This is a genomic window from Sphingobium sp. OAS761 (assembly GCF_024168485.1).
Classification (GTDB): Bacteria; Pseudomonadota; Alphaproteobacteria; order Sphingomonadales; family Sphingomonadaceae; genus Sphingobium.
This window is the reverse complement of sequence record NZ_JALJVY010000011.1, coordinates 109979-167649: the sequence shown is the minus strand read 5'-3', so window position 1 is coordinate 167649 and position 57671 is coordinate 109979. Positions and strand designations below refer to the sequence as shown.

At 63.1% G+C, this 57671-nt stretch carries 46 protein-coding genes (2 of these 46 running past the window's edge); 21 read left to right on the top strand and 25 right to left on the bottom strand.

What is annotated here, in order from left to right:
* The 5 genes in view from J3E64_RS15775 to J3E64_RS15755 are tightly spaced (each overlapping or abutting the next) and all read right to left on the bottom strand, a layout consistent with a single transcriptional unit that may run on beyond the window.
* On the bottom strand, positions 1-1210 hold the 5' portion of the coding sequence (locus tag J3E64_RS15775) for an FAD-binding oxidoreductase (RefSeq protein ID WP_253343981.1). The gene continues 188 nt to the left of window position 1, outside the view; 1210 of the gene's 1398 nt are visible here — the first part of the coding sequence; the start codon lies at positions 1208-1210; its stop codon lies beyond the left edge, outside the window.
* The gene (locus J3E64_RS15770; protein WP_253343980.1) at positions 1207-2430 is read right to left on the bottom strand and encodes an MFS transporter; all 1224 of its coding nucleotides are present in this window, start codon (positions 2428-2430) and stop codon (positions 1207-1209) included. Before J3E64_RS15770 ends, J3E64_RS15775 begins: the two co-directional genes overlap by 4 nt.
* Entirely contained in the window at positions 2423-3883 is a 1461-nt protein-coding gene (locus tag J3E64_RS15765; protein WP_253343979.1) for a hypothetical protein, read from the bottom strand. The genes J3E64_RS15770 and J3E64_RS15765 overlap by 8 nt, the downstream gene beginning before the upstream one ends.
* Entirely contained in the window at positions 3873-5633 is a 1761-nt protein-coding gene (locus tag J3E64_RS15760) for an AMP-binding protein (RefSeq protein ID WP_253343978.1), read from the bottom strand. The genes J3E64_RS15765 and J3E64_RS15760 overlap by 11 nt, the downstream gene beginning before the upstream one ends.
* On the bottom strand, positions 5633-7978 hold the full coding sequence (locus J3E64_RS15755) for a TonB-dependent receptor (protein ID WP_253343977.1): 2346 nt from the start codon (positions 7976-7978) through the stop codon (positions 5633-5635). Before J3E64_RS15755 ends, J3E64_RS15760 begins: the two co-directional genes overlap by 1 nt.
* A 147-nt stretch (positions 7979-8125) precedes the next feature.
* On the opposite strand from J3E64_RS15755, the gene J3E64_RS15750 reads away from it, so the two are divergent.
* Positions 8126-9007 carry a LysR family transcriptional regulator gene (locus tag J3E64_RS15750; RefSeq protein WP_253343976.1) on the top strand — a complete coding sequence of 294 codons (882 nt, stop codon included), beginning with the start codon at positions 8126-8128 and terminating at the stop codon, positions 9005-9007.
* A gap of 20 nt (positions 9008-9027) precedes the next feature.
* On the opposite strand, the gene J3E64_RS15745 is transcribed toward J3E64_RS15750, so the two are convergent.
* The gene (locus J3E64_RS15745; RefSeq protein ID WP_253343975.1) at positions 9028-9678 is read right to left on the bottom strand and encodes a TetR/AcrR family transcriptional regulator; all 651 of its coding nucleotides are present in this window, start codon (positions 9676-9678) and stop codon (positions 9028-9030) included.
* A 115-nt stretch (positions 9679-9793) separates the two neighbouring features.
* Here J3E64_RS15745 and J3E64_RS15740 point away from each other — a divergent pair, with 115 nt between their 5' ends.
* The 8 genes from J3E64_RS15740 (at position 9794) to J3E64_RS15705 (ending at position 17475) form a co-directional block, all read left to right on the top strand.
* Positions 9794-11788: an NAD(P)/FAD-dependent oxidoreductase gene (locus J3E64_RS15740; RefSeq protein ID WP_253343974.1), complete on the top strand. Its 1995-nt coding sequence runs from the start codon at positions 9794-9796 to the stop codon at positions 11786-11788.
* 55 nt (positions 11789-11843) lie between these two features.
* The gene (locus tag J3E64_RS15735; RefSeq protein WP_253343973.1) at positions 11844-12902 is read left to right on the top strand and encodes a hypothetical protein; all 1059 of its coding nucleotides are present in this window, start codon (positions 11844-11846) and stop codon (positions 12900-12902) included.
* 44 nt (positions 12903-12946) lie between these two features.
* On the top strand, positions 12947-13927 hold the full coding sequence (locus J3E64_RS15730; protein WP_253343972.1) for a thiamine pyrophosphate-dependent dehydrogenase E1 component subunit alpha: 981 nt from the start codon (positions 12947-12949) through the stop codon (positions 13925-13927).
* 11 nt (positions 13928-13938) lie between these two features.
* Complete coding sequence (locus tag J3E64_RS15725) at positions 13939-14916, top strand: alpha-ketoacid dehydrogenase subunit beta (protein WP_253343971.1); 978 nt, start codon at positions 13939-13941, stop codon at positions 14914-14916.
* A gap of 16 nt (positions 14917-14932) precedes the next feature.
* A complete protein-coding gene (locus J3E64_RS15720) occupies positions 14933-15172 on the top strand; it encodes a lipoyl domain-containing protein (protein ID WP_253343970.1) in 240 nt (79 codons plus the stop codon).
* A gap of 36 nt (positions 15173-15208) precedes the next feature.
* Positions 15209-16111: an SDR family NAD(P)-dependent oxidoreductase gene (locus tag J3E64_RS15715; protein WP_253343969.1), complete on the top strand. Its 903-nt coding sequence runs from the start codon at positions 15209-15211 to the stop codon at positions 16109-16111.
* Between the two features lie 24 nt (positions 16112-16135).
* On the top strand, positions 16136-16990 hold the full coding sequence (locus J3E64_RS15710) for an SDR family NAD(P)-dependent oxidoreductase (protein ID WP_253343968.1): 855 nt from the start codon (positions 16136-16138) through the stop codon (positions 16988-16990).
* Between the two features lie 107 nt (positions 16991-17097).
* Complete coding sequence (locus tag J3E64_RS15705) at positions 17098-17475, top strand: VOC family protein (RefSeq protein WP_253343967.1); 378 nt, start codon at positions 17098-17100, stop codon at positions 17473-17475.
* A 60-nt stretch (positions 17476-17535) separates the two neighbouring features.
* Here J3E64_RS15705 and J3E64_RS15700 read toward each other — a convergent pair whose 3' ends face one another.
* Together J3E64_RS15700 and J3E64_RS15695 are read right to left on the bottom strand one after the other, a co-directional pair.
* Positions 17536-18330, bottom strand: coding sequence for an SDR family NAD(P)-dependent oxidoreductase (locus tag J3E64_RS15700; RefSeq protein ID WP_253343966.1), 795 nt, complete (start codon positions 18328-18330; stop codon positions 17536-17538).
* A gap of 56 nt (positions 18331-18386) precedes the next feature.
* A complete protein-coding gene (locus J3E64_RS15695; protein ID WP_253343965.1) occupies positions 18387-19010 on the bottom strand; it encodes a TetR/AcrR family transcriptional regulator in 624 nt (207 codons plus the stop codon).
* Between the two features lie 135 nt (positions 19011-19145).
* On the opposite strand from J3E64_RS15695, the gene J3E64_RS15690 reads away from it, so the two are divergent.
* The 7 genes from J3E64_RS15690 to J3E64_RS15660 all read left to right on the top strand — a co-directional run bounded on the left by J3E64_RS15690 (position 19146) and on the right by J3E64_RS15660 (position 28719).
* The gene (locus tag J3E64_RS15690) at positions 19146-21128 is read left to right on the top strand and encodes an NAD(P)/FAD-dependent oxidoreductase (RefSeq protein ID WP_253343964.1); all 1983 of its coding nucleotides are present in this window, start codon (positions 19146-19148) and stop codon (positions 21126-21128) included.
* Positions 21129-21152: 24 nt separating this feature from the next.
* Complete coding sequence (locus J3E64_RS15685) at positions 21153-21959, top strand: SDR family NAD(P)-dependent oxidoreductase (RefSeq protein ID WP_253343963.1); 807 nt, start codon at positions 21153-21155, stop codon at positions 21957-21959.
* 50 nt (positions 21960-22009) lie between these two features.
* Positions 22010-22399, top strand: coding sequence for a VOC family protein (locus J3E64_RS15680; protein ID WP_253343962.1), 390 nt, complete (start codon positions 22010-22012; stop codon positions 22397-22399).
* A gap of 19 nt (positions 22400-22418) precedes the next feature.
* Positions 22419-23549 (top strand): NADP-dependent oxidoreductase, encoded by a 1131-nt coding sequence (locus J3E64_RS15675; protein WP_253343961.1) that lies wholly within the window; start codon positions 22419-22421, stop codon positions 23547-23549.
* Positions 23546-25141 carry an NAD(P)/FAD-dependent oxidoreductase gene (locus tag J3E64_RS15670; RefSeq protein WP_253343960.1) on the top strand — a complete coding sequence of 532 codons (1596 nt, stop codon included), beginning with the start codon at positions 23546-23548 and terminating at the stop codon, positions 25139-25141. Before J3E64_RS15675 ends, J3E64_RS15670 begins: the two co-directional genes overlap by 4 nt.
* A gap of 251 nt (positions 25142-25392) precedes the next feature.
* Complete coding sequence (locus J3E64_RS15665) at positions 25393-26907, top strand: hypothetical protein (protein WP_253343959.1); 1515 nt, start codon at positions 25393-25395, stop codon at positions 26905-26907.
* Positions 26908-26979: 72 nt separating this feature from the next.
* A complete protein-coding gene (locus J3E64_RS15660) occupies positions 26980-28719 on the top strand; it encodes a family 43 glycosylhydrolase (RefSeq protein WP_253343958.1) in 1740 nt (579 codons plus the stop codon).
* A 75-nt stretch (positions 28720-28794) separates the two neighbouring features.
* Here J3E64_RS15660 and J3E64_RS15655 read toward each other — a convergent pair whose 3' ends face one another.
* The 6 genes from J3E64_RS15655 to J3E64_RS15630 form a co-directional block, all read right to left on the bottom strand.
* The gene (locus J3E64_RS15655) at positions 28795-30471 is read right to left on the bottom strand and encodes a glycoside hydrolase family 2 TIM barrel-domain containing protein (RefSeq protein ID WP_367398640.1); all 1677 of its coding nucleotides are present in this window, start codon (positions 30469-30471) and stop codon (positions 28795-28797) included.
* Positions 30472-30495: 24 nt separating this feature from the next.
* Entirely contained in the window at positions 30496-31374 is an 879-nt protein-coding gene (locus tag J3E64_RS15650; protein ID WP_253343956.1) for a sugar-binding domain-containing protein, read from the bottom strand.
* A 265-nt stretch (positions 31375-31639) separates the two neighbouring features.
* Positions 31640-32683, bottom strand: a complete 1044-nt coding sequence (locus J3E64_RS15645; RefSeq protein WP_253343955.1) for a family 43 glycosylhydrolase — start codon at positions 32681-32683, stop codon at positions 31640-31642.
* A 73-nt stretch (positions 32684-32756) separates the two neighbouring features.
* A complete protein-coding gene (locus tag J3E64_RS20860) occupies positions 32757-34358 on the bottom strand; it encodes a hypothetical protein (RefSeq protein ID WP_367398639.1) in 1602 nt (533 codons plus the stop codon).
* Between the two features lie 184 nt (positions 34359-34542).
* Positions 34543-36711 carry a beta-glucosidase gene (locus J3E64_RS15635; RefSeq protein ID WP_253343953.1) on the bottom strand — a complete coding sequence of 723 codons (2169 nt, stop codon included), beginning with the start codon at positions 36709-36711 and terminating at the stop codon, positions 34543-34545.
* Between the two features lie 453 nt (positions 36712-37164).
* Entirely contained in the window at positions 37165-37791 is a 627-nt protein-coding gene (locus J3E64_RS15630) for a TetR/AcrR family transcriptional regulator (protein WP_301287323.1), read from the bottom strand.
* A gap of 99 nt (positions 37792-37890) precedes the next feature.
* Here J3E64_RS15630 and J3E64_RS15625 point away from each other — a divergent pair, with 99 nt between their 5' ends.
* Both J3E64_RS15625 and lexA read left to right on the top strand, forming a co-directional pair.
* Positions 37891-39210, top strand: coding sequence for an amidohydrolase (locus J3E64_RS15625; RefSeq protein ID WP_253343951.1), 1320 nt, complete (start codon positions 37891-37893; stop codon positions 39208-39210).
* A 343-nt stretch (positions 39211-39553) separates the two neighbouring features.
* Entirely contained in the window at positions 39554-40228 is a 675-nt protein-coding gene (gene lexA, locus J3E64_RS15620) for a transcriptional repressor LexA (protein ID WP_253343950.1), read from the top strand.
* Here the strand turns inward: lexA and J3E64_RS15615 are convergent.
* Complete coding sequence (locus tag J3E64_RS15615; protein WP_253343949.1) at positions 40225-42360, bottom strand: ComEC/Rec2 family competence protein; 2136 nt, start codon at positions 42358-42360, stop codon at positions 40225-40227. The two genes, lexA and J3E64_RS15615, sit on opposite strands and share 4 nt — an antisense overlap.
* A gap of 49 nt (positions 42361-42409) precedes the next feature.
* On the opposite strand from J3E64_RS15615, the gene gltX reads away from it, so the two are divergent.
* Both gltX and J3E64_RS15605 read left to right on the top strand, forming a co-directional pair.
* Positions 42410-43852 carry a glutamate--tRNA ligase gene (gene gltX / locus J3E64_RS15610; RefSeq protein WP_253343948.1) on the top strand — a complete coding sequence of 481 codons (1443 nt, stop codon included), beginning with the start codon at positions 42410-42412 and terminating at the stop codon, positions 43850-43852.
* A gap of 20 nt (positions 43853-43872) precedes the next feature.
* A complete protein-coding gene (locus J3E64_RS15605; protein WP_253343947.1) occupies positions 43873-45159 on the top strand; it encodes a citrate synthase in 1287 nt (428 codons plus the stop codon).
* A gap of 70 nt (positions 45160-45229) precedes the next feature.
* On the opposite strand, the gene J3E64_RS15600 is transcribed toward J3E64_RS15605, so the two are convergent.
* The 4 genes from J3E64_RS15600 to J3E64_RS15585 all read right to left on the bottom strand — a co-directional run bounded on the left by J3E64_RS15600 (position 45230) and on the right by J3E64_RS15585 (position 49312).
* Complete coding sequence (locus J3E64_RS15600) at positions 45230-46612, bottom strand: HAMP domain-containing sensor histidine kinase (RefSeq protein WP_253343946.1); 1383 nt, start codon at positions 46610-46612, stop codon at positions 45230-45232.
* Entirely contained in the window at positions 46609-47697 is a 1089-nt protein-coding gene (locus J3E64_RS15595; RefSeq protein WP_253343945.1) for a DUF2336 domain-containing protein, read from the bottom strand. The genes J3E64_RS15600 and J3E64_RS15595 overlap by 4 nt, the downstream gene beginning before the upstream one ends.
* Positions 47698-47752: 55 nt before the next feature.
* The gene (locus J3E64_RS15590; RefSeq protein WP_253343944.1) at positions 47753-48919 is read right to left on the bottom strand and encodes a hypothetical protein; all 1167 of its coding nucleotides are present in this window, start codon (positions 48917-48919) and stop codon (positions 47753-47755) included.
* Positions 48920-49009: 90 nt separating this feature from the next.
* Positions 49010-49312, bottom strand: a complete 303-nt coding sequence (locus J3E64_RS15585; protein ID WP_253343943.1) for an Hpt domain-containing protein — start codon at positions 49310-49312, stop codon at positions 49010-49012.
* An 80-nt stretch (positions 49313-49392) separates the two neighbouring features.
* Here J3E64_RS15585 and J3E64_RS15580 point away from each other — a divergent pair, with 80 nt between their 5' ends.
* Positions 49393-52065: a hypothetical protein gene (locus J3E64_RS15580; protein ID WP_253343942.1), complete on the top strand. Its 2673-nt coding sequence runs from the start codon at positions 49393-49395 to the stop codon at positions 52063-52065.
* A gap of 88 nt (positions 52066-52153) precedes the next feature.
* Here the strand turns inward: J3E64_RS15580 and J3E64_RS15575 are convergent, their stop codons facing one another.
* The 6 genes in view from J3E64_RS15575 to J3E64_RS15550 are tightly spaced (at most 10 nt apart) and all read right to left on the bottom strand, a layout consistent with a single transcriptional unit that may run on beyond the window.
* Positions 52154-52423, bottom strand: a complete 270-nt coding sequence (locus tag J3E64_RS15575) for a DUF1467 family protein (protein ID WP_253343941.1) — start codon at positions 52421-52423, stop codon at positions 52154-52156.
* Between the two features lie 9 nt (positions 52424-52432).
* A complete protein-coding gene (locus J3E64_RS15570) occupies positions 52433-54070 on the bottom strand; it encodes a ribonuclease J (protein WP_253343940.1) in 1638 nt (545 codons plus the stop codon).
* Positions 54070-54849, bottom strand: a complete 780-nt coding sequence (locus J3E64_RS15565) for a type III pantothenate kinase (protein ID WP_253343939.1) — start codon at positions 54847-54849, stop codon at positions 54070-54072. The genes J3E64_RS15570 and J3E64_RS15565 overlap by 1 nt, the downstream gene beginning before the upstream one ends.
* Positions 54850-54859: 10 nt before the next feature.
* The gene (locus J3E64_RS15560) at positions 54860-55561 is read right to left on the bottom strand and encodes a biotin--[acetyl-CoA-carboxylase] ligase (RefSeq protein WP_301287331.1); all 702 of its coding nucleotides are present in this window, start codon (positions 55559-55561) and stop codon (positions 54860-54862) included.
* Positions 55562-55563: 2 nt separating this feature from the next.
* Positions 55564-57000, bottom strand: coding sequence for an NADH-quinone oxidoreductase subunit NuoN (nuoN, locus tag J3E64_RS15555; protein WP_253343937.1), 1437 nt, complete (start codon positions 56998-57000; stop codon positions 55564-55566).
* Positions 57000-57671, bottom strand: partial view of an NADH-quinone oxidoreductase subunit M gene (locus tag J3E64_RS15550; RefSeq protein WP_253343936.1) — the 3' portion only. 882 nt of this gene lie beyond the right edge of the window; the window shows 672 of its 1554 coding nt (coding positions 883-1554); its start codon lies beyond the right edge, outside the window — the gene reads right to left on this strand; its stop codon occupies positions 57000-57002. The genes nuoN and J3E64_RS15550 overlap by 1 nt, the downstream gene beginning before the upstream one ends.

Sequence of the window (57671 nt, the reverse complement as noted above, 5' to 3'; positions counted from 1 at the left end):
CGATCCGGTCGACCTGTGCTGCATCGCCCTCTCGCCCACGGCCTGGTGCCACGACGAAATGGAGATTGCCGTCGCCGGCATGGCCGAAGGAGAACAGCCGCGCATCCGGCAGCGTTCGTCGGACATCGGCAGCAACGCGATCGGCCAGCTCGCCCATCGCCGTGATCGGCACGCTGACGTCATAGGGCAGGATCGGCCCGAGACTACCGAGCGGAGACATGTCGTCACGCGTCGCCCAGATCGCTTCCTGCTGGCGGATCGACTGCGCGATGACGGCATCGGAAATCAGGCCTTCGGCCAGGAACGTTTCGAGCGCTCCCTCGAACGCGGCGAACTGGCGCTCGCCTCCACCCACCTCGACCAGCGCATAAAAAGCGGCACCGCCGGCGATCGGCGCCTGATGCTGCCAGACGGGCGACCCAGTGATGAAATCATAGACGTCGCCCCACATCAGTTCGAAACTGCCGAGCCCGCTGGAGGTCGCGGTTTCGAGACGGCGCAGCAAACTGATGGCGGACGGGAAATCGGGGCAGGCCAGCAGCGCCGTGATCGGGGCCGCCTCCTGCGGCCGCAGGCGCAGGACGGCGCGCGTGACGATGCCAAGCGTACCCTCGCTGCCTATCATCAGATGGGTCCAGTCATAGCCGGCATTATTCTTGAGGAGCTTGCGCAGCCCATCCACGATCCGGCCATCGGCCAGCACCGCCTCTACTCCCAGCACCAGATCACGGGTGACGCCCCATTTGACCGCACGCGTGCCGCCCGCGTTGGTAGAGATGACACCGCCGATCGTGGCACTGCCGCGCGCACCGATATCGAGCGGGAAGAATGCTCCCGCCTCCTCGACCGCTTCCTGAAAGGTCTGAAGCAGGACGCCGGCGCCAACGGTGGCGGTCATATTGTCAAGATCGATCTCATCGATCCGGTTCAGCCGCTCCAGCGAAAGCAGGATCGAGGGGCCGAGCGGATCAGTGCCGCCGACCGTCCCGGTTCGCCCGCCGACCGCGATGACGGGCCAGCCATTGGCGGCGGCGAGCTTCACCAGATCGGCGACCTCTGCCGTGGAGCCCGGCTTGACAAGGATAGATCCCTCCCAGCTCGCGCCGTCCGTTGCTCCATGGATCACTGGAGAATGCGGCTGCTCGAGCCCATCGGTCTGCACATGGCGTTCACCGAGCAGGGCGGAGAGCGCAGCGCGTATATCGGTCATGACGGGTCTCCGGTCGTCCCGGCGGCGGGGCGCAGGAGGGCAATGGCGAACGCAGCGATCGAGATGCCGGCGAGCGCAACGAAAGCGGCGGCGATGGATGTGCGATCCACCAGCACCTGGATCAGCAGCGGGCCGAGGAAGAGGCCGGCGAAGCTGCTCGATTTGACCAGTCCAGTGACCGACACGCGCAGGTCCGCCGGAAAACGGACGGCGCTGTCCCCATAGAGATGCGTCACGATCAATCCGCCACCGATCCCGCCGATGAAAAGTCCCGCGGCGACGACTGGCAAGGCGTCCGCCGCGGCGACGGCCAGACTGCCAGCGGCACCGAGTCCCAAGGCTACTGCGTAGAAGGTCCCCGCGCCCAGTCGGGCGCGCACCCGGGCGTAAAACATCGATCCGACCGCTGAGCATGCGGTGCTGATCGTGCTCATCAAGCCGATCGTCTTGGCGGACCCGTAGCCGATCGCGCCGAGCTTGAACGGCAGGAACGCGGGCTGACTGTAAAGTGCGGCGCCGATCAGCAGCGAGATGCATCCAGTGAACAGCGCCTGCCGCCGTTCATCGCCACTGAAGCGCCGGCGCCCGGTTGGTGTCGGAAATCGGAAATCGAGAAGGCGCCGGGCCTTGAAAACGAGCAGGAGATGAAGAAGCGCGACACATCCCAGAAGCGGCGCCAGCCGCCAGCTCATCTCTCCAAGATAGCCGGTAAGCGGAAGAACGATCAGCAGCATCAATGCCGATCCGCCCATATGAAGGCCGAGCAACCGATCGCGCACGGCACCATCATAACGCGTGCCAGCAAGCGCCAGCACCGTCGTCAGCCCGATCGCGACAGCAAGCCCCTGGATGAAGCGCGAGAAGATCAGCCACGATGGCGACGGCGCGAGGCTCGAGGTGATCGCGGCCACGCCATAAGCGGCGAAGCAGACGATCAGGATATCGGCGCAGCGAAACCGGCGCGCGATCACACTCGACAACGGTGCTCCCATAACCACGGCGAGACCAACGATCGCAATCACAAGCTTCGTGAGATAGGCCGCGCCGGCAAAATCGGAAAAGTCGCGCTGGATCGCCGGGAGGACCGGAGCGAGGCCGGTCATCGAGAGACCGGTCAGCAGTCCGGAGGTGATGATCAGCAGCCGCACCGGGCGATCCGAGACGGACTGCGGCGATGCCGGGTCGATCAAAGCGGCATTCATGGGTACGGCGTCAGGCATCGTACAGGACCTCGCCGCCCGTGAAGCGGATGCGTGCGCCCGGTACTTCAGTGGCGAGCAGCGCCGCCACGGTGTCCGCGTCATCGAACCGTGCCCATGCCCGCGCGCCGCCATCCTCAAGACGCGCGGATACGAAGGCGTGACTGGGGCGGTTCGCGCTGTCGTGCATAACGGAGAAAGCCTCCAGCGCCGCGCCGCCGGTGGGATGAGAAACCAGCGGTAGCAGCTCGTTCTCGTGCGGGATAGCCGGCGGCAGCACGCCGAACAAGCGCTCAGGCGGCCGCCCGACATAGGTTCCGAAGGAGAAGCGTGAGGCCACGCCGCCATTTCCGCCGCACAGTGCCCGCGCCGTCGGCACCTCGCGCAGACGGCCGGCGAGATTGGCGAGCATATGCAAGCCGTAGCTGTTCCAGGGACCTCCTGCGAACCGCATACCGCCGGTGGTGGTCAGTGAGCGATCGAGGCCAAGACCGAGGCCACGTGCCTGTATCTCCACGGCGGAGGGAAAGCAGGCGTAGAGATCGACGAAATCGGCCTGCGCCGGATCCAGTCCGGTCGCCTCGCGCAGCGCCGCCCCAGCCCGTCCGATCGCCGGACAGTCGGCGAGCGAAAGTCGTTCGCTCGCGAACCCCGCTTGCGCCTCGATCGTGGCGAGCGGGTAGGTCCGGCGATCGGCGGCGATCCCGGCCGCATCCGCCGCCTCGGCCGAGCAAATCAGGAATGCCCCGGCCTGATCGACGAACTGATCGGAATTCATCAGCTTCGTATAGGGATAGCCGACATAGCGGTTTTCCGGTCCGGCGCGCAGGATGTCCGCGGCGCTGTGCTGCGTGCGATCGACCGCATAGGGGTTGCCCGCTGCAACGGTGGAGAAGCCCTCCCACAGCCGCGCGACGTCCTTCATGTGCGCCGAGAGCATGGCCCCCCGGTCCCATGCAATCGCAACATCGGCCAGCGGATAATATTCGCGGGGCAGCGTCAGGCCGATGGAGGCTTCGATCGGATGCCAGATCCAGCTGTCGATATCATCACCGATCATGGCCGGCGCGGACACCGGATGCTCAGTTGGCGGCGCAACGGCGGCGCCGCGCATCAGCGATCCCATCTCGCCGCCCGCAAGCACCGCCACGTCGGCGTCGCCGGCTGCGATCCGGCGGCACACCTCGCCCACCAGCAATTGGGTCATATGCCCGCCGAAGTCGGACTGCAGCATGCGCGCATCGGGCCGTCCGATGCGCTGCGCAATCATATGGGCGGCATTCGCGTAACGCACCGTGCCACTGCGCGTCGCCGCGGACAGATCGACCCGGTCGAGCAAGGCGGGACGGCCGCAATCCTCCGCTGCGCGCTCGACGGCGACTTCCATCAGGTCGATCGGCTCGCGGCAGCCTTCGGTTGCCCCCGATACCTGGCCGATACCGACGATGACGGGGGTTCGCGGATCAATCTTCATAAGGCGCCACTCCGTTTCGCGAGAGCGCCGTTTCGTCGAGCGGGACATAGGCTGCGGCTGCGGCATCGAGGACGTAGAGCGGATCGACCCCGGCCGACGCGTCATATCCCTGGGCGCGAAGCTCGGCCACGCGGACCTTGTAGGTGCCGGTCAGCGCCTCGATCGTGCCGGTCCTGATAAACACGGGCACGGCGGCGGGCGCCAGTCGTCGACCGAGCCGAGCCGCGAGCGTTGTCATCTCGATCGCATAATCCTCGGCCGGTTCGATCAGTGCCATTCCGGCACGGCCCTCGATCCCGGGAACGCGCACGCCATAGACGACGGCGCGCGCGATGTCGGGCTCGCTTTCGAGCGCGGCGGCGACCTGCTGCGTCGCGATATTCTCGCCCTTCCAGCGATAGGTGTCGCCGAGCCGATCGAGGAAATGGAAATACCCCTCCGCATCGCGCCTGAAGAGATCGCCGGTGCGGAACCATGGATTGGCGTCGGCAGGATACTCGCGTGCCAGCCGCGCTTGCGTCGCGCTTTCCGAGGAATATCCTTCGAACACGTTCGACGCCGAAAGCGCGCCGATCAGTTCGCCCGGTTCGTCGGTCGCGCAATCGACGAAACCGCCATCCTCGCTGCGCAGCAAGCCGTGCGCGTCATCGAGCCGGACGATCCGCATGCTGGTGTCGCCGAAAGCGGGGCGGCCGACCGATCCGACCACGCCGTCCAGATTGACAAGACTGCATACCCCTTCGGACGAGCCGTAGCATTCAACGATGTGCGGGACGCCGAAACGATCGCGGAACGCCCGCCAGACCTGGGCCTGCATGCCCGCGCCGATCATCGTTCGAAGCCCGTGATCGCGATCCGCAGCGGTCGCGGGCCTCGACGCCACATAGCGGGCGATCTCGCCGAGATACTGCATTGCCGTCACGCCATGGGTTCGCACATCTGGCCAAAAATTGGTCACGCTGAACCGTGCGCGCAGCAGCACACTTGCCCCGACCGAGAAGGCCGCCGCGATCGCGCTCAGTGCGGCGATGTGGTACATCGGCAGGACGACATACATCCTGTCGCGCTCGGTCAGCCCGAGCAGCACTGCCTCGCTCATCCCCGAGGAGACGTAGCGGGCATGACTGCAGGCAGCGGCCTTCGGCAGGCCGGTGGTTCCCGAAGTAAAGATGTGGAAGATCGGTGCGCTAGGCGCAATCGCCGCGCGGGCTTCGCGCGGTGGAGGATCGATAGGAGCGTGGGCGATCCAGTCGGCCAGCAGATTTTCCGCGCCCGCGCGGACCTTGAAGGGCACACCGCTTGCCGCATGATACGCGCGCACGGTTTCGTCCGCTTCGTCCGCAATGACAAGCCCGACCGGAATACTGCCCAGCGCATGGCGCAGCGCCTCGCCCGGCAGACGGGGATCGATCAGCGAGCAGCTCGCATCGATCTTGGCCATCGCCAAGATCGCGGAGAGCAGATCGACGCTGTTGGATAAGGCAAGCGCGACGCTGTCCCCGGCCCCGATCCCCTGGCGGATCGCTGCGTGCGCGATCCGGTTGGCGTGACGGTCGATCTCGCCATAGGTCCAGCTGCGATCCTCGAAGATCATCGCCGGGCGCTCGGTGTAGCGGCGCACCAAAGCCTCGAACCAGTCGGCGACGTTCGTGGGCGCAGCGGCGACACGCGCACCGATCTCGCGTGCCACCTGCTGTGCGCTGCGGCGGCGTCCGGCACCTTCCAGCATTGCGGCACCGGACGCCTGCATCAGAATTTAGCCTTCAGTTCGATGCCGTAAGTTCGGCTCTGGTCATAGAAGACGTTCTGATTGATGACCGTAGGGCCAAACGTATAGGCATCCTTGTCGAACAGGTTCTGCGCCCACACGGATAGAGCGAATTCAGTGCCGCCGATACGGATGTCGTCGACACCGATCCGGCCGTCGACCAGCCAGAAGGGCGTCTGGTAGGTCCCGCGTTCCGTCACCGGATTCGTCGAGGGAAGCAGCGTGTGATAGCTGCGCGAGCGGTAGCGCGCGTCCATCGAGATGAACGGTCGTCCGAAATCCGCCTCGACCTCGTAGCGGCCGGAGAGCTTGGCCGTGATTTTCGGCGCATAGAGCGCACGGGCGCGATCGGCGACATCTACCCCGTTCAGGATGTAGCGGCGATAATCGAACTTCTGATAGCCGAGATTGGCCGCCAGCATCAGACCACGGGCGGGCCGCGCCTCCAACTCCGCCTCGGCGCCATAGGTCCGCGCGCGCCCGGCGTTGGAGAAAATCTGGCGACCACCCAAAAACTGCTGGATCTGCAAATCCTTATAGTCCGAGTAATAGACCGCGAAGTTGGCGCGCAGCCGGCGATCGAACAGCTCGGTCTTGAGGCCCAGCTCGTAGCTCGTCAGCGATTCCGGTCCATAAGGCGAGCCATCGGCGATTCCGCCCGCGACATAACCGCTTGAAACCTTCGCATATGCGTTGATGTCGTCAGTCGGACGGTAGCCAAGGATCGCGGCATAGGTGAATTTGTGGAACGTCTCGGTATAGGTGCCGACGCCGAGCGATCCGCCCGCGGCCGTCCCGCTGCGGCGGATGACATTCGTCTTGCGGCGATCGGTGGTGTAGCGGCCGCCGAGCGTCAGATCGATCTGCGGGGTCACGTGATAGGTGCCCTGCGCATAAGCGGCATAGGCTTCATTAATCGCCTCCGCCTGGTTGACCCCGCTGCCGAAAACCGCATCCAGCGGGGTCGGCAGGACCTGCCCGTTGGCGACCGGCTGGAAGATGCCGAGGACGTTAGTTTCGGCCCCCTTTTCGCGGAAATAGAACAGGCCCGTCGTCAGATCGAAGGCCTCGGTGGAGACCAGCATCTGCAGCTCGTCGCTGAACTGATGCTGTTTCGCCGTGCGCGCGGTCAGCAGATCGAACAAATAGTCGTTCGGCCCGGGCTGGACGCCCGGTGCAGTGACGCCGGCGACATCGCCCGCCAGCAGCGCGCCGAGCTGCGCGGCCGTGAACTTCTGTCCGCCGGTCGAAGCGAGATCGAAGGTGTTCCAGTCCTGCTTGAAGCGGCGATAGGCAGCAATGTTCTTCAGCTTGAGCGTGCCGAGATCCCAGTTGGCGATCAGGCTATGCCCCTCTACCTTGAGCGGCTGGACGCTCGACGCATTGGCCACCGCATCAAGGCGTGATCGCGACAGATTGAGCGTGCCACCGGTGAGCCCCTGAAACGCATTGATCCCGCCGGCCAGAGCGCCCGTAGAGTCCGCGTTGAAGCCCGCGGTTTGCGCCGGGCGCCCGACCGTCTCGGAATCGGTATAGTCAAAGCGATAAGTGAGATCGAAGTCGGGCGAGAATTCCGCACGCACTGCGATCTGGACGGCATCGACATTCTTGGCGCCGAGCCGCTTGGCATAAGGCAGCGTGCCGATGCCGGGTTCGCGCAGGTCAAAATTGATCGACTTGCCGGCCAGCAGGTTGGGCGTGTCGCCCGCGAACTCGTCATGCAAATAGGAGATACGCGCGCTGAAGATGCCGAAGGACGGCAGGTTCAGCGACAACCTTCCACGGAAGCTGTCGTAATTGCCGGCCGACAGTAGTGCGTTGCCTTCGAGCTTCCCAGTTGGATTGGGAGTGACGATGCTAATCGCACCGGCCGTCGCGTTGCGGCCGAACAGGGTGCCTTGCGGGCCGCGCAGCGTCTCGACCCGTTCAATATCGGCCAAATCGAAAATCGCGCCGACAGTGCGTCCAATGTAGACGCCGTCGAGATAGATGCCGACCTTCGGATCAACGGAGCTGGATGATACACCGGACTGGATGCCGCGGATCGTGACCGTAGGGATCGAGCTGATACCCTGCGAGTTGATCAGCACATTGGGGGCCAGTCCCGACAGGTTGCGGATGTCGGTCACCCGGGCATTGTCGAGCGTATCGGCGCTGAGCGCCGTCACCGAAATCGGCACGTTCTGGATATTCTCCGTCCGCCGCTGCGCCGTGACGACGATCTCCTGGAGGCGGGTGCCGTCGTCCTGAGCTTCATTGTCCTGCGCGTGCGCGATGCCTCCGCCGCTGAGCCCGATAGCCAAAGCAGCGCCAATAATCACCTTCATGCCGTCCTCACCCCTTATCGCGCGAGCGTCTCGCTTGCGATGCAATGTCGTGCCGGCACGGTTCTTCCGTTCTCGGCAGCAGGAAAATGTGGCAATCGGTGAAATATGTCGAATGCATTCTATGCGCGATTTCGATAAGTTTAGGCTATGCTAACCGTTCGGAATATCGCCCATCTCGTCATGCTTCATCAGGAGCAAAGCTTCGTACGTGCGGCGCGCAAACTGGGTATCACCCAGCCCGCTTTGTCACGCAGTATCCAGTTGATCGAGGAGGAATATGGCGTCGTGCTGTTCAGCCGAAGCAGGGCGAAAGTCGTGGCTACGGCCGCATGCCTTCAGCTTCTGCCCGCAGCAAAACAGTTCCTCGCGGACTCTGCCGCAATGGATCGCAATCTTCGTTACATCGGCAAGGCTGAGGCCGGAACGGTGAGCTTCGGCATGGGGCCCCTGATCGCGATCACCATCCTTCCTCAGCTAATGGAGCGCGTCCTCCAAGAGCGCCCCGGAATCAACATGCAGATTCACGTCGAGAGCGGACCGGAGGTCATACGGCGGACACTGCACAATGAGGTCGAATTCTCCTGCGCAGCGGATATCATGGTACCGCACCATGAGCGCGTGGACCGTATCCCCATGGCGCGCATGCCGCTGGCGTTGCTCGCAAGGGCCGACCATCCGTTAAGCCACGGCCATGGGTCGCTGGAAGATTACCCGCTCGTCGGTGGAGCGATGCTGGCCGAGGGCTCCATCCCATATAACCCTCGCATTCAATGCGACAATTACAGCCTGTTGAAGCCTGTTGTACTCAACAGCGACGCGATCTGGCTCAACACGCCGGTCGTGGCCCGCGAAGAGCTTACAAGCGGGAAGATGATCGTGCTCCCGCAGAAGTTCGAGGGGCCGGAGCAAGAGATCCGGATTATAATGGTGCGTCACCGTGACCGGATGCTTTCTCCCGCGGCAGACTACATCGCTAGACTTGTTCGGAAGATGGCAAACGAGGTGTACGGCTCCGTGAGTGGCCCCTAGATGTCCAGACGCCTTCGATCCTAAATTTGAGGATGGGAGGCGACGGGGCCGCACCATGGATCAATGCCCTTGAGGAATATCGCTGTGACCAGTTCGGCATGGTCCGCCATTTGTTCGTCGGTCATCGCGTCCTCGCCAAAAAGCAGCCGACGCTGCCATTCTCCGAACGCCATCGCAACGAACTGCGTGGCCAATATGTGGCATCTTTCCTTAACTATCCCGTGACTGTCCAGGATATGCGCAACAGGGGTAACCTGATGGCGCTCAAACTGAATACGAGCGATTTGGCGCAGTTCGTCGAAGCCGCCGCCTTCGCGATAGATAAGCGCGGCGATCCGCATTGCTTGGGCCGCAAAAAGTTGGCGTTGCATCGCGATCGCATACCGCACCAGGCCTTCATGAAGACCGACATCAAGATCGGGCAGGACCGGTTGTATTTCACGGCCCGAAAATTCCAGGCAAGCTTCGAACAGGGCCAGTTTATCGGGGTAATAATTGTACAAGGTGCGGCTGGAGATGTTCGCTTTCTCCGCAATGTCGCGCAGCGACGCGCCGTGAAAGCCAACGCGCGCAAACTCCTCCAGGGCTGTGACGATCAACCCTTGCCGCTTCTGCTCGGCTTCTTCCGGAGTCGGGCGCCCAGCCCGACGCTTCAGCATTGGCGCACTCATTCACCGCTCCTCGCAAAAGGCTGCCGATGTCGCAACCACCATTGACCTATTACACACATGAATGTAATTCGTTTTGAAATTTGCGAAAGGCTTCGAAAGCCTGTGGAGAATGAGGATGCGTGAACTGGGAACCCAAAGCTTAGGCATTGATGACAGGACTCTGGATGCTGCGATCGACGCGCTGCCTCCGATCACGGCGCTCCTGTCGCTCGTCCAACTCACCGGCAACCGCTTGCTGCTCGATCGCTATTGGGATGCGCTCGATGGCCGGCAGGAAGAAGCGGTCGAATCGATGCGCGACATTGCTGCGCATGAGCAGCGCCCGACCGTCGATCCCGCTGTCGCTCTGGAAATCCGCGAGGCGCTGCGCAAGGCGGTGAAGTCCGGGCGGCCGCCCGTCATGACAAAGGTCGACATGCCGTTGTTCCGTCGGATGTCGCGCCTGCTGCTGGGCGAGGACCTTCCCGAAATGTCGGTCGACGTCGCCTACCAGCACGCCGGGCTGACCACCGATACCCGCATCCGCCAGGCCACCGACGTGCCGCCGCCCGGCTTCAAGGTGATCGTCGTGGGCGCGGGCATGATGGGCATCAACGCCGCGATCAAGCTGCAACAAGCCGGTTTCGACTACACGGTGCTCGAAGCGCTCGACAAGGTCGGCGGCAATTGGCTGACCAACACCTATCCCGGCGCGGCCGTCGATACGCCCAGCCGGGTCTATTCCTTCTCGTTCGAGCCCAATCCGGCCTGGACCAAATTCTACCCGCGCGGGCCCGAGTTCCTGTCTTATCTCGACCGGGTGACGGATCGATACAACCTGCGCGACAACATCCAGTTCGGCACGCGGGTCGAGGGCGCCGAATGGGACGAAGGCCGGAAGATCTGGACCGTCCGCGCCGTGCATAATGGCCAACCCCAAACGCTCGAATGCAACGTCCTGATCATGGCGGTCGGACCAAACAACGATCCGAACTATCCGAAGGTCCAGAATCTCGACACTTTCAAGGGGCCGGTGATCCATTCCGCCGTCTGGGACGACAAGGTCGACCTTTCGGGCAAGAAGGTGGTTCTGGTCGGCACCGGCTGCTCGGGCGTTCAGGTCGCGACTGCCATCGCCGACCGCGTCGGCGAACTCGTCATCGTCCAGCGGCAGAATGAATATATCGTGCCCAGCCCCCAGGCTCATGCCGACGTGGACGAGGCCGAGCGCGTCGCGATGGAACATATCCCTTTCGTCATGAACTGGAAGCGCTTGCAGGCGCTGCACGGCCAATTGGGCGACATGCACGGCATGGTCCTGAAGGACGAGGAGTATGCCGCAAAGACCGGCGGCTTCGGCCCTATCAACGATGGCATGAAGATGTGGGCCAATGCCTATTTGCAGAGCCACTTCCCGGACGATCCGGAGATGGTCAAGATGCTGACGCCCGACTTCCCGGTGTTCGCCAAGCGGCCGATCTTCGATTGCGGCTTTTACGACACGCTCAAGAAGCCCAACGTCTCGATCGTTCGCGGCGAGCTGGCTGCGGCCGACGAAAGTGCCGTCATCCTGGCCGACGGCAGCCGGATCGAGTGCGACGTGCTGTTGCTGTCGACCGGCTACAATCTGCATTTCGGACGGCAGTTCGACATTCGCGGCGCCGGCGGCAAGACGCTGAAAGACGCCTTCGATCCGCACCCCTTCTCGTATGAAGGGATGCTGATCACCGGCTTCCCCAACTTCGTGTTCATGGGCGCGCCCTACAGCTATCTGGTCGCCAACCATGCCGTCGTCAGCGAACAGCAGGTCCACTACATCATCGAGCTGCTGCAATGGATGGTCGACGATCATCTGGCCTCGTTCGACGTGACGCCGGAAGCGACCAAGGCCTTCGTCGACGATGTTGATACGGAACTCCAGCGGTCGGCATGGGTGCAGCATGGCAGCGCGCACGGCTATTATCGTGACAAGGGCGCGGACGGGCAGAAGAAGGTGATCCTGGCCATCCCGCGCCATAATTCGCGCATCTGGCATGACCTGCGTTCGCCGCGTCAGGAAGATTTCGCCGTCACCGTGCGCACCGACATCGCTCCCGCGCCGGAGCGCAAGATGGAAATGCTGACCATCTGAACGCCCCCCTTCCCCCATCCCATCCGGTCCCGCCGGAACTGACAGGAGACCCCTCATGATTCGCGAACTCGCCGAGAATTTCCGTCCGGTCGCCCCGCCCCAGCTGATCGACGACGCCTATAGCACCGACCAGCACGCCCGGCTGCTGGGCGCCGTGCGCGACAACGGCCCCTGGCCGCTCATCCTGGCAGAAAACTTCAGCACGCCGGAAGAGGTGATCGCCACCACGTCCGGCACGATTCCCGAAGGCGTAAAGCTGACCTGGGACATGATCGGCCTCAACCCCGTGTTCCGCGGCTATCTGGCGCGCGGCGGCACCTGCTTCTACCCGGAGCTGGAGGATTGCTATTATAACTCCCGCTTCCTGGAGCTCGTGCGCAATTACTGGGATTGCGAATATGCCGAGCCCGAGACGTTCCTGTTCAACATCCAGGGGCCGACGCCGATCGGCGGCCCGCCGCATCTCGACGGCACGGTGTTCCGCGGCATGACCATGGAGAACACCCCGCTCTGGCTGCTTTTGACGATGGCCAAGTCCTGCCTGTTCGACCGGTGGCGGTCGAAGAAGGGCCAGGTCATCGCCTGGTATTATAACGGGCGGATCGGCGGCGGCTTCAACTGCTGGCCCAATGGGCCGAGCGGCGAGCCGGTTCAGATCAACGCGCCGATGTGGGGGCGCGCAGTCGTGGTCGAGAATGAGATGATGTTCCATCATGGCCAGGCGACCGGCCCGGTGGCGATGCGCAAGCCGCAGGGCATGGACATCACCACAACCTTTGGCGCGGACCCGGAAGACCTGACCGGCTGGCAGCTCGAAACCTTCGGCAAGGTGATCCAGAAGGTGCCGGCGCAGGAAATGCGCTTCCTGGTCCATTGGGGCGCGCGCCTGTTCAAGGATATGGCCGACTTCAAGCGTACTTACGAGCACACGGACGACATCGACGCGGAAACCGCGATCGGGATACTGATCGAGGACATGAAGAAGCGCGGCGTGCAGTTCGAAGTGCCGACCGATCCGCTGCACGACAATGCGTTCGTCGGCCTGCTCGCCTCGGTCTACGACATCGGCGGGCCTGCCAACATCCCGGCCGACGCACTGGATGAGGCCGCCTGACGCGGCCTCATCAATAGAAAAAAGCGTGTTTCGGGAGAGATCGTTTGAAAAATGACATACAGTCCGAGGCCTATCTTCGGATGCTCAAGATTCGAGGCTTCGAGCAAGCGGTAAAACAGCTCGTGACCGAAGGCGAAGTGCCCGGCGCCGTTCACAGCAGCGTCGGGCAGGAAGCCGCCATCGTCGGCGCTTGCATGGCGCTGGCCGACGACGATTATATTTCGGGCACACACCGCTCGCACGGTCACCCGATCGGCAAGGGCGCGCAGCTGAAGCCGCTGATGGCGGAGATCCTCGGCAAGGTCACCGGCGTCTGCAAGGGGCGCGGCGGATCGATGCACTTTACCGACACGTCGGTGGGCAGCATCGGCGAATCCGCGATCGTCGGCGGCGGCATTCCGATCGCGACCGGCGCTGCCCTGACCGCGCAAGTGAAGGGCACGGGGCAGGTCGCACTGACATTCTTCGGCGATGGCGCGTCCAACGAGGGCGTGCTCGCCGAATGCCTGAACATGGCCGCGGTCTGGAAGCTGCCGGTGATCTTCTTCTGCGAGAATAACGGCTATGCCGCCGTCACGCCTGCGAAGGACTCGCATGGCCAGCCGGACGTGGCGCGCCGCGCGGAGGGCTATGGGGTGCCGGGCGTCATCGTCGACGGGCAGGATTTCGATGCGGTCTACGCCGCGACCCAGACGGCCGTCGCCCGCGCGCGGGCCGGCGAAGGACCGACCCTGATCGAAGCCAAGACCTATCGCTTCGATGAGCATTGCGTTGGCCTGTTCATCAACGGCGCCTATCGTCCGGCCGAGGAGATCGCGCATTTCATGAGCGAGCGCGATCCCGTCACGCTCTATCGCAATCTCCTGCTCGACGGCGACAAGAGTGAAGGCGATCTCAGCGAGATCGAGGCAATGGCCGATGGGTTGATCCAGGAGGCTGTCTCTTTCGCGAAGGAGAGCGCCTATCCCGATCCGGAGGAAGCGTTCGAACTGGTCCACGCCAACCCCATCTCCATCCGCCGCTGAGGATTATTATAATGACCGAGAGCAACACAAAGCGGATGACCTATCTTGATGCGCTGGGCCTGGCGCAGCGCGAGGAGCTGGAGGGTAATCCCGACACGATCATCATCGGCGAAGACATCGCCCTCTACGCCGCCGGCGGCGCTTATGGGAATACCGAGGCGAGCCGCATCCGCAGCGCCCCCATTTCCGAATGCGGCTTTGCGGGCATGGCAGTGGGCGCGGCGATCACCGGCCTGCGCCCCATCGTCGATCTTACCATAGCCAACTTCATCTATCTGGCGGCGGACCCGATCATCAACCAGGCCGCGCGCCTGCGCTACATGACCGGCGGGCAGTTCAAGGTTCCCGTCACCTATCGCGCGTCGATGTGGCACAGCCAGGCCAATGCCGCGCAGCATAGCGACCGGCCCTATCCGATGTTCATGAACATTCCCGGCCTCAAGGTCGTCTGCCCGGCGACCCCGGAAGACGCCAAGGGCCTGCTGAAGGCCGCCATTCGCGACGACGATCCGGTGATCGTGTTCGAGGATAACGACCTCTGGGGCAAGAAAGGCGACGTGCCGCTCGATACGGAATTCGTCGTGCCGATCGGCAAGGCGCGCACGCATCGCGAGGGGTCGGACGTGTCGATCATCTCGGTATCGGGATGCCTTCGCCACGCGTTGAAGGCCGCTGACGATCTGGCCAGGGACGGAATCAACGCGGACGTCATCGACCTGCGCACGCTGCTGCCGCTGGATAATGACGCGATCCTGGGCACCCTCGCCAAGACCGGCCGCGTCGTCATCGTCGATCCCGCGCACCGCACCATGGGGGCCGCCGCAGAGATCGCCGCAATCCTCGTCGAGGACGGCTTCGACATGCTCAAGAAGCCCGTGAAGCGCGTGGTCACGCCGGACGTGCCGATCCCGTTCAGCCCGCCAATGGAAGCGCCGCTTTACCCCAACCCCGAAAAGATCGCCGCCGCCGCGCGCGAACTCATGGCCTGATTACGGAGATACCGAAATGCGCGTGAAGGTCGTGATGCCCAAGTGGGGCACGGGTATGAACGAAGGCACGATCGTCAAATGGCTCAAGGCCGTGGGCGATCGGGTCGAAGCAGGCGAAATGCTGGTCGAGATCGAAACAGCCAAATCGACCCAGGAAATGGAAGCCCCAGCTGCCGGCACGTTGTCGGAGATCCTGCTTCCCGAGGGCGAGGAGGCAGAGGTTCGCACACACATCGCCACGATCGTCACCGACTGACGGACCGCAACGGTTCAGTCGAAGGAGAGGCAGTACATGGTTCAGGAACCCGATCTTTCGGGCAAAATCGCCCTTGTCACAGGCGCAAGCCGCGGCATCGGGCGCGCCATCGCGCAACGGCTGGCCGCCGCAGGCGCGACCGTCGTCGTGACGGCGCGGTCGATGAGCGCACCGGTCGCCGGCGAACGCGCGGGGACGTCGATTACCATGTCCGGCACTTTGGAGGAAACGGTCCGCTTGATTGAGCAGGCCGGCGGGAAAGCGATCCCACTCGCGGCGGATATCGAGGATGAAGCGCAGTGCCGCGCGCTGGCGGATCGCGCCGCAGAGGCAGCGGGCGGACGATTGGACATTCTGGTCAACAATGCCGGTTTCGCCGATTTCGTGGCGGTCGCGGACATGTCGCTCGAAACCTTCGACCGGACTCTCATGCACTATGTCCGCGCGCCCTTCCTCCTCGCACAAGGGGCCATTCCCCATATGCGCAAGGCGGGCGCGGGCTGGATCGTCAATATCAGTTCGCAGGATTCCCTGCCGCCCGCGCGCCCCTTTCCGCCCTATGAGAAGGATCGCGGCTATGCGATCTACGCCGCAGCCAAGGCTGCCCTCAACCGCATGACGCAGGGGCTCGCGGCCGAACTGGAACAGGATAATATCGCGGTCAACGCCGTAGGGCCGTCCACGGCGATCCGGACGCCGGGCGCGGATTCGATCATCCCGGAGGAATACCCCACTGAGGATGTCGAGTATCTGGCCGAAACCGTGCTGGCGATGAGCCATCTGCCCGCCAGCGAGCGGACCGGACTGATCGGTTTCAGCATGCATTTCCCCTGGCATCACGCCATTGAGGTGCGCAGCCTGGACGGCGCGGGAACCTTCCCCCGCCGCGAACCGCCGGCCTGGTCGCATCCGGGGATCAGCCCATCAGGCGAATATTGAGATCATGATCGAGGAGAGACGGGGATGAGCGCCAGGGACAAATTCGCGGGCGGCACCGCCGTCGTCACCGGCGCGGGGAGCGGCATCGGCGAAGGCATCGCGCGCGTCGCCGCGTCGCTGGGGATGAATGTCGTTTTGGCCGATGTCGCGCGCGATCGCATCGAACAGGTGGCGGCGGACATCAATGCCTCCGGCGCGTCCGCCATACCGGTCGTGACCGACGTGACCGACATCGCCGCCCTCGAACGGCTTGCGGACGCCGCCTATAACCGGTTCGGCGAGGTCACTCTGGCGGTCAACAATGCCGGTATCGAAACGATCGGGTTCAGCTGGGAGATACCGGACGAAACCTGGGACCGGCTGCTGTCGATCAACGTGCGCGGCGTCGTGCATGGCTCGCGCATTTTCGCGCGGCGCATGCTGGAAAGCGGGAAGCCCGGCTACATCGCGAACGTCGCCTCTATCGGAGCGCTCGGCATGATGCCGACGCAGGCCCCCTATATGATGAGCAAGCATGCGGTGCTCAGCTTCACCGAGTGCCTCTATCTGGAAATGCAGCTCAAGAAAGCCCCGATCCAGATTTCAGCGGTGCTGCCCGCCCAGGTCGCGACCCGCATTTTTGAGGACGCCCCCGCCGATCGCCAGTCCGGCTTCGTTGAGCGCCAGCGCGAAATGATGCACGCGATGATCACGCAGATCGGCGTCACGCCCGAACAGGCCGGCGAGACTATCCTGAACGGTATCGCCGCAGGAGACTTCTGGGTTTCGACCCATCCCGATACAACCGCCGAAGTCGCGAAGCGTCGCGCGGAGTATCTGGCGGCGCTGGAAATGCCGGCCTTGGCGGAGCAGGCCAGGGTGCTGGTCGAAGAAGCCTGAGGCCTAACCGGCTCTAACCAAGGCATTCGCCCTTCAAGCAGATCAAAACTACGGAGAGTATGATGGCAAGCCAGATACCAGATGCGAAGACGCAGGATACCGATTTCATGTTCACCAAGCTTCAGGTCAAGGATCTGGACGCTGCGGTGGCCTTCTACACGTCGGTGGTCGGGCTGGTCGAAATGAACCGCGTCGAAGCGGAAATCACCGGCCGTAAGGTCAGCGAGGTCGTCTTCATGCCGACCTATCCCGGCGGCCCGATGTTCATCCTCGCCCAGTTCCATGACACTCAGGCGCCCGCCGCGAACGAACTGATCATGGGTTTCGCGACCAAGGATATCGCCGCCTTCATCGCCCGTGCCGAGCAGGCCGGCGGGCGCGTTCTGGAACCGGCGCAAGAAGTTCCGGGCATGGGCGGGATGCAGGTCGCCTTCGTTGCCGACCCAGAAGGCCATATCCTGCAACTCAGCCAGATGGGCGGTTGACGGCGCTGTCGGTTCGGTCCGCGAGCGGCTTCTCGCGGACCGCCGATTCCATGCCAGGCGTCAGTCGCCCAGATCGGGATTCCAGGCCACGCCGTTGATATGCGAGCCGCCACCGACATGCAGGGTATTGCCCGTCAGGTAACGGGCGTCCTCGCTCGCCAGGAAGAGTGCGACGCCGCCGATATCCGTTTCGGGATCGCCCAGGCGCCCCATCGGGTTCGCGGCCTCGCTGGCGGCGGCCACCTCCGGCTGCATCTTCTTGAACGTCAGGAAGCCGGCGGTTGCCGCCCCCGGGCAGATGATATTGGCGCAGATGCCATAGGGCGCCCATTCGCGGGCCGCGCTGCGGGTGTAGGTGCGCAGGGCTTCCTTGCCGACATTATAGTCGGCAGTGCCCATGTGCGCGTTCGTCCCGTTCAATGAACACATGTTTATGATGCGGCCCCAACGCTGCGCTTTCATATGCGGCAGCGCGGCTTCCATCGACCATTTGGCGGCGTAGAGGCAGATCGCCATGCTCTGGTCGAATTCCTCGTCGGACTTCTTTTCGATCCGGGTGATCTGGCCCCCGCGATAGGCATTGTTGACCAGAATATCGATCGACCCGAGCCGATCGACGCAAGCGGCCACGGCCGCCTCCATCTGGGGCCGCTGGGTGACATCGCACTGGAAAAACTCCGCCTTCGCGCCAATCGACCGCAATTCCTCGGTCGTGGCGGCGCCTTTCTCCGCGTTGAAGTCTACGACCAGAACCGCACCACCTGCCTTGGCGAAGCGGAGCGCCATGCCGCGCCCAATTCCTTCCGCAGCCCCGGTAATCAGAGCCGCCCGGCCCGCCAATAGTCCTTCATGCATGTCTCTCTCCTTATGATGTGATCTTGGTCGGCCGCGGCGGATGCAGCGTCGCGGTGCTAACGGTCTTTCCTGGAAGCGGCCCCTTCCAGGAACAGCCGGACAACGAGCGCGGCATACGCCTCCTGCTCCTCGTCGCTGGGGGTGGGCAGGCGGAAGCTTACCCGGCGATGCCAGCCGGACAGCATCATCGCGAGCAGGATTTTGGCGCGCTGTTCGCCGTCATCCTCGGCCAGCCCATGGCGAAGAAGAAAAGCGGCGAGCGGCCGGACGAGATATTCCTGCTGATTGCGTTCCGACGCCCTGATCAATTCGGGAAATTCAGCGCCCTCGCGATAGACGAGCATGCCCAGGCTCTGGCTCGTTTCCCCGGACAGTACCTTAACCAGCGCGATCGCGAAGCCGCGCAGCACCAATCCCACATCCCCGGATGGATGGTCTTCGAGCACCGGAAAGGCAGAGGAGCCAAATTCGAGACACGCCTCGAACAGGCTGAACTTGTCCTTATATTGATTGTACAGCGTCCGCGTCGACACCTGGGCTGCTTCAGCGATCTGGCGCATCGTGACCGGGCGATAGCCCCAGCGGCAAAAGGCTTCGCGGGCGGCGATCAGGATCCCCGCCGCCTTCTGGCGCGAGACATCTGCAGTCGGCCTTCCCCTTCCGATATCCAATATCTGCATCCATCCGCCTTTGCGTAATTATACACCGCGTCTTATTAAAGCCCTTGACCGGGCGCCGCGTCTATATACACCAAAGATTGTATTTAACAAACGGGTCGGGAGCGAGTCCTCGGCCCTGGCGGGAGAAGATGAGGCATGGCGGATGTGGAACCACTTGGCCGGATGTCGGCAAGCCCGGATGTCGAAGCGGCGATCGCGATACTGGACCCTGCGGTCGCTCTCGCGGCGCTGATCCAGATCACCGGCGACCGTACGCTGCTGCATCGCTATGGGCCGGCCCTGGAAGGGACACATGCCACGCATAAATCCGCCTTCAGAGCTATCGATGGCGAAGAGGCTCTTGAGGACACCGATCAGAGTGTCGCACAGGAACTGCGGACGCGCCTCGCCGCCGAAGTAGGACGCGACCGCGAGCCGGTGCTTCCCAAGCTCGACCGGCCCCTGTTCCGGGAACTGGTCAAGCTCGTGATCGGCAGCGATCTGCCCGACATGTCCGTCGAACCCGCTTATCAACATGCGGGATTTACCACAGACACCCGCATACGCACGCCCGAAAGGCTGCCCCCGGCCGATTTCAAGGTGCTGATCGTCGGCGCGGGCATGGTCGGCATAAACGCCGCCATCAAATTGCAGCAGGCGGGTTTTCCCTATCAGATCGTGGAAGCCAATTCGGATGTCGGCGGCACCTGGCTGGTCAACACCTATCCGGGCGCAGCGGTCGATACCGAAAGCCGCATCTATTCCTATTCCTTCGAGCCCAACTCCTCCTGGACACGCTACTACGCAAACGGGCCGGAGTTCCTGACCTATCTCAACAAGGTGGTCGACAAATATGGTGTGCGCGACCGGGTCGATTTCAACACCCGGGTTGCCGGTGCGGAATGGGACGAAGACCGTTCGACATGGACGCTGAAAGCAACGCGCGACGGTCAGGAAGTGACTTATGAGGGCAATGTCCTCATCATGGCGACCGGCCCAAATAACGGCCCCAAATATCCCGATGTCGGGAATATGGACGCCTTTGGCGGCCGCATCATCCACACCGCTCAGTGGGACGATGATCTCGACCTGGCGGGCAAGAAAGTCGTGCTGGTGGGCGCGGCATGCAGCGGGGTGCAGGTTGCCGCCGCCGTGGCCGACCAGGTCTCGGAACTGGCGATCGTCATGCGTCAGCCGGAATATCTGATCCCCAACGCCAACGCCCGCGCCGGCATCGATCCGCTGGAAATCATCGCGATGGAGAACATCCCCTTCGTCGCGCAGTGGAAGCGAATGCAGACGCTGGCCAGCCAGATGACCGATATGCGCGGCATGATCATGATCGATCCCGAGCATCGGGAGAAGACTGGCGGCATCGCGCCACTGAATGATGGCATACGCGACATGTGCCGTAATCATATCCAGCAGCAGTTCCCCGACGATCCGGACATGGTCAAGTTGCTGACTCCCGACTACCCGGTCTTCGCCAAGCGGCCGATCCTCGATTGCAGCTTCTACGACACCATCAAGAAGCCGAACGTCGATCTGGTGAAGGGGGCGCTCGCCTCATTCGACGAAAGCGCGGTCATTCTGGCGGATGGCCAGCGCATCGAGTGCGACATCGTCGTGCTGGCGACCGGCTATAATATGTATTGGGGCACGCAGTTCGAGATCAAGGGACGCGACGGCAAGACGCTGCGCGACATCTTCGACCCCGCGCCTTTCACCTATTGGGGCATGATGGTGCCGGGCCTGCCCAATTTCGTCCTGCCGGCAGGCCCCTACAGCAATCTGGTGGCGAACCATGCGGTGCTGGGCGAGCAGCATATCCATTATGTCATCGAACTGCTGCAAACGATGGTCGATGAGCAGCTCGCAACCTTCGAGGTGACGCAGGCGGCTGCGGACCGTTTCGTCGAGGAGGCTGACCGGCGGCTCGCGCAGACCGCCTGGGTCAACAAGGGCACCGCGCATGGCTATTACCGCCATCCCAGCGGCAAGGTGGTCCTGGCTATCCCATACCATAATTCGGTCATCTGGCATAAGCTGCGGCAGCCGGAAATGGCTGACTATCAGGTGACGAAACGACCCGACGCCACGCCCGAACAGGAACGCGAACCCGAAATGCTTGAGATCTGATCGGGCATGTCGGGAGGGGACAGCATGCAGCGGGTGGCGCTCGTCACGGGCGCCACCCGCGGCATCGGCAAGGTCATTGCCGAAGCGCTTGGCGAAGCGGGCTTTGCCGTGGTCGTCACCGGCCGAACGATGGCGGCCGGTGAAGGTCGGCACGACGGCATGGGTGGCCCCGTGCCGGGCAGTGTCGAGGAGACCGTCGCGCGCATCGTCGCGGCGGGCGGCGTAGCGCTGGGCGTGCGGCTCGACCTGCTCGACCGCGACTCCATCGATGCCGCGCTCGCGGCTACGACCGAACGCTTCGGCCGGCTCGACGTGCTGGTGAACAACGGCATCTATCAGGGCCCGGCGGTAAGGCAGAAAATCGCCGAAATCTCGATCGACGAGGCAGAACGCAGCACGCTCGGCAACTTCCTCAACCAATTCTATCTTAGCCAGAAGGCGCTCGACATCATGCTGCTGCAGGGCGGCGGACGCATGATTTTCATGTCCGCCCTGTCCTCCGTCCAGCCCACGGTCGGAAGCAGCGGCCTATTCTACAATGCGCCAAAGGCCGCGTTGAACAAGATCCCCGATTATCTCAATTTCGAACATGGCAAGGACGGCATCTCCGCCTTCCTGATCGAACCGCAATTCACCATGACGGACACATTGCGCGCCGTGCTGGGCGATGAAGCGGACAAGATCGGCTTCGGCCTGACCCCCTATGATCCGCGCGAAACCGCGCGCACCGTCGTCTGGCTTTCCGGCCACCCTGATGCGCCAGCCCATGCGGGGCCGCACGTCATCAACGCGCCGGAATTTTTTCGCGAGAACGGCATCGTTCCTGAATAAACGACCGCTGCCCTGCCCTATCCCGCTGACTTGAAGAGAAGGTTGATCCCATGCCCGTCACTGCATTTGCCTATGCCAAGGTCGTCGTCAGCGATAGCGACGCTCTCACCCCATTCTACACGCAAGCGCTGGGCCTCACGGCGGCGATGCGGATCGAAGAGGGCGAAGGCGACCACGCCTTCGTGGAAAACTTCTTTTCTGCGGGCGCGGGCGCGCCGCCGCAGATCGTCCTGATCAGCTATCCCAATCGTCCCGCGCCCTCCGTCGGGGAATCGATCGTCGCCGTCATGGTCGACGATGTCGATGAGACGCTGGCGGCGATCGGGCGCGCCGGCGGCAAGACCACGGTCCCGGCATTCGACATAACCGAGCACAAGATGCGCATGGCCTACGCCGCCGATCCGGAGGGGCACAGCATCGAGTTGATGAAGGTCGGCTGACAGGACAATGCTCGAAGCCATGCGGAATCTGACCTGGCGCATAGCCCGCCCCATCGGCCCCGTCCTGTCGCCCGACGACTTCGCGCTCGCGGATGAAGCCGTGCCCGATATCACGGATGGACAGGTCCTTGTGCGGACACTCTATATCGGCATCGCGCCCGGGGTCCGGCCACTCCTGCCCTATGCGGCCTTGCAGCCGGATGTCGCCGGGGATGCGAAAACCGGGCGCGCGCGCGCGACGGAGAAGGACGCGGCGCAGCTTTGGCGCATTCAGGTGGGCGATCGCATGCAGTCGGGCATCATCCCGCCAACGTCGCCCTATTCGGGTGGAACGGTCGGACAGGTGGTGCGCTCCCGCCATCCCGGTTTCGCCGAGAGGGACTATATTTTCGGCGGCGTGCATTGGCAGGAATATGAGGCGGTCGACGGCGACTTTTCGCTTCGCCTCGATCCCGCCGAACTGCCGCTCGAAGCCGATCTTGCCGCCGTCGGTCGCTCGGCCTTCACCGGCTGGATCGGCTATCGCAGATATTGCGACGCCAAACCGGGCGAGACGATCGTCGTTTCGGCGGCTGCCGGCGCGGTCGGGATGCTGGTCGTGCAGATGGCCAAGGCGGAGGGACTGACGGTCATCGGCATCGCCAGCGGCGAGGACAAATGCGCGTTCGTCACCGAGACGCTGGGTGCGGACGGTTGTATTGACCGGCTGTCGCAGGACATCGGATCCGCGCTCGATCGGTTCGCCCCCGAAGGGGTCGACATCTATTTCGACAATGTCGGCGGGCTCGCGCAGCGCCCCGTCTATGATCGCCTGAAGCCCTTCGGCCGGCTCATTGTCTGCGGCATGGCGGCGGAATATGGCGGAACCGAATCGAGCACGTTGCCGACCGGCATGATCCTGGCCAAGCGGCTGCGCATTCAGGGCTTCGTCGTGCTGGATCATGAGGACGAATATCCGGATTTCCGGGCGGACATATCGCGCCTGCTGCGGGCTGGTGCGCTGACCTACCAGACGACGATCTACGACGGTATCGAACAAGCGCCCCAGGCCCTTGCAGATTGCCTTAGCGGCCGCAATGCCGGGGGCAAGCTGATCGTCAGGGTCGGCGAAGCCGCCACCCTCACCATCAATGAGAATGGACTATCATGAGCGACATCGAAACGGCCGACATCGTCATAATCGGCGCTGGTTTTTCCGGGCTCTATGCACTGCATAAGCTCCGCGATCACGACGTGATCTGCTTCGAAGCCGGGGCGGGCGTCGGCGGCACATGGTATTGGAACCGCTATCCCGGCGCGCGGGTGGATATTCCCAGCATGGAATATTCCTACAGCTTCGACGATGATCTCCAGCAGGAATGGCGCTGGCCCGAAATGTTCTCGGCCCAGCCCGAACTGGAGCGGTACGTCAACCATGTGGCGGATCGCTTCGCCCTGCGCGACCGCATCCGGCTCTCCAACGGGGTCGAGCGGATGCGTTTCGACGAGACGGCGAACCGCTGGCACGTCCACACCGTCAAGGGCGATCATGTCGTCTGCAAATATGTCGTGGCGGCGACCGGCGCGCTGTCGGCACCCAACTCACCGCCTTGGCCCGGGCGCGAGCGTTTCCAGGGCGAGATATTGCATACCGCGGCATGGCCCACTGACGGCATCGACCTGACGGGAAAGCGCGTCGGCCTGATCGGCACGGGATCGACCGGCATCCAGTTGGCCCCGCTCCTTGCCGAGCAGGCGGAGCATCTCACCATCTTCCAGCGCACGCCTGCCTTCAGCATGCCGTCGGGCAATCGGCCGATGGACCCGGAGCATGAGCGCGAGTGGAAGGAAAATTATCCCGAGCGGCGGCAGAAGATGTTGCAAAGCCCCGGCGTTTCGCTCCTCGAACGGTCCAGCGTGGCATGCAGCGAATATAGCGAGGAGGAGCGCCAGCAACTGCTCGAAGAAGCCTGGACATCGCAAAGCGCGTTCCAGCTGCTCCTGACGTTCAGCGACATCATGACAAACAAGGAAGCGAACGATGTCGTCTGCGAATTCGTACGGGGCAAGATCCGGTCGATCGTGAAGGACCCCGCCACCGCCGATCTGCTTTGTCCCAAGACCTACCCGATCGGCGCCAAGCGTCTATGCATCGACAATGGCTATTTCGAGACGTTCAACCGCGACAATGTGGCGCTGGTCGATGCGAAGTCAGCGCCCATCGTCGAATTCACCGAGACCGGATTGCGCACCACGGAAGCGGATTACGACCTCGACATCGTCGTCACCGCGACCGGTTTCGATGCGATCACGGGCGCAATGACGCGTATCGATATCGAGGGCATTGATGGTCGCAAGCTGACCGACAAATGGGCGGATGGGCCAACGGCCTGGCTGGGTCTCGTCGTCGCGGGATTCCCCAATCTGCTGATGATCCACGGACCGCTCACGCCAGGCGCGCAGGCGCAGATGCTCATGGTCGGCGAATGGCAGGTGAATCTCGTCGCCGATATCATCGCCTCGCTCGAACGGGACGGTTACTCGCGCATCGATACCACGGAAGAAGCGGAAGGATGGTGGGCCGAGGAGGTGGACATGTTGTCGCGCAATACCCTGCACAGCCTTGCCGATTCCTGGTACAATGCCAAGAATATCGAGGGAAAGCGGGGCGGATTCATGATCTACGTTGGTGGCTTTCCCCGGTTCGCACAATTGAACGAGGAAGCGATCGGCAACGACTTCAAGGGCTTCGTTCGGTCCTGATCTGCGCGCGGGACCACCAAATAAGAGGCTCTCATGACACCCCGCTTGTCAAACCGACCCTTTAGCGGCTTGCACGGGATCGATTTTGGCGTCATATAAATACACACCAGACTGTAATAATGCTTCGCCCACCGGGGAACTGTCGGTAGGGCGCGGGCCTGAGATATGGGAGATCGCCGCCGATGATTGACAAAATACTTCTGTCTCCCGGCACGCGATGTGAGATTGTCGCATCCCAAGGCGCAGCCGTCATGACGGGAGATGCAGTCGAAGATCGACAACTTCACCATTTGCCCAAAGGCACCCGGGTCGTCTGTGCGGAACGGGCAGTGGACGACAAGGGCAATGAGCGGGTCCGGATCGCCAGTCCCGCGGGTTGGGTCGACGCCAAGACCCTGGCCCCTGCACCAGCAATTTCGACGCCTATCCTGGACTATGAGACGTTCCTCCAGCGCCATCAGAAAATCTCCGCCGGCGATCACTACGGGTTGGAATTCCCGATCGATCTGGCGGGATTGCGTGAAGCAGGACCGGAATTCCTGACCAGGGCATTCCGGGCATCCGGCGTCATGGCTGGCGATAATCACGTCACCGGCATCGTATCGCTCGACAAGCTCGACATCCGCGGAGCATCCGAGAACGGGTTGCTCGAATTATCCTATGCCCGTGACGAACCGGGCCTCCAGACCCACCTGTTCGTGAAATTTCCGCCAGCGGACGTTCACCACAAATATGGGCTCCTGCGCCTGTCGGACGGCGAAATCGAAATGGCGCGGCTGTCCCGGGAACGGCAGTTGCCCGTCCGTCTGACCCGCTATTATTTTGGGGACCATAGCGTCTACACGGGTAACTATATTCTGATCACGGAACGGGTCGCTTTCGGCGCCGGCTCAGTCGAACCGGCCTACCGCAAGGGGTATGATCATGAAGTCCCTTGCGTCGAGGAGCATTATGAGGTGCTCACCCGCGATCTGGCCCGGCTGGTTGCCGCCCATAAACGGGGTGATCTGGGCTATGATCTGGAGGAGATTTTTCCCTTCGCCAAGGCGGCACGCGATTTTGACCCGATCATCGACCCAGAGCCGCGCCTTGATCGCCTGATCGATTTCATCGGACGCGTGGCTCCCCGGCTTTTCGCGCCCGAGGTGACACGCCCCGCATTCCTGCAGAAATGGCGCGAGGACGTCCTCTTCGGACTGGAACACAAGGACAAGGTGCTCGCCTATCTCTTGTCCGACGTCGATTATACAGGACTTTGCCATATCAATCTGAACGTCGACAATGCGTGGTTCTGGCGGGATGATGCCGGCGAACTTCAAGCGGGACTGCTCGACTGGGGCGGCGCGGGTCAGGCAAGCCTCGCCCAGGCGCTCAGCGGCATGTTGATGATGCCCGAGCCCGAAAAGCATATTTCCCTGGTGAACCGGGTGATAGACGTTTTCATCGAGGAGTGCGCCAGGCAGGGCTGCCCCCCCATCAGCAGGGAGGAGCTCCATTTCCAATATAAGGCGTCGGTATATTCGACGGCCATCTTTATGTTCGTCACTATCCTCGCGGACGCCTTGCAGTATTTCCCCGAAGAATATTTCGCATCGATGGAAAGCCGGATGGATGCGCGCCTCCTCGAAGGCGGCTTCTACAGCGCGGTGGTCTGGATCGACAATATGCTGCGCGAATGGTTGGAAGACGTGACGCCCGGCGATGCATGTCGACAAATTGTCGCGCGCGCTGCCGACGCCCCATTGCCAGACCGCCTCAGCGCATGAATTGACGGGCAGCCAGCGGTTGAACATAGCAAGTCGATGGATCGATCGCAGGACGAACTTGATAATTGGGGGATGGTTTTGACGACCTGCAGTATAGTGATCGGCCGCTGCCTCGCGATCGGCGGCGCGATGTTCCTGGCAGCACACTCGGTGGTCAAGGCGCAGGATCGCCTTCGCACTTATGTGAACCCCATCGACCTGCCCTATCGTTTTCAGGCACCCTCCATGCCGTTCAAGACGCCGCGGGTGCCCTTTCGCGAGGCGGCTGACCCTACGGTCGTGTTCTTCAAGGGCGAATACTGGCTCTTCGCCTCGCACTCGCTCGGCTATTGGCATTCCAGGACGCTCGATAACTGGCAGTTCGTCAAGCCGAGCGGCTATGCGGTCGAAAAGTTCGCCCCGACCGCGGTCGCGATGGACGGCAAGCTCTATCTGGCAGTGAGCGAGGGCGTTCGACAGATCTGGGTTTCCGACGATCCCGGTTCTGGCAAGTGGACCGTCGCGGCGGACATTCCGGCAGGGTACCAGGACCCTTGCCTGTTCCTCGATACCGATGGCCGCCTCTATATGTATGACGGGCTCGCGCCGTCCGGGCCGCTGCATGTCGCCGAACTCGACCGGAAGACGCTCCTCCCGCTGCGCAAGGCGGATATTCCACAATCGCGGGACAAGCAGCATCGCGGTTGGGAGGTGCCCGGAGACAGCAACGAGCGGGTCAAATATCTGTCCTTTGTGGAAGGGGCATGGATGACCAAGTACGCCAACCGCTATTACCTCGAATATTCAGCGCCGGGAACCGAGTTCAAGACCTATGCGAATGGCCTTCTGACGGCCGACAACCCCATGGGACCGTTCACCTATCAGCCTTATAGCCCGTTCGCCTTCAAGCCGACCGGGTTCATTGCCGGCGCCGGTCATGGCAGCACGTTTCAGGGGCCGCGCGGCGACTGGTGGCATGTCGGCACGATGACGATCTCTGTCCGTCATAATTTCGAACGCCGCCTCGGCCTGTTTCCCACGCGTTTCACGGCATCGGGCGAACTCGTCACCGACACCTATCTGGGTGACTATCCGCATTATTACGGTGGGTCTCGCGGGCTGACCGGATGGATGCTGCTCTCGCGCGGAAAGGCGGCGACAGCGTCTTCCTTCGTCGACGGTTTCGCACCGGATCGCGCCGCCGATGAGGACGTGCGGACGTGGTGGTCGGCGAAGACGGGCGATCCGGGGGAATGGTTCCAGCTCGACCTGGGGGCGCGCAAGACGATCCAGGCGCTGCAGGTCAACCTCGCCGACCAGGATGCCGTCACCGTCGGTGAGGGCGACGGCGGCTTCCGCTACGAGATCGAAGCGTCGACGAACGGACGGACCTGGCGCGCGATCGTGCCGGCCACCGCGACCGGGCGGGACGCACCCCACGCCTATCATGTGCTGGCCCGGCCTACGCAGGCCCGCTTCGTGCGCATCCGTAACCTCCACAGCCCGAACGGCGCAAAGTTTTCGCTATACGACCTGCGGGTTTTCGGGACCGCGCCGATCCCGCTGCCGTCCGTCGTGGGCGGTGGGTCGGCCCAACGCGACCCCACAGATCCCCGCCACGCCCGTCTGGAATGGAAAGCCGTGAAGGGCGCCGATTTCTACGTCGTCCGGCTCGGCACGCGCGTCGACCTCATGACGCAGAACTATCAGGTGTACGACAAGACCGCGCTCGACGTTCGAAGCCTGGACGCCGGCGTGCCTTACGTCTTCACCGTCGATGCGGTGAACGAACGCGGGATTGCGAAGGGTAGGTTCGTCGCGGAGATACGCTGAGAGGGGGCATCTGACGTGGAACGCCTCTAGCCTCGTATCATCGCCTCCATCGAGTGTTGCGTGCATCGCCGTTGCTTATTTTCTCCCCGGATGCTGAGCCGCCGCGCCGACCATCAGGGACGCGCCTGCCGGCGACAATCCCTCGGCTTCGATGCTGATGGTGGCGACGCCTGGCTCGCCAGTGGGGCGCAGCACCGCCAGCGCGCGCCCATGCCATGTCTTCGCGACGGGCTGGCGAAAACTCGCTACGCCGCGTGGGTTGGCATTGCCGAACGCGACCAGTTCGACCGGCCCGGTGACAGCCGCCTCCACGACATGAACCGCGTCGGGCACCAGCCTTCCGGCCTTGTCGAGGATTTCGACCGTCACATAAGCCAGCTCATTTCGGCTTGACGTGATCCGCTTGCGATCAACGGCAAGGTGGAGTGCAGCCGGTCCGCCCGCAGTCTCCAACTTGCGGCGCGCGATCTGCTTGCCGCCGGCATAGGCGCTCACCATCAACGTGCCCGGTTCGTAGGGGACGTCGATCTGCGATATCGCGCCCTTGCCCGGCTCGACCGGCTGATCGGCGATCATCCTGCCATTCAGTTCCACCCTGAGCCGGTCGGCGCGGGAGAACACCGAAACGGACAAAATTCTGCCTTCCGCACCCGGCCAGGTCCAGCTTTGCAGTTCGTCGCGCCATCCCCACAGGAACGGCGTTTCCCGTTTTCCTTCGGGAAGCGGCCGCTGAACCGCGATCTCCAGGGGGCTAAGCCCCCAGACGACATCGCGCGCCAGCGACTGCGGCCGCTGCTGGCCGATCAAGTCGATGTCGCCGCAGCCAGCGCCGAACCAGGGATATTCCGCCTCACCCGGTTTGTCGCCGCTCAGGCCCGTACGCCCGATCCCTGCCTCGCCCAGATAATCCATTGCGGTCCAGACGAAGTCGCCGATCAGATAGGGTGATCTTTCTGTCAGCTGCCAGACCTTGTCGACATCCTTGGGAAAGCTCTCCGTGCCGACCATCACCCGGTCGGGGAATTTACCATGGTCACGCTCATAGACTGACAGCTTGTAATTATATCCCGCCACGTCGAGATATTGATACGCCGCCTGATCCGGCTTGCCATCGGGGCCGGTCACGTCGGGCCCCGGGCTGCCGGGAACGGCCTGCGTGACCGGCCGGGTCGGATCGAGCCGCCGGGTTTCTTCGGCCAGCATCTTGGCCGTATTTACGCCGTCCGGCTCCCCCCGCTCCGGAATTTCGTTGCCGATGCTCCACATGAATATGCTGGGATGGTTGACGCTGCTCCGCACCATCGCGGTCAAGTCCCGCTTCCACCAGCCATCGAAATAAAGACTGTAATCGTCCGGGTTCTTGGCGACCCGCCACATGTCGAAGGCCTCTTCCATGACCAGCATGCCCAACCGGTCGCAAGCAGCCAGGAAAGCCGGGGACGAAGGATTGTGCGATGAACGCACCGCGTTGAATCCCCGCGCCTTGAGGAGTTCGACCTTGCGCTCTTCGGCGCGGTCGATGGCAGCCGCGCCGAGCAGGCCGTTGTCATGGTGGATGCACCCGCCGCGCACCTTGTAGGTCTTGCCGTTGATCCGCAGTCCGTTGACCGCGTCGATCTCGATTCTGCGGATGCCGAGCGGCGCGGTCATCCGGTCGACAGTCCTGCCACCCGCCATCAACAGGCTTTCGACCTCGTACAAGGCCGGGGTTTCGGGGGACCATAGCTGGGGTCGATCGACCTGAAGCCGTATGGGAGCATCAACCGGACCGCTGCCCTACGCGACGATCCTGCCAGCCGCGTCGCGAATTCGGGTCTGTATGACGCTGCCGAGCGCGGTGCTGGCGGTTCTGGCGACGACATCGACGGTGGCGGCATCCGCCGTGATCGTCGGCGTAGTAACGGTAAGACCCCAACGTTCGAATCGGGCTGCGCGCAGAATGTTCAACCGGACGTGGCGGTAGATGCCAGAGCCCGAATACCAGCGGCTGTTGCGGCCGATATTCGCCACCCGCACGGCCAGCACATTCTGACCTGATGGATCGAGGTGCGGTGTCAGATCGACTGTAAAGGCGGTGTAGCCATAGGGATGCTCCGCCAGGAGCGTGTCATTGAGCCAGACCTGTGCGGCCATATAGACGCCGTCGAATTCAACCTCGACATGTGCATCAGCCGCGAGCGGCGGCAGGGTGAAACGCTTCCGATACCAGCCGATGCCGCCTACCGTGAAGGCGGTCGGGCCGCCGCTGGCGCTGTGCGCATAGGCCTGATTGTCGTTCAGCCGCGCATCGAATGGCCCGATCAGGCGGGGCGACTTCGCGGGCTTCTGCCATAATGGCGCAGTATCGGCCTCACGGATGACGCCATTCAGCGCCGGGTCGCTACCCGGCCGGTCCTCGATGCTCCAGTCATGCGGTAGATCGAGGGGACGCCAGTCAGCATCGTTGAGTGATCGCGCGGCAAGCCCACCGCCATCGCCCCTGGAAAAAAGCCAGTTGCCGTCAAATGGCTGACCGCGCATGTCTGCTTCCAGCCTCTCCGCTCGGGCCGGCGTGGGCACGGCGAAAGCAGGAAAGGTCGCGCCAAGCCCTCCTGCCGCCGCGGAAAGCTGCAACAGGGTGCGGCGGGAGAAGTGCGTCTTTGTGCTTGCGGTCATGCCTCGTCCTTCCATCATTGGCCGTTCCGGGTGGAGGAAGGCAGTCCTAAAACCTGTCGTTCCCGGATCTCTGAGTGTTTGATAGCGCAATCCGTCATCGGGCTGCGACCGGCTGGAACAGTGCCCGAGCAAAACGGGCTATTATTCGCCATCTGACCGTCGATCTGTCGGTCCGGATTCCGGACCGCCCCCCTTTCCCTTCCTGACACCGAACAGTTCATTTGGGCCGCAAGGAACCACTGAGTGCTTAGACGGAAGCCGCAGCTCAAGCATGAGGTACTCTGACTCCTTGAACAGTCAGCTTCAAAGGAGCGATCGTTCCATCGCTATTATATTCGACGTCGCAGATCACGCTCCGGCGGAAGAACGGGGACGTATTCTTCTGCGAATGATCATTGCACGCAAAGAACCATCGTCCGCGCCATTCGAAGAAGGAGCCGTGCCGATCGAAATTCAGCCAATTTTTCGGCCGGAATGTTGGCGCGTGCGCCCCCCGCATAGCACTATCGTCGCGGAAAGCATCATCGACATTCTCGGGAAACAACAGCGCGCCCTTACATGCAAACGGCCCGTAAGGCGTTGTACCCACGGCGTAATAGCTGCCCCATGACAGATAATAGAGCGCACCCCTGCGATGCAGGAACGGCTTGTCGTCGGTCGCCCCCTTGCCATAAGGGCCTTCCTTGTCCGTGACCTGAAGGCGCCGAGGCGTCTCGGCAAGGGATATCATATCCTCGTTCAGGCGAGCGATGTAATAGTTGAACGTCCCGAACACGATGTAGCTGGTGCCATCAGGCTCTTGAAGGATACCCGGATCGCGGGATTCGGTCGGCACCTGTCCCTTGGCAATCAGTGGCTTCCCGAGCGGATCGCGCCAAGGTCCAGCAGGCTTGTTGCTGACGACGACGCCGATATTTTCGGGGCCCATCGAGAAATAGAGATAATATTTGCCGTTTCGGCGTATGGCGTCGGTAGCCCAGCACTGGGTGCTAGGCTTGCCGAAATAGGTTTGCTCAGGCCGAAGAATTCCCTTCATCTGCCAATCCACCAAATCATCGCTTCGCCAGATTTGCCAGTCGTTCATGGTGAAGTCGGTGTTTGAGGGACTGGCGTCATGCGTTGCGTAAAGCCAGGCGACATCGTCGTAGATGCGTATCTGCGGATCGCACACGCCCGCAGGCAAACGAAGAGGATTGCCCGTAAAAGCTGGACGTGAGCGGCCATGACGCGTCTTGGCTATGCCTGGCAGGCTCCAGGCCGCTCCTGCCATCATGGGCAGGATGCATGCTTCGCGACGGGACAGCTTCATGATCGAATCCCCTATATTTATGCTTGGCAGGTCTTAACCGAACGCTGTCGTATCGTTACTCGAGCGGAGGCATTCATCCGATCTGGCGCGCATATTTGCGCAAGAGATAGGAGGGCGTGCAACTCCATGCATGACAGAAGCTGTTCACATGGAAGTCGTTGTACGGCGCTACGCGCGGATTGTCCGGCGCATAGGCTTCCCAGAACGTGTCGGCTCCGGCCTTCAGCATGCCACCCCAATAGGCCCGCATCATCTTCATGGCCTCCGAATTTTGACCGGCAACGAACAGGGCCTCCGTGACATAGTGGGTCAGGTAAGGGGTGCGTGACTGAACGACGTCGGGGTGGCGAAGCGCATTAAGGAGTGCGGCGGACTGCATCTTGCGGGTGCCGACGCCTGCAAGGGTCATCCACGCCTGAGACGCCATGGATATCTGTCGCTTGCTGCCGCTGATGAAAAGCTTCAGCTCCGGGGACCAGAAGGCCTTTATCGCCGCCGCCTCCGCGCGGGCGATCTTATCGGGGAAATCGCTGACGTCTGCCTGACGACCGAGCTTTTCGGCCAGCGTCATCACATGTTTCAAGGCATAGATGTAGATGGCGTAGAGCGCCGCGTCGCGGTTAAGCTGCGGATTCCAGTCGACGAAGGTCAAGATGCCCTTCGGGAGCCTCACCGAACCATCTTCGCCGAACATGTCACCGACGAGGCGAACTTGCCTGAGGGCAGCGTCCCAAAGCTCAAGACCGAACGCAACATCGTTGGTGGCGGCGACATAATCGGCCAGAGTGACCGAAAAGAGCGCGCTGTAATCCATCATGAATTCAGGCGCCTGCATGGGGCGCGGATATTCGAAGATGTTGGCCGGCAGCATGCCATCCTCGCGCGGGAAGGCCGCGAGGAGATACAGGCAGCGTTTTACAAGATCATTGTTGGGAAAGGTCTCATAGCTCGTCAGTGCCTGCAGCCGCAGATCGCCCGTCCACAAGCGCTGATCCCGCCGCGGGCCATCCTCGAACACGGTCTGCATGCAGTCGCGCAGGGTCGCGGCGGCCACGCGGTCCATCTCATGCAGGTCGGCGGGCAATCGCTTCGGAAGAGCGGGCACCGTCCCCGTGGCCGATGTCAGGGCATGCGCCCGGACATTACGAAACGCGATCTTGCGCCCGATCGGCAGCCCGAGAAGTTCGATCTTCACGAAACGAAAGGCGTAGCGCCTCGGCAGGCGGACAGATGAAGGGACAATGTCTATTGTCACGATCTCTTCGGGAAGCCAGCTTTCGGACAGCCATCCTTTATAGGGGTAGAAAGGCTCTGCTACATCGGGGATGACTTCACCGAAGGTGAAGCGGAGCCGGACAGGCGCGCCGATCGGTTCGCCGATACTCTCGATGTCGAAGGACAGGTGGCCGGCGCGATGCCCCCCAAAGTCGATGATGAGGGTGTCGCCTTTCTTCTTCAGCACGCGGGATGCGATGGCGTCTGCGTCTCCGGCTTCCTCGATCCGCCAGCCCAGCGCCTGTGCCGCGTCCTTCACGGGACTTACCAAGCCGAGCGGCGTCTGAACAAACTCGTTAAGTCTCGGCTTTAATTGCTCGGCCTTCTCCAGGAAGGAACGTTCAGCGGATGAGGCCGATGGGATCGGTTGCGCGGACACCGACACGGGGGCCAAAGCCATCGCTACCGCACCATGGGGCACAGCCGATAACAGGTTTCGCCGCGTTACCTCCGTCATAACCCTCAACTTTCATCCCTTTTGATCAAGCCAGATCAACTTCTATTGGTATGTCAGAACCATATGCACACAGCAGCTAGCTGACGATGAGCTTCCAACGCCTGTTATTATTCGATCGGTCCGATAGCTATGGACGAACCTCGCGGTGGTTCATGGCGGCATGTGCGGTCTGAACTGTGTCTCCAGCGTCATGAGCAAGTTCGACCCGATAGTCTCCTTTTCGGACGATCCATTTCTGCGATTTTTGATCGAACTCCCCGATCAGCCGGGGATCCGCGGTGACGGTCACCAGCGTCGACTTTCCGGCTTCCAGATAGGGTTTGCTCCACCCGATCAGGCGCTTGGTTCGTCCCGGCGGCGTCACATAGACCTGCGGAACGTCTGCCCCATCGCGACTCCCGATATTGGTTACCCGAAACGTCACTTTGAGTTGGCGTCCGCCTGTCGCCTTCAGCCTGTCATAGCGGAATGCCGAATAGCTCAGGCCATAACCAAAGGGATACAGCGGCTTGGCCCCGATCTTTTCGAACCAGCGATAGCCGATGTCGGAGCCTTCCGGATATTCGAGGTCGAACGGCATCCGGTCTGCCTGAAAGCCGAACGCCCGGCGAACCTCGGCATTGGCGCGTGGCACATTGGAACCGGGAAGGACGGGCAGCGGCAGTTGCTCCAGTCCTGCGGGCCAGGTCACGGGCAGATGACCCGAGGGGTTAACCTGTCCGGAGAGAACCGCCGCTATGGCCGCCCCGCCCCTTTGGCCCGGATACCATGCAGCCACAATGGCGGGCACTTTTGAAGCCCAGGGCATAAGAACAGGGTTGCCGGTTTCCAGGACGACGACGCTGCGGGGATTGGCGGCAGCCACCGCGTCGATCAGTGCGTCCTGGCCCTCACCGAGCGACAAATCAGCGTTGTCGTCCGACTCATTCGACCATTTCTCGGCAAACAGGATCGCCACATCGGCCTTGCGCGCCAGTTCGGCTGCAGCAGTGACATCCTTGCCATCAGCATAGTCCACTTGCGCGTTCGGAAAAGCGCTGCGCAAGGCTGCCAAAGGCGCGGTTCCACCGTAACTGCGTTTTATCGGACCTTTATGCAGAACTTCGAGAGCGAAGCCCCCGACCGGCACGACCTGCGAAGAGCCGCCCCCGGACAGAACGCCGATATCTGCATGGCCACCGATGACGGCGATGCGCTTTGCCGTGCGGGCGAGAGGCAGGAGATTTCCTTCATTCCGCAGCAGCACCATGCCGCCTTCGGCTGCGGCCTGGGCGATGTCTGCGTGCGCATCATAGTCGATTGCGCTTTGAACCGGCGGAGCGTCTACAAGTCCGCTGGCAAAGAATGTACGCAGTATCCGGCGCACGGCAGTGTCGACGGCGGCATAGGGGATGGTGCCGTCTGCGAGTTTTGGCTCCAGTTCCTTGCTGAAGAAGAGCTTGGTGTCGATATTGCCGCCTGACTTCTTGTCCAGGCCCTTGACCAGTGCTTCGGTCGAGTGGACCGCGCCCCAATCGGACATGACAAAGCCCTTATATCCCCAATCCCGCCTTAACACGTCCAGAAGCAGGAACTTGTCTTCGCAGGCATAGACGCCGTTAACACGATTGTAGGAGCACATGACCGAACCGGGCTTTCCGAACTCGATCGCGATTTGGAACGCGAGCAGCTCGGTTTCCCGCATGGCCGGTTCGCTGATCTTGACCGAGTAGACGGCCCGGCCTGTTTCCTGATTGTTGAGAGCGAAATGCTTGACCGTCGAAATGATCTTGTTGCTCTGAATACCAGCAATAGATCGGCCAGCGAGCACGCCCGTGAGTAGTGGGTCTTCGCTTATATATTCAAAGTTGCGACCCGCGCGCGGGTCTCGGATCAGGTTTGCACCCCCTCCCAGGAGGATGCCGAAACCGCTGGCGCGCGCTTCCGATCCGATCATTGCGCCGCCCCGGAAGGCCAGGTCAGGGTCCCACGATGAGCCTAAAAGCAGCGAAGCTGGCAAAGCCGTTGCGACAAATCCCTTTCGCATGTTCCCGATATTCGCAACGCCCAGGCTGGCATCGGTCTCCTTGACTGCGGGAATGCCCAGGCGCGGCACGCCGAGCGGGTCGGCGTTCAGGATCGCAATCTTTTCCTGATGCGTCATAGCGGCAAGCGCTGCGTCGGCTCGCACGTCCGGCGAAAGATCGGGGTTGGACCATCGACCGCTTATCACGGTCTTTGCCTCGACCGCCTTGCCCTGATCCTGTGCGTACAGAATATCTTGCGCATTTAGAGAAGCAGGGTGGAGAAACAGCATCGTTACAAAAGCGATGTAGCGCCCTGAGGGCCAACGCGGGGAGCAGGATTCCCCGCCGCCGTTCCGGCGTCGCATGTCCCGCACGATGTTCGCAGGCCTGTAAACCCTTTGTCCAACGGCCAAGCTTCCCTCTCCTTCTGTCATCGCCCCGGGAAACTTCAGGCTCCCGGCGGCACTGCTTGTACAGCCGTCAGCAGCTCCCCAGCTTCCATCATCTAAATCGAACGGTATCGTACAGATACTGAGGTTTGTTGGTCAGTGTCAAGCCACGGGCAGGAAAGCATATGGCGTGAAATATATGTCGAGATCACGGCTTTATCGTTGGGTTCGCCTGCATTGCGCTCCACACCGCGTTTACGCAGATCAGCACCCTGTAAATGCACTGACGCACCGCCAGCCGCTGCGGATTTCACCAGCTGCTGCCGGCACGGACGCGTATTTGGCAGGACCTGATCAACCCCGCGATGTGCGAGCCAATCGTTCGATAGCCTTAAAAATGCGTGGCAGTTGAGCGTCGAGATAATCCGAACGCTCCTTCTCATTCGATATGGCCCCTGTGCACATGGCACACCCAATCAGCATATCAACAATGCTGTTAGCAGTGTCTTGTGCATCATTATGGTCCGTCATCCCTTGGGCCGTCAGCAATTGGGCCAGACGTGCAATGGCCCAGCGCAAGCCGCTGCGCACCCGCTCGGCAAGATCCGCAAACCGGCCATCCTCTCCACGCAAGATACGGCTCATCGCAATGCCGTCGGGCGTGAGCAATACGCCCAAGCTCAGTTCGGCGAATGCCTGGACGGGGTCTTGGAATCGTGAATCGCTCGACAGGCGGTTTTCGGAGATCCACCGCTCCAGCCGTCGCTCTAATGCCCCTCGGAACAGCGCCTCCTTGCTGGGATATCGTGTGTAGATGGTACGTTTGCTCATTCTCTCCATGGCAGCAATTGCGTCATAGCTAACGTTAGCGAATCCGCCGTCCACATATAGTTGCCAGACTCTCCGGAGTAGTCGCTCCTCGATCGCGACAGCCTCTTGCGTCGTGGGACGGCCCGTGCGGGCCGTATTCTCTCGCGCCATCTTAGCCTCCTTGCGTCGACGTCAAGGATATCTCCTAGCATCACACCGAGTTGAATGATAATGCAACGATGCGTTACCATTAGTTGGTGGGGAGGATGGATGATGGTCAGGGTCGCCTTCGGGCTTTTCATGGCGGGCGTGGCCGCAAGCGCGCAGGCCGCACCGTTCGAACCCGGCGCTGCCAAGGCCAAGGTGGAGCAGATTCTCTCTGGTGAACTGGCGCGTCTGGATGCTCTCTACAGGGACATTCACCGGCATCCCGAACTCGCCTTTGAGGAGAAGGTCACCGCCGCGAGACTGGCAAACGAGATTAAGGCCGCGGGGTTTACCGTCACGCAGGGCGTCGGCGGAACCGGCGTGGTGGCTGTGCTGAAGAATGGCGCAGGTCCAACCGTGCTAGTCCGTACTGAGCTCGATGCCCTGCCCATGGCGGAACGCACCGGACTTCCCTATGCCAGCAGCACCGTCGCTCTTTGGCAGGGCCGCGAAACACCCGTGGCCCACAGTTGCGGTCATGACGTCCACATGGCGGCCTGGGTGGGCGCGGCCCGCGCGCTCGCCGCGTTGAAGGACGAGTGGTCCGGAACGCTGGTCTTCATCGGTCAGCCGGCCGAGGAAACCACGAGTGGTGCGCAGGCGATGCTCAAGGACGATTTCATTCGCCGCTTCGGCAAGCCGGATTATGCTTTCGCGCTCCATGTGAGCCCGGCTCCGGCGGGAACGGTGCTCTATCGCTCGGGGCCGATGAGTTCGACCTCCGACGCGCTGGAGATCGTTTTTCACGGCCGAGGCGGGCATGGTTCCGCTCCTGCCGCGACCATCGATCCCGTCCTCATGGCCGCGCGCTTCACGGTCGATGTGCAGAGTGTCATTAGCCGGGAAAAGGCGCCTGAGGCCTTTGGCGTGGTGACCGTCGGTGCGATCGTTGCCGGAGACGCAGGCAATGTAATTCCTGACGAAGCCGTGGTCCGCGGCACCATTCGGAGCCAGGACGATGCCGTGCGCACCAAGTTGCTGGCTGGCATCCGCCGCACCGCCCAGGCCGTGTCCGACATGGCCGGCGCGCCAGCAGCGACCGTGACCATTACGCCAGGCGGCAAGATGGTCATAAACGATCCGGCCCTGAGCGAGCGCACCGAAGCAGTTTTCAAACAGGCGTTCGGCAAGAGTGCCCAGCCGTTTCCGATCATCATGTCCGGTTCTGAGGATTTCTCTGAATTCGTGAATCTCGGAGTGCCCTCGGTCTATTTCCTGATCGGCGGCCTGGAACCAGCCTTTTTTGCCAGCGCGATCAAGTCGGGTCATCTGCCGATCAATCATTCTCCGGATTTCGCCCCCGAGCCGGAGCCCACCATCCGCACAGGCGCAACCGCGATGGCGCTCGCCATCATGAATGTAGCGCGACCCGCCGGTCGGTAACGCTTAGGAACCAGAGCGTCAGAATAGCTGCCTCGGGCGCGGCCCATAGAGCGCTGAATGAGGTGAGCGCTGCTCACTTCAATGATTCCATCGATTAATTCGGCAGCGTGCAAGGCGGCATGACGCGCGGCAAGGGTTTCTTCCCGCCGGCGGGGCGTACCACAGCGAAGGCCATCAGCATGCTAGGGCCTGCGCCTCTACCTCGCCTTGGTGAAGCATATACTCGGCGACCACGTCACCTTCGCCATGCTGGATGATGCCAAAGGGATAATCACCCCCAGCTTGACTTATCCCCATCCGTTTCCTATGCGTTCTTCATACGTTCTATGGAGGACAGGCGGAGATGTTGACGTCAAAGCAGCAGGAATTGCTCAGCTTCATTCATAACCGGCTGGAGGAAGGCGGCGTTTCGCCTTCGTTCGAGGAGATGAAGGAAGCGCTCGACCTGCGTTCCAAATCCGGCATTCATCGGCTGATCAACGCCTTGGAAGAACGTGGTTTCATCCGGCGCCTGCCCAATCGGGCGCGCGCGCTGGAAGTGGTGAAGCTGCCCGACGCGCTCAGCCGGGCTGCCGTGACTGCGGCACCGCCGCCGCGGAAGGCCGCCCCCGCGATCTTGCCGATCGCGGCGAACGATGTAGTCGAAATTCCCCTGCATGGCCGGATCGCGGCCGGTGTGCCGATCGAGGCGATGGAGGGCCATGCCATGCTGTCCGTTCCTGCGGCGCTGCTTGGCTCGGGCGACCACTATGCCCTCGAAGTGTCCGGCGACTCGATGGTCGAGGCGGGTATATTGGACGGCGACTTCGCACTCATCCAGCGTACCGATGTCGCACGCGAGGGCCAGATCGTTGTCGCACTGATCGACGACAATGAAGCGACGCTCAAATATTTCCGGCGCGAAGGCCCCAAGGTGCGGCTCGATCCGGCCAATAGCGCCTATGAAGCGCAGATATATGATCCCCGGCAGGTCCGTATCCAGGGCAAGCTGGCGGGATTGCTGCGCCGCTACAACTAACGCAGCCGTTGCGCGGATGGGCGCCGCGGGGAGCGATCGGTCCATGGATGCGCGTCACCTGCGGTGCGCACCGTTCGTATAGCGCCGTTATCCAGGTCGATGGCGATGCCGCCGGTTCGCGCGAGCAGACGACGGTCGATCCGTAACCAGCGTGGGCGGCACCAGCGCGGCAGGGCGCGATCGGCGATGACGATGTCGGCCCGCGCACAGGCGGGCGCCAGCAGCGAATAATCGACCATCATGGCGCTGCGAGTCGCGAGCAGATGCCAGGACCGTCCACCCCGGTTCATCCGCACGGCGCAAAGGTCGGTCGAGCAGCGGGCCTGCGGCAGAGTGGCGAGCGAGTCCATCGCGCCGTCGAAGCCCGCATTTTCACTCAGCGTGTCACGGACATAATCACCCGCCCGTTCGCGCAGGATCGCCATGCCCCGGTCCGTTCGTATCGCTACATGCCGACCATCGCCCGTCACCAGCAGGTCGGGGGGCGACAATGATAGAAGGATTACGGTTGCCCCGATCACCGGCACCATGCCCAACCAGCGCCAGCGCGTACGCCAGAGCAGGCACCATAATATGCCGGCCATGATCGTCGCGAACAATGGCGACGGCATGGCAGGCAGCAGCAGCGACGCGAGCGGGCTGGCGGCGACGCCGTGCGCCAGACGGAGCAGCAGGTCTAGCGCCGTGCCTGCCACCCACCAGGCGGGGGCGCCGAGTCCGACCAGGTCGAGCAGCAATGCCAGAACCTCCGCGGGCATGATGACAAAGGTCGTCAGCGGGATGGCGATCAGATTGGCGAAGGCGCCGAGCATTCCCGCCTTGTGAAAATGAAACAGTGCGATGGGCATCAGCACCAGTTCGACCACGACGCCAGTCGCCAGCATCACCGCCAGCACCCGCCCCGCCTTGCGCAATGGATGCTCGTCGCGCGCGGCCGCGAAGGTGCGGAACCGGGGATGCTCCGCCAGCGCCACGATGGCGGTGACTGCGGCGAAACTCATCTGAAAGCTCGGCCCGACCAAAGTTTCAGGCCAGCACAGCAGGACGAGGATCGCGCCCACGGCCACCAACCGCAGGGTGATCGCGTCGCGCCCGAGCGCCAGCCCGCCCAGCACGAGCAAGGCCGCGATGCAGGATCGGATGGTCGGCACTTCAGCGCCCGTCAGCAAGGTGTAGCCGACCCCGGCAAGCGCACCGCCACCGGCCGCCAACAGCAGCAGCGGCCAGTCGAGCGCTGCGCGACGGCTGAGCGCCGACAGGCGCAAGACCAGAACCATCACGGCGCCGATCAGGGCGGTGACGTGCAATCCGCTGATCGAGAGCAGATGCGCCAGCCCGCTGCGGCGCATCGCGTCGGCATCCTCATCGGGAATCCCGCCCTGGTCACCCGTCGCCAGCGCAGCGGCAATACCGCCGGCAGGACCGTCCAGCCGGCCGAGCACATGGCCGAACAAGGCCGCGCGCAGCGACGGAGATGCCGTAGAGGGCCGCAGCACCATGATCGGCGGCAGGGCCCGCCCGGTCGCGCCGATACCGTCGAAATAGGCGCGCGCGGCGAAGTCATAGGCGCCGGGCACAGCCGGTGGCGCGGGCGGCATCAACCGGACGCGGAACCGGATGATGCTCCCCTTCCCCAGTCCGGCCGGGATCGCGGCGTCGTCGATATTCACGCGGATCAAGCGCGGCAAGCCGGGCGCATCGGCGGGGCGAACCATCGCCCGTACCATCGCCTGCGCCAGCATGGCCCGCACGCCGGCCACTTCCCCTGTCACGGTCAAGAACTGTGCATTCCGAAGGGGCGCCTGCCCCAGCAGGCTCGCCTTCCCCCATACAAGGCCGCAGCCAAGACAGGCCAGCAGGCCGCCGGCAATCAGCGCCCGGCGCGACCGCGCGCCGGACGGCAGCAACATGCCCGCGCAGGCGAGCGCCAGCATCGTGCTGCAAAAGGCGAGCCAGGCCATCGGCGCAGGCAGGAAGAACCACGCGGCCACGCCTGCTCCCATCGGCACGGGAACCCATAGGGCAAGCTGTTCGCGCTCCGCCTCCAGCCACTGTTCCAAGGCGGCGAACGAGGCCAGCACGGTCCTGCCGGCCCTGGTCACAAGGGACGTTTGTCGTGGCTCAAAAGCCATGCTAGGGGGCGTCGCATTCATCGGGTTATCAGGACGAATGTCAGGGAATATGACGGCAAGCGCAACGGGAATGAACAAGCAGGTGGTGACCCGTTTCGCCCCGTCCCCTACCGGCTTTCTGCATATCGGGGGCGCCCGCACGGCGCTGTTCAACTGGTTGTTCGCGCGTCACCATGGCGGCAAGTTCCTGCTGCGCGTAGAAGACACCGACCGCGCAAGATCGACCGACGCCGCGGTCGCTGCAATTTTCGACGGGCTGGACTGGCTGGGCCTGCTGGGCGACGAAGAACCCGTGTTCCAGTTCGCCCGAACGGCCCGCCATGCGGAGGTGGCTCACCAGCTTCTGGCCCAGGGCGACGCATATAAATGCTTCGCCACCCCTGAGGAGTTGGCCGCCCTGCGCGAGGCCCAGCGCGCGGCCAGGCAGCCGATGCGCTATGACGGCCGCTGGCGCGACCGGGCACCGGACGAGGCTCCGGCGGGCGCACCCTTCGTCATCCGTCTAAAGGCACCGCGCGAAGGGGAAACCGTAATCGACGATGCGGTGCAGGGCCGCGTCGTCGTGCAGAATGCCGAACTGGACGACATGATCCTGCTCCGGTCGGACGGCACACCGACCTATATGCTGGCGGTCGTGGTCGACGACCATGACATGGGCGTGACCCATGTCATCCGGGGCGACGACCATCTGAACAATGCCTTTCGCCAGTTGGGCATCATCAAGGCGATGGGTTGGGACGAGCCGGTCTACGCCCATATTCCGCTGATCCACGGAGCGGACGGAGCGAAATTGTCGAAGCGCCACGGTGCGCTGGGCGTCGACGCCTATCGCGACGAAATGGGCATGTTGCCCGAAGCGGTGCTCAACTATCTACTGCGGCTTGGTTGGGGTCATGGCGACGAAGAGACCATTTCCCGCGACCGTGCCGTCGAACTTTTCGACATCGACGGCGTCGGGCGGTCCCCTTCGCGCTTCGATTTCAAAAAGCTGGAAAATCTGAACGGCCATTATCTGCGCGAAGCCGACGATGCGCGCCTTGCCGCTCTGGTCAGCCCGCGCATCGGCCAGCGATTGGGCACGCAATTGTCCGACGAGGACATGGCGCTTTTGGAAACTGCGATGCCCCAGTTGAAGCCACGCGCCAAGACCCTTAACGAAATTGCGGAAGGTGGCGAATTTCTGTTCAAAAATTGCCCGCTGGATTTTGACGAAAAGGCGTCCGCTCTGCTAGACGACTCCGCGCGCGCGCTGCTGGCCAAGACAGCCGACGCTCTCTCACCCGTCCAGTCCTGGACGGTCGAAGCGATCGAGGACGTAATACGCCGCGTGGCAGAGGATGCCGGCCTGGGGCTGGGCAAAGTGGCGCAGCCTTTGCGGGCCGCGCTGACCGGCCGAACGGTCTCGCCGGGCATTTTCGATGTCCTCTTCCTGCTGGGGAAAGAGGAGAGCTTGGGACGACTGAACGATGTCGGGCACGCATCGGTCGGTTGATGGCATACAAGGAGAACAATATGTCGGACAACACAGCCAGTTTGAACGTGGGGGGAAACAGCTACGATTATGCCGTCATGGACGGTTCGGTCGGTCCCCAGGTCATCGACGTGCGCAAGCTCTACGCGAATACCGGTATGTTCACCTATGATCCCGGTTTCACCTCCACCGCCAGCTGCGAATCCGGCCTGACCTACATTGATGGCGACGAAGGCGTGCTGCTGCATCGCGGATATCCCATCGGCCAGCTTGCCGAACAGTCCAGCTTCATGGAAGTCAGCTATCTGCTGCTGAACGGCGAATTGCCGTCTAAGCAGGAACTGGACGAGTTTACCCACACCATTACGCGCCACACCATGGTGCATGAACAATTGACGACATTCTATCGCGGTTTTCGCCGCGATGCGCATCCGATGGCCATCATGTGCGGCGTCGTCGGCGCCCTGTCCGCCTTCTACCATGACTCGACGGACATCAACGATCCGGAACAGCGCAAGATCGCCAGCCACCGCCTGATCGCGAAGATGCCGACGATCGCGGCCATGGCCTATAAATATTCGGCCGGTCAGCCCTTTGTCTATCCGCGCAACGACCTGAGCTACACCGCAAATTTCCTGCGCATGACCTTTTCGGTACCGGCGGAGGAATATATTCCGGACCCGGTGGTGGTGGATGCGATGGACAAGATCTTCATCCTCCACGCCGACCATGAGCAGAACGCCTCGACTTCGACCGTGCGCCTTGCCGGTTCGTCCGGTGCCAACCCGTTCGCGTGCATCGCGGCCGGCATCGCGTGCCTTTGGGGCCCCGCCCATGGCGGAGCGAACGAAGCCGCCCTCAACATGCTGCACGAGATCGGCACGGTCGACCGCATTCCTGAATATATCGCCCGCGCGAAGAACAAGGACGATCCCTTCCGCCTGATGGGCTTTGGCCATCGCGTCTATAAAAATTACGATCCGCGCGCGACCGTCATGCAGAAGACCGCCAAGGATGTCCTCGAGAAACTGGGCGTCGACGATCCGATCTTCGACGTGGCGAAGGAACTGGAGCAGATCGCCCTTAACGATCCCTATTTCATCGAAAAGAAGCTGTATCCCAATGTCGACTTCTATTCGGGCGTGATCCTGTCGGCCATCGGCTTCCCGACCGAAATGTTCACCGTGCTTTTCGCCCTTGCCCGCACCGTGGGTTGGGTCGCACAGTGGAACGAGATGATTTCGGACCCGGCGCAGAAGATCGGCCGTCCGCGCCAACTCTACACCGGTCCGGTGCAGCGCGACTATGTTCCGGTCAGCGCGCGCTGATCGCTAGCGAACGAACGGAAAAGGCGCCCGGACCGGGCGCCTTTTTTTTCGTTCTCCGCATAAAAAACGGTCAGATCGCGGCCGGAAGCGTCAGGATGAAGCGGGCGCCCTCGCCCGGGGTTCCGCCGATGCGGATGTCCCCCTCCATCGCCCGCGCCAGACGTCGTGAAATATAAAGCCCAAGCCCGCTACCGCCCGAATCGTCGCGACCCAGCCGCTCGAACTTTTCGAATATGCGTTCCCGATCGGCCACCGCCACGCCGGGTCCCTGATCGATAACCATGATCCGCGCTTCGCCATGGTCACGTTCGGTGACGATCCGCACCTCGGTCCCGTCGGGCGAATAGCGCACGGCGTTGCCAATCAGGTTGACGAGGATTTGCAGCACCCGCCGAAACTCGCCGGTCGCAAGCACAGCCGCGTCTCCATCCGGCGCGATGACCCGAATATTCCTGTCGAGGGCCTTGACCGCCAGCAACCCCGCGGCGCGACGACCCAGGTCGGCCAGATCGACCTCTTCGGCGATCACGGCAAAATCCGGGCGGTCAATTGCCTGCAGGTCGGCCAAATCGTCCACCAAAGCCATCAAATGCCGCCCGGCCACGGCAATGTCCCGTGCATAACCGGCATAATCCTCGCGCAACGGCCCTTCCAGTTGCGCGCCGATCGTGTCGGCATTGGCAATGATGCGGCCGAGAGGCTGGCGCAGCGAGCGATCCAGGCGCTTGCCAAATTCCGCTGGATAGAGAGCGGCAGCAGGAGCGCTGTCCAGCGGCGCGAATACCAGCCGCTCGGTGGCGCAGGCCGCGCCGCGATAGCCGGTCAACTGGCCCGCGACGTCGAAGAGCGGAAAGCCGGACAATCGCACCGATTGCGTTGGTTCGGCCACCATTGCCGCAACCTGATCGCGAAAAGCGCGGCGCTGCGCGAGCGCACGCAGCATGGCCATGTCGCCTTCCGCATCGGGCCGCAATTCGAAATAGGCCGAAAAGCGGCTTCCCGGCGCCGGCGGGGCGGCGGGCAGCGCATCCTGTGCTCCGCCCGATCCTTCCGCTACCATTTCAAACCGCATCTGCGTGTCGACCTGCCAGATCCAGCCTTCGGCCAACGCGGCCAGATCGCTTTCCCGGCGCGCAGCGTCCGGCGGCACGACGGCCACCTGACGTTCCTGCCAGTCGATGATCGACAGGATCACGCCGTCATCATCAGCCCGCGCCCGCACCCACATATCGATGTCGCCGCGCATGGTAGCCGCTACGACGGGTCGCGAGACTGTCACGCCCAAGCGCAAGGCAAGCCGTCCGATCGCAGCCAACTGCGGCACGGCAAGCGGCGCCCCAAGGTCGCTGCCCGCCTCGCGCTGGAGCGTCAGCAAAGGGGGATCGGCGCTGAGCAGATGCCCGTCGGCGGAAAGCGCCGCGCGGATGACGACCGGGTGCGCAGGCATGTTCATCGCGCCGATGCACGCAGCAGATGATCGATCTTGTTGCGAAGCGCGGCCGGCGCACGCAGCGCGCTGACCGTCATGTCCGCAGCCTGTTCTTCAAGAGCGCCATAGCGCTCTGCCTCCGCGACGACGGCCGGGTCTGACAAGGCCGGGCGCACCGGCCGCAACGCGAGCAGAAGATGGCGGTAGTCGGCATCCGACCCGCCCAGCGCGCGGCAGAGCGCCGCGACCTGGGGCATTGGTCCTGCAATCAATATTTCGACGACCTGCTGCACCGACATGCGCAGCCGCCGTGCAGTCAGCGCCGCGAATATAAGGAAGCGGCGTCCGCCCAGCGCTTTGCCCAAAAGCTCGGGCGCATCCGCCCGCGCGCCCATGCGGCGCACGAGGCGTTCCGCCTGGATGATCGGGCTGACGCTTTCATCATGGTCGGCCAGCAGCGCCATTCCAGATCGTTCGAATGCGACGATCATCCCGTCGGCGGGCATGCCGACGGCGCGGCTCGCGCCGATGGCGAGGCACGCGGCGACAGTCCAGACGAGTTCCGCAAACTCTTCGGCAGGCAGGTCCGGTCGCATCGGCTGGGCATCCCCGCCGGGCGCGATCCATCGGGCCTCGGCCAGGCCAAGGGCGGTCATGGCCTCCCCGGCTTCCGGGTCATCGGGGCGCGGCAACCACTCGATGTCCTCCTCGCCCGCCGATTCCACATCGCGCTGCCCGAACTGGCGCAGCATCAGGCTCAATCCTGCGCGAACCTGCATATGCGCGAGCAGCGCCGGGCTGACCAGACTGGGCTGGGCGCGGATCGTCGCCCAGCATAGCGGCTCGGGCGAGGATTTGAGCGCCGTCGTCACTGTGGGCTCATGGTCTAGCGACACACGCATCGCCGTTTCGATGGCCGCGATGCATCCGCCGATATGCCGGCGCGTCTCCGCAATCAGGGCGTCGTGGCGCGCGCGCTCGTCGACCTCGAAAAACAGGGCCAGATCGATCGCATGTGCCACCGGCATGGCGGACATGCCCGCCATGACCCGCGCCATCGGCCAGCTGTCCGCCATCGTGGTTCCGGCAAGGCACGAAAAGGCGTTCATGCGCTGCAGCTTAATCGCACGTCGTTAAAATGCACTAAACCTTGCCGACCAATTGTCAGCCGTGACGGCGCAGGATGATGGCACCGAAAGAGGCTATCGCCACCAGCACCGCCACGCGGAATCCCGCGTCCAGCCACCCGGCCATGGCTGCCCCCGTCAGCAGCAGCAGCACCGTGCCGGGCGTCAGGATCATCCAGGCGCGCGCCGCGCCCGTTCGCCGCCACCGGTTCGCCACCACCAAGATGGCCAGCATAAGCGCCAGATCGACCGCCAACGGCGTGCCGCCAACCAGGACCAGGCCGATCAAAGCCATCAAGGGCGGCACCAGCGCGACCCAGTTCATCATGGGACTGCGCAGCGCCAGTTCGTCCAGCCTGTCGGCCGCTTCCGACAGCAGCAAGGCCAGCAGCAGAAGGCTGAAGCCCGACAGCGTCCAATGCAGTTCGACCGGAACGAGCGCTATCGCACCCACCGCGATCGCAGCGACCCGCACCTGCAGCGCCGGCACCTGCGCGCGCATCAGAATCGGCGCGATCCGGCGGGCCAGTGGCGCCAGCAGCAAATGTTCCACACCGCCGCGCGCATGGCCCGACTTCGTTCCGGCAGAAATCACCGCCTGCGCGACAAGGTCGGCCTGTTGCTGGCTGTCCACCAGCGCCACCCTGCCCTCCAGCAAATCGTCCTGAGGCACGGTGACACGACGCGCGCCCTTCTGCACCGCCGCCCGCACCAGGGTCAATGCCAGGTCCCAGTCCCCGATCATGTCCAGCGTGTCGAACAGCAAGGCGGGGCTGACCCGCACCAGACCGGCCCAGCGCTGACCCGAATCTATCCGTTCCAGCGGCGCACTGGCGCGGCTGTCGTCAGTGATCAGCAGCGCATCGCCCTGCATTTGCCCGAACGCATCGACATGCGCCTGTGCCACGATTGCCCCGTCGGCGATCAGCAATGCGTCCCTGTCCCTCGGCACATCGCGCACCATGGATACCATATCCCGGACCAATGCTACCGGGATACCATCCGCGCCCAACCGGTCTACCGCCTGTGACAGGACTGGCGTGATGACGCCGACGGCGATCAGCACATGGTCCGCGCCGGCCCGCACCGCCTGCCTCGCCTGATATTCCACCAGAGTCTGACCCGCGAAATGCAGGCCCGCGCGCAGGCCGCCCGACGAATCGCCGGTTGCGCGACTTGCGCTGAGGATGACGGAAAAACCCATTTCGTTACGTTGCCGACCCGGTCATGTTTGAGCCGACCTTTTCGCAAGGCCGGAGCCGTGACGCAAGCCGGGCCGGACAAGATCGATATTTCAGCTTTGCTCGATGCCCGAAAGCGCCGCGCGCAGGCGCCGCAATATGCGCGGATCGCCGGGCGCCGTCGTCGCGGCTTCGTCTGCCATGGCCATGAGAGCCGTCAGGCCGAAGCTGGCGGCCAGCCCCTTGAGCCGCCATGCCGCCAGTTGCCAGTTGGCATCGCAGCGCGCCCGACCCAGCAAGTCCACCTGCCGTTCGGCGCTTTCCATGAAGGCGATGCGCAGGTCCGCGATCAGCGCGCTATCGTCGCCAACCGCAGCGGCCAATGCCGCATCCAGAGCACCGGGATCGTATGACATGGAGACCAACGCTATCGGGCTTGCGTTAAGTTTTGGTAACAGGGCATTTGCCTTGGCAGAAAAGCTGTTAGGATGGCGGCATGACAGGGGGCAGCACAATCGTCGAGTTCTGGCGCGAGGACACAGGCGCGACTGGCAAAGACGCGCAGATGGACGACATATTGCTTTTGAAACAGGCGGTTCTCGACATCGGCGAGGAAGAAACAGGATCCGACCCGCACATCGGCGGCGGAAACGGACTTCGTATCGGCATTCTGGTCCTTGCACTCGCCTGGGTCGGCTTCTCACTCTGGTCGATGATCGCCTCGGACGCGCTGCGCGGCGGACCGGCGAGCTGGTCGGCGGCCATCGCAACAATATGCGCACCACTCATCCTGCTGGGCCTGGCGTACTTGATTTTCCTGCGGTCCAGCCGCGCCGAGTCGCACCGCTACCTGGAGACAGCGCGGGCGCTCCGGACGGAGGCGGACCTGCTGGAAATCCGGCTGGGCCGTATCGCCACCCAGCTCGAAACCGCCCGTCAGTCCATGCAGGATCAGGCGGAACTGCTGGACAGTTACGGTGCTGCCGCGAGCAGTAACATGGAGGCGTCGGCAGAATTGATCGCCGGCCGCGCGGAAATCACGGCAACGCGCGCCGAAGCGGCCGAACAGGCTGGCGCGGCGCTGATGGCGCGGATGGAAACGCTGGTCGCCTCGATACCGGAGATAGAGGATCGCACGGGCCGTATTGCGGCACAGATCATGGACAATGGCCATGCGCTGGCCGAACGGATCGACACGCTGGAAACCCGGTTGCACCGACTTGCCGAATTGTCCGACGATACCCGTGCACGCACATTGTCAGCCACCAAGAGCCTGTCGAGCCAGCTATCCCAGCTTCAGGAAAAGGCCCGCGCGGCTTCGGACGAAGTGAACGGTATGGCTGACATCGCAGCGGGTCGGATCGAAGCGACGGCCGCTGGCGCACGGCTGGCGATGGACGGCAGCCGCCAGGACATCGAAGCCCAGTCCGCGGCACTTGCCGCCATGGTCGATGCGGCTCAGGCCGGGGTTGCCAGCAGCAGCCAGAGCATCCGCGCCGCGTTGAACGAAGACCTGGAAGCGATGCAGGCGCAGGCGCGCGACAGGCTGGATATGCTCTTGCAATCCATCCGGTCGGCGATGACCGAAACCGATTCGGGCCTGACGCGCCGCGCCGAAGCGCTGGAAGGCCTGGTCAGCGCCGCGCAGACGGGCATCATGACGACCAGCGAGGACGTGATAGCCCGGCTCGGCGTCGATCTCGAATCGATCGAGGCGACGATTCGCCAACGGCTGGACGCGACGGTCGATCATGCCCAGGAAGCGCTCGCGATGGCCGATACGCGCCTGGCATCGCACGGCAAGGCGCTGGATGCACTTGTCGACCGGGCGCGAGACAGCCTGGACAACATGGGCGGGCAGACCGTCACCGGGTTCGCTGATGCAATTGGCGATGTGGAAAGCCGCCTTCATCACATTAACGAAATGGTGGAGGGCCAACGCAGTCTGATGACCGGACTGCACGAAAATCTGCAAGGCACCATCGGCGCCAGTGAAAGCCGCTTCGCCGCGCTGGAAGAAAGCGCGATGGCCCGCAGCGACCGGATGACACAGGCTCTGGCAGGCTTGGCTTCGGAAACGCAGCGCATCGATCAGGCCCTCGCGGCCGGCGGCATGACTGCCGAAAAGCTGATCGGTTGCGCGGAAACGCTGCTCTTAGCTCTCGATTCGAGCGTCCGCGAGCTGGACGAAACCTACCCTGCGGCGCTGGATCGGTTCGATGCCCGTCTCGACCAGAGCCGGGCGCTGCTGGGCAGCACGACGCCCGAGATGGAACGGCTGGAGGCGATTTCGGAAGCCCTGCTGGGTCGGACCGAGGAAGCGGAATCCATGCTGCGCGGACAGGGCAGCCGCTTGACCGAATGGCTGGAGAGCACCCAGAGCGGCCTGGAGGCCAATCGCGACCTGGTCAATCGCCTGCGCGACGCGCTGGATGCCGCGCATCAGGATGCGACCCGGATCACGGAAGGCGCGGGTCCGCTGCTCGTCACCGCCCTGCTGCGGGTCAAGGACACGGCTGAGCAGGCCGCGGAACGGGCCCGGCAGGCGCTGGGACGCGCTATTCCCGAGGCCGCTCAATCGCTTGCGGATGCCAGTGAGCGGGCCATGCGCGACGCCGTGGATGAACGGGTCACGGCACAACTCAATCAGATCACACAGGTCGCCGAAGAGGCCGTGAAAGCGGCCAACGCGGCATCGGAGCGGCTGACCCGACAATTGCTGACAATCGCCGACACGAGCGCCAGTGTCGAGCAGCGTATCGCGGAAGCGGATCGCGCGGCCGAGGATCGAGATCGCGATCATTTCGCGCGCCGTTCGGCATTGCTCATCGAATCGCTCAACAGCACCGCCATCGACGTTGCCAAGATCCTGTCGAACGATGTTACCGACTCTGCCTGGTCAGCCTATCTGAAGGGCGATCGCGGCGTGTTCACGCGCCGCGCCGTCAAGCTGCTGGATGCCGGGGAGTCGCGGGAGATCGCGCTCCATTACGATAATGAACCCGAATTCCGCGACCATGTGAACCGCTATATCCACGACTTCGAATCCATGCTGCGCATCATCCTGTCGGCGCGCGACGGCAATGCGCTGGGCGTCGCGGTGCTCTCGTCGGATATGGGCAAACTCTATGTCGCGCTGGCACAGGCAATCGAACGACTGCGCCAATAGCAGGGCCGCCCGTGGGGCGTTGGTCATCATCGGGTCAAAGGCAGTTGGGAATATGCGGCCGCGACGGCTGTCGCACCCGGCCCGTCATTCAACGTGTCGGATGGTAGCCCGGCAGCATGTCGACCGTCAGCCAGCCTTCGACATAATTGACATAGTAAAGTGCGAACAGCACGGCCGACAGGATCGTCGCGCGCAACACCACACGCCATGGCCGGAAATTGCTGGGAGCGCTGTCCGCCTGCCCCTTCATCAACTGCTCGCCGGTTTCATCGGGCGTGCGGATGCCGAAAGGCAGCATGATGAAGGCGCATACGACCCACATCAGGAAATAGATCGCAAAGACAGCGTACCAGTTCATGGCGCCTGACTAGGCGCGAATGAGCAGAACGTCCACCACCGGTTTCTTGCCGGTCCAGCGCGTCGCCGTGCGGCGCACGGCAAGGCGCACCCGCTCGCGCAGCGCTTCTTCGTCCTGCGACCCCTTCGGGACGACTCCGGCCGCTTCTTCGGCGGCCTCCGCCAGAAAAGCCGTCTTGTCTTCTTCCACCGGCACGCCTTGCGTCCTGAGCGCGGGCGCACCGATCAGCTTCCCCTTGCGGTCCAGGGCGACCGCAACGCTGATCTGCCCGTGAAGGCTGACCTTGCGCCTTTCATTCATGGTGCTGCCGTCCGCAGGCAGTATGACGTCACCATCCAGCACCAACCGCGCCGAATGTTCGTGGCCGATGATCTGCGGCTTGCCGGGTGCAAGGCGCAGCACGTCCCCGTTCGACTGGACGGGTGCATGGTCGATGCCGCTTGCCAGCCCCAGTCGCGCCTGTTCCGCCATGTGGCGCCGCTCCCCATGCACCGGCAGCAGGATTTGCGGCCTGATCCAGCGATACATTGCCTCCAGTTCGGGACGTCCCGGATGTCCGGACACATGGACTTCGGCCTGGCGGTCCGTGACCATCAGCACTCCGGCGGTAGCCAATGCGTTCTGGATACGACCGATCGCGATTTCGTTGCCGGGAATCTGCTTGGAGGAAAAGACGACCGTGTCACCCTGCGTCAGCTTGATGGGGTGACTGTCGAACGCGATGCGCGCCAGCGCGGCGCGGGTTTCCCCCTGCCCGCCGGTCGCGATGATCATGACATCGCGGCGCGGGAGCTTCATCGCATCGTCCCAATCGACGGTCGGCGGGAAATCCTTGAGGTAGCCCGCGGCCTTCGCCGTCGTGATGATCCGGTCGAGCGAACGGCCAGCGACGCAGAGCGTACGGCCGGTGGCGGCAGCGACCTCGCCCAGGGTCTGGAGCCGTGCCGCGTTCGACGCAAAGGTCGTCACGAGCACCCGGCCCTGCGCGTCGGCGACGGTCCGCATCAAGCCTTCGCGCACATCGCCTTCCGAGCCGCTGGCTTCGGAATTGAATACATTAGTGCTGTCGCACACCAGAGCCAGCACGCCATCGTCGCCGATCGCGGTCAGTTCCTGCGGCGTGGACGGGCGACCCAGCAACGGCCGCTCGTCCAGTTTCCAGTCGCCGGTGTGGAAGATGCGACCGTGCGGCGTATCGATCAGCACGGCATTGCCTTCCGGAATCGAATGCGCCAGCGGCACATAGCGGAAACCGAACGGCCCGAGTTCGAAGCTGCCCCCGTTCTCGATGACGTTCAGCTTGACGTCGCGGCTCAGTCCTTCCTCTTCCAGCTTCAGCCGAATCAGGCCCGCCGTGAAGGGCGTGGCATAAAGCGGCACGCCGAGATCCGCCGCCAGATACGGAATTGCCCCGATATGATCTTCATGCCCATGGGTCAGCACGATGCCCAGCAGATCATCCCGCCGTTCCTCTATGAAGCTCAGGTCGGGCAGTACCAGCTCTACGCCCGGATAGGCCGGATCGGCGAAGGTGAGACCCAGGTCGACCATCACCCATTTGCCCTGACAACCATAGAGGTTGACGTTCATGCCAATCTCTCCCGACCCACCCAGGGCCAGGAAGAGCAGCTCGTTTCCAGGCGTCATTATGTCGTCAAACTCCGTTCATACAGCAGCCCCAGTCCCTGAATGGTCAGGTCCGGCGCGATCGCGTCAAAAATATCACTGTTGTCGTCGAACAGAACGGCAAGGCCGCCTGTCGAAATCACTTTGGCGGGCCGGCCGATCTCCGCGCGGATGCGCGCCACGAGGCCCTCCATCATCGCAACATAACCCCAGAATACGCCGATATGCATCTGCGCTTCCGTGGTGCGTCCGATAACCGAACGGTTTTCCGGCGGCGCTATCGCAATCTTGGGCAGCTTGGCCGCAGCTGCGACGAGCGCGTCCAGCGACAGGTTGATGCCCGGCGCAATGATCCCGCCCTTGTAGGCGCCCGTATAGTCGACAACATCAAAGGTGGTGGCGGTCCCGAAATCTATGACGATCAGGTCGCCGTCATAGAGGTGGTGCGCGGCGATGGCATTTACAACGCGGTCCGCGCCGACCGACGCGGGTTCAGCGACGTCGAGTTCGATGCCCCATGGCGCCCCCGCCTGACCCGCGACCAGAGGCGCGGTCTTGAAATATTTTTCCGCGAGCACCTGGAGATTGTGAAGGGCGCGCGGCACCACCGTCGCGATGATCACCGCGTCGATATCGGCGATGGCGTATCCCTCCAGCATCAGCAGCTGGTTCAGCCAGACGGCATATTCGTCCGCGGTGCGTCGCGGATCGGTGGCGATGCGCCAGCGCGCGCGTATCTCCTGCCCTTGCAGCAGCGCGAAAACCACATTGGTATTGCCCGCATCGATGGCTAGCAGCATGATCCGTTCCTCAGCCCAGGATGATGTCGCCGGCGTGGATGGCACGGCTATCGCCGTTCGCCAAGCGCAGCATCAGCATACCGTGCCGATCCAGCGTGTCGAACTGCCCCTCCACGATCGCACCATCGGGCTGCACGACGCGCATCGCAGTGCCGCGAGGGTGCGCGTTGAGCAGCCAGTGCGCCAGGACGGGTTCCAGCCCCTGCGCGCGCCAGATCGCCAGCCAGTGCGCGAACAGCATCGCCAGTCGCTCCAGCAACGCACCGGCTTCCGCGTCGGCGGCACCTTGCGCGGCAAGGCTTGTCACCGGCCGATCCAGCCCGGCCGGGTGACCAGTCACGTTGATCCCGATGCCGATGACGATGCTGTCGCCCGTCCGCTCCAGCAGAATGCCGGCGATCTTGGCACCGTCGACCAGCACGTCGTTGGGCCATTTGATCCGCGCCTGCCCGGCACAGAGCGGCGCGATCAGCGCATGCACGGCATTGGCGGCAACCAGAGCGAGCGTATGCGGCTGCGGGTCGTCCAACCCGACGCGCACCAGCGTCGAACAGTGAAGATTGCCGGCAGGGCTTTCCCACGTCCGGCCCATCCGTCCGCGCCCCCCGGTCTGACGCGCCGCCCGCAGCCAGCTTCCCTCGGGCGCTCCCCGCTCCGCCAGCGCCTGCATGTCGGCGTTCGTGGAGCCGGTTTCCTCGACGAAGCGGATCAGCGTCAGAAGAGCGACGCCGCGGCGGCGGCGCTCGCCTGATCCAGCAAGGGATTGAGCAGATAGCCCAGCACGATCACGACGGCGCAGGCCGTCAGGATGATGTTTTCGACGGCGCCGCCGCTGGCTTCATAGGCCTCCGCCGGGTCGTCAAAATACATCGTCTTGATGATCTTGAGATAATAGAAGGCGCCGATCACCGATGCCGCGATGCCGAACGCGGCCAGCGCGGTCAGCCCGGCACCCACCGCCGCGTCGAATACCAGGAATTTCGCCCAGAAACCGAACAGTGGCGGAATGCCGGCCATCGAGAACATGAAAATGGCGAGGGCCGCGGCCAGTCCCTTGCGCGACTGCGACAGACCCGCGAGGCTGGCGATGCTTTCGAGCGGGCGCCCTTGCGCGTCGCGCATCTGCAGGATGCAGGCAAAGGCGCCGATCGTCATGACAACGTAGATCGCCATATAGCTCATCGTCGCCGCAACGCCGGCGGGCGTGCCGGCGGCCAGGCCGATCAGCGCGAAACCGACATTGTTGATCGACGAATAGGCCATCAGACGCTTGATGTTGGTCTGGCCGATCGCCGCGACAGCGCCCAGGATGATGGAGGCGAGTGCAACGAAGATCACGATCTGCTGCCAGTCCATGCCGGCCGGGCCAAGCGCTTCGATCGCGACACGCACGGCCAGCCCCATCGCCGCGACCTTGGGTGCGCTGCCGAAGAAGGTCGTGACCGGGGTCGGCGCGCCTTCATAGACGTCGGGCGTCCACATGTGGAACGGCACGGCGCTCATCTTGAACGCCAGGCCGGCAAGCAGGAAGACCATGCCGAACAATTCGCCCTTGGACACGCCATCGCCCATGGCGACCGCGATACCGTCGAAGGCGGTCGTGCCGGTGAAGCCGTACAGCAGCGCCGATCCGTAAAGCAGGATACCGCTGGCGAGCGAACCCAGCACGAAATATTTGAGTCCCGCTTCCGACGAGCGCTCGTCCTGACGCATGAAGCTGGCCAGCACATAGGCGGCAAGGCTCTGCATTTCGAGACCGACATAGAGCGTCAGCAGGTCGCCGGCCGATACCATCATGCCCATGCCGATCGCCGAAAAGAGGATCAGCACCGGATATTCGGGGCGCGGCGCACCATCGACCGCGAAATAACGGGGCGCCAGCAGGATGGCGGCAGCGGCGGCGCCGTAGATCAGCGCCTTGGCAAATACCGAAAATGCATCGGCACGCATCAGGCCGTCGAAAGCATCGGGTCCATGCGCGAGAGAGCAGGACAGCGCCAAACCGGCAAGCGCCAGGGTGACGACCGACAGCCAGTTGACGACACGCGCGCTGGCATCACCGCCATAGGCGGCGACCAACATCAGGATCAGGCCACCTGCGGTTAGGACGAGTTCCGGCAGAACCGCCAGAAGGGAAGCGGAATCAATCATCAGTGCGCCTCCCCGTGCGCGGCGACTTCTTCGTGATGGCCCTCGCCCGCAGGCTTGGGTTCACCCATTTTGACATGGGAATCTCCTGCGGGAGCCGCAGGGGCGAGGCGCGCTTCGAGCGCGCGGATGTCCGCCCGCATCGGGGCCAGGAAGCTTTCGGGATAGACCCCCATCCACAGAACCGCCGCTGCGATCGGCGCCAGCAGCGCGATTTCGCGGGCCGACAGGTCCGGCATGGCCGCGGCATCGGCATGGACCTGATCGCCGTAGCAGATCCGACGATACAGGTAGAGCATGTAGGCCGCGCCCAGGATGATGCCCGTCGTGCATACCAGCGCCACCCAACTCGACGCCTGATACACACCCATCAGCGACAGGAATTCGCCGACAAAGTTGCTGGTCCCCGGCAGGCCGACCGCCGCCATGGTGAACAGCAGGAACAGGGTCGCATATTTCGGCATGTTGATCGCCAGGCCGCCGTAGCGGGCGATCTCGCGCGTATGCAGGCGATCATAGATGACGCCGACGCACAGGAACAGCGCGCCCGACACGAGCCCGTGGCCCAGCATCACCATCATCGCGCCCTCGATGCCGGCGGAATTGAAGGCGAACAGGCCGATGGTCACGATCGCCATATGCGCAACCGAGCTGTAGGCGATCAGCTTCTTCAT

Bases quoted from the DNA above. Each gene is read 5' to 3' on its own strand.
- J3E64_RS15755 (WP_253343977.1), bottom strand. From the start codon at position 7,978: ATGAAGGTGATTATTGGCGCTGCTTTGGCTATCGGGCTCAGCGGCGGA.
- J3E64_RS15765 (WP_253343979.1), bottom strand. From the start codon at position 3,883: ATGAAGATTGATCCGCGAACCCCCGTCATCGTCGGTATCGGCCAGGTA.
- J3E64_RS15665 (WP_253343959.1), top strand. From the start codon at position 25,393: ATGACGGGAGATGCAGTCGAAGATCGACAACTTCACCATTTGCCCAAA.
- J3E64_RS15615 (WP_253343949.1), bottom strand. From the start codon at position 42,360: ATGGCTTTTGAGCCACGACAAACGTCCCTTGTGACCAGGGCCGGCAGG.
- J3E64_RS15585 (WP_253343943.1), bottom strand. From the start codon at position 49,312: ATGTCATACGATCCCGGTGCTCTGGATGCGGCATTGGCCGCTGCGGTT.
- J3E64_RS15575 (WP_253343941.1), bottom strand. From the start codon at position 52,423: ATGAACTGGTACGCTGTCTTTGCGATCTATTTCCTGATGTGGGTCGTA.
- J3E64_RS15740 (WP_253343974.1), top strand. From the start codon at position 9,794: ATGCGTGAACTGGGAACCCAAAGCTTAGGCATTGATGACAGGACTCTG.
- J3E64_RS15685 (WP_253343963.1), top strand. From the start codon at position 21,153: ATGCAGCGGGTGGCGCTCGTCACGGGCGCCACCCGCGGCATCGGCAAG.
- J3E64_RS15660 (WP_253343958.1), top strand. From the start codon at position 26,980: ATGGTTTTGACGACCTGCAGTATAGTGATCGGCCGCTGCCTCGCGATC.
- J3E64_RS15715 (WP_253343969.1), top strand. From the start codon at position 15,209: ATGGTTCAGGAACCCGATCTTTCGGGCAAAATCGCCCTTGTCACAGGC.
- J3E64_RS15710 (WP_253343968.1), top strand. From the start codon at position 16,136: ATGAGCGCCAGGGACAAATTCGCGGGCGGCACCGCCGTCGTCACCGGC.
- J3E64_RS15735 (WP_253343973.1), top strand. From the start codon at position 11,844: ATGATTCGCGAACTCGCCGAGAATTTCCGTCCGGTCGCCCCGCCCCAG.
- J3E64_RS15745 (WP_253343975.1), bottom strand. From the start codon at position 9,678: ATGAGTGCGCCAATGCTGAAGCGTCGGGCTGGGCGCCCGACTCCGGAA.
- J3E64_RS15595 (WP_253343945.1), bottom strand. From the start codon at position 47,697: ATGAACGCCTTTTCGTGCCTTGCCGGAACCACGATGGCGGACAGCTGG.
- J3E64_RS15650 (WP_253343956.1), bottom strand. From the start codon at position 31,374: ATGACCGCAAGCACAAAGACGCACTTCTCCCGCCGCACCCTGTTGCAG.
- J3E64_RS15760 (WP_253343978.1), bottom strand. From the start codon at position 5,633: ATGCAGGCGTCCGGTGCCGCAATGCTGGAAGGTGCCGGACGCCGCCGC.
- J3E64_RS15705 (WP_253343967.1), top strand. From the start codon at position 17,098: ATGTTCACCAAGCTTCAGGTCAAGGATCTGGACGCTGCGGTGGCCTTC.
- J3E64_RS15690 (WP_253343964.1), top strand. From the start codon at position 19,146: ATGGCGGATGTGGAACCACTTGGCCGGATGTCGGCAAGCCCGGATGTC.
- J3E64_RS15720 (WP_253343970.1), top strand. From the start codon at position 14,933: ATGCGCGTGAAGGTCGTGATGCCCAAGTGGGGCACGGGTATGAACGAA.
- J3E64_RS15580 (WP_253343942.1), top strand. From the start codon at position 49,393: ATGACAGGGGGCAGCACAATCGTCGAGTTCTGGCGCGAGGACACAGGC.
- J3E64_RS15700 (WP_253343966.1), bottom strand. From the start codon at position 18,330: ATGCATGAAGGACTATTGGCGGGCCGGGCGGCTCTGATTACCGGGGCT.
- J3E64_RS15675 (WP_253343961.1), top strand. From the start codon at position 22,419: ATGCGGAATCTGACCTGGCGCATAGCCCGCCCCATCGGCCCCGTCCTG.
- J3E64_RS15645 (WP_253343955.1), bottom strand. From the start codon at position 32,683: ATGAAGCTGTCCCGTCGCGAAGCATGCATCCTGCCCATGATGGCAGGA.
- J3E64_RS15695 (WP_253343965.1), bottom strand. From the start codon at position 19,010: ATGCAGATATTGGATATCGGAAGGGGAAGGCCGACTGCAGATGTCTCG.
- lexA (WP_253343950.1), top strand. From the start codon at position 39,554: ATGTTGACGTCAAAGCAGCAGGAATTGCTCAGCTTCATTCATAACCGG.
- gltX (WP_253343948.1), top strand. From the start codon at position 42,410: ATGACGGCAAGCGCAACGGGAATGAACAAGCAGGTGGTGACCCGTTTC.
- J3E64_RS20860 (WP_367398639.1), bottom strand. From the start codon at position 34,358: ATGGCTTTGGCCCCCGTGTCGGTGTCCGCGCAACCGATCCCATCGGCC.
- J3E64_RS15570 (WP_253343940.1), bottom strand. From the start codon at position 54,070: ATGACGCCTGGAAACGAGCTGCTCTTCCTGGCCCTGGGTGGGTCGGGA.
- J3E64_RS15565 (WP_253343939.1), bottom strand. From the start codon at position 54,849: ATGCTGCTAGCCATCGATGCGGGCAATACCAATGTGGTTTTCGCGCTG.
- J3E64_RS15635 (WP_253343953.1), bottom strand. From the start codon at position 36,711: ATGCTGTTTCTCCACCCTGCTTCTCTAAATGCGCAAGATATTCTGTAC.
- J3E64_RS15680 (WP_253343962.1), top strand. From the start codon at position 22,010: ATGCCCGTCACTGCATTTGCCTATGCCAAGGTCGTCGTCAGCGATAGC.
- J3E64_RS15605 (WP_253343947.1), top strand. From the start codon at position 43,873: ATGTCGGACAACACAGCCAGTTTGAACGTGGGGGGAAACAGCTACGAT.
- J3E64_RS15600 (WP_253343946.1), bottom strand. From the start codon at position 46,612: ATGAACATGCCTGCGCACCCGGTCGTCATCCGCGCGGCGCTTTCCGCC.
- J3E64_RS15725 (WP_253343971.1), top strand. From the start codon at position 13,939: ATGACCGAGAGCAACACAAAGCGGATGACCTATCTTGATGCGCTGGGC.
- J3E64_RS15770 (WP_253343980.1), bottom strand. From the start codon at position 2,430: ATGCCTGACGCCGTACCCATGAATGCCGCTTTGATCGACCCGGCATCG.
- J3E64_RS15750 (WP_253343976.1), top strand. From the start codon at position 8,126: ATGCTAACCGTTCGGAATATCGCCCATCTCGTCATGCTTCATCAGGAG.
- J3E64_RS15630 (WP_301287323.1), bottom strand. From the start codon at position 37,791: ATGGCGCGAGAGAATACGGCCCGCACGGGCCGTCCCACGACGCAAGAG.
- nuoN (WP_253343937.1), bottom strand. From the start codon at position 57,000: ATGATTGATTCCGCTTCCCTTCTGGCGGTTCTGCCGGAACTCGTCCTA.
- J3E64_RS15590 (WP_253343944.1), bottom strand. From the start codon at position 48,919: ATGGGTTTTTCCGTCATCCTCAGCGCAAGTCGCGCAACCGGCGATTCG.
- J3E64_RS15670 (WP_253343960.1), top strand. From the start codon at position 23,546: ATGAGCGACATCGAAACGGCCGACATCGTCATAATCGGCGCTGGTTTT.
- J3E64_RS15625 (WP_253343951.1), top strand. From the start codon at position 37,891: ATGATGGTCAGGGTCGCCTTCGGGCTTTTCATGGCGGGCGTGGCCGCA.